The organism is Treponema sp. OMZ 799, from assembly GCF_024181365.1.
Classification (GTDB): Bacteria; Spirochaetota; Spirochaetia; order Treponematales; family Treponemataceae; genus Treponema_B.
Genome location: NZ_CP051301.1, coordinates 2,590,683 through 2,648,353 on the forward strand (window position 1 = coordinate 2,590,683; position 57,671 = coordinate 2,648,353).

The window sequence follows — 57,671 nt, forward strand, 5'->3', positions numbered from 1 at the left end:
ACAGTTTTGCGGCAATAAAATGTCCAAGTTCATGGATAAAAACCATGATGCTCAATATAATCAAACCTATTAAAATCTTAATCATAAATTTCCCATCTTAATAAATCTTATTGCAAGAGGAGTTGCGGGCAAGGATCCTTGCCAAGGCAACAGCCCTTGCCCTGTTTTCATAGTCATAAACTTCTTCATAAGAAGAAGGTTTCATAGTCCAATCCGAATTTAAAACCTCTTGGGTAATATCGGCTAAATCGGTAAAGCCTATCTTTCCCTGCATAAAGGCCTCAACGGCTTCTTCATTTGCAACATTAAAGGCTATAGGATAGGCACCGCCTTTTTTAGCCGCTTCAAATCCTAAAGCCAGCATGGGGAAGTCATCGGTTCTGGGAGGCATAAATTCCAGTTTTATGGCTTGAGAAAAATCCAAGGGCTTTAAAAAAGTTTCAGGCATATCGGGAAAACTTAAAGCATTTAAAATAGGATTTTTCATATCGGGAGGAGAGGCTTGAGCAAAGATCTCACCGTTTTTACACTGCACCATCGAATGGATTATACTTTGAGGATGAACCGTAACTTCGATTTTTTCAGGCGGAAAAGAAAAGAGATTTACGGCCTCGATTACTTCCAAGGCCTTGTTTGCAAGAGAGGCTGAATCTATCGTAATCTTTCCGCCCATCTTCCATGTCGGATGCTTTAAGGCATCTTCAAGCTTCATTGTGCCGAGCTTTTCCTTAGGACTGTGCAAAAAAGGGCCGCCTGAGGCGGTTATTATAATCTTTTCGATGTTCTCCTTTTTGTGGGCATTTATAAGCTGAAAAATCGCAGCGTGTTCCGAGTCGACAGGAATTATTGTACTCCCCGACTTTTCGGCATCTTTAAAAATCAGCTCACCAGCCTCTACTATGGTTTCTTTATTGGCAAGACCTAAATCCAAGCCGCTTTTTATGACTTCGACGGAGGCCTTTAAACCGGCCGAACCTGCTATACCGTTAATGACTATATCGGCTTTTGATTTTTCGATCAGCTGCCTTACAGCTTCTACATCTATCTCGTGTTTTAATTTTGAATCCGTTTTTTTTGTAGAAACAAATTGTGTATTTTTAAATTCGGCAAGAAGATTTTTTGCAAATTCTAAATTTGAATGAACGGAAAAACCTGCAAGCTCAAACCTATCGGAAAATCTTCTTATTATTTCTAAAGAGTTTTTTCCGATTGAGCCTCCGGCACCGAGGACAATAACCCGTTTTTTGCCCATTAAAAACCGCCTAATAAGAACATAGAAAAGGTATAGAATACAGGGGCTGCTATAAGCAGGGAGTCAATGCTGTCAAGAATTCCGCCCCTCCCTAAAATTACCTTACCTGAATCCTTTACGTCTGCAGAACGCTTTAAAATAGATTCTATTATGTCTCCGATTATGGAAAATAAGGCCGTAAAAACAGCTATGATTATAAGCTCTCTTAATTTTCCGTTAAATTGTTTATTAAAAAAATAGAATGAAGCAACTGCAGCTGTTATGGAACCTATGAAGCCTCCTATAAAACCTGCAACACTTTTTTTGGGGCTTGCCTTAATAAAACCTCTATTGTTTTTTCCTAGGAGCATACCGAAAAACCATGCAAAGGAGTCGCAGCCGAAGGTCATAAGACAAAACATGATGATGAGGGCGCCTGCATTTGGAAGATTCGCAATTGCGGATAAATAGACAGCCAAGCCCCAAGGATAAATCAGCATAAACATTCCGGTTGCAAGACGGGCAATGCTATTGGTAAAATTTCCTGATAATGAAAATATAATTTCCATAAACATCATTCCCACGATTACGCAGCCGAACACTATAAAGATATAATAGAATGGTACGGCATGTAAGCCTATGAGGTATGATGAAAGAACTAAAATTGCACCGAAAAAAGCAAGTATCTTTTTAGGATAGGCAGGAGACCTTTGGGACAAAATATTATATATCTCATAATTTGCAATAAGGGCTGCAATAAACAATTCGATATGATAAACTAAAAAATTATAATGAGGTAAAAAATAAATTGAAGCTAAAACTAAAGGTGCTCCTACAAAAAATATGATAAGCCTTTCAATAATTTTTTTAATTTTCATTTTATTTCTCCCTTTATTACATTAGGCGTTTCCGTAACGCCTGTTTCTTTTTTTATAATCTTCTATTGCTTCATATAAATTTTCCACCGTCCAATCAGGCCACAAGGTATCCGTAAAATAGAGTTCCGCATAGGCGCTTTGCCAAAGCAAAAAATTACTCAACCGTTTTTCTCCCCCGGTTCTGATAAGCAGGTCCACAGGAGGAATAGAGCCGGTGTCCAATTTTGATGAAAAAGACTCTTCATTTATAGAAGCAAGCTCATCGGAATTCAGTTTCTTTACTGCTCTTATAATTTCATCATGTGCTCCATAATTTATGGCAAGCACAATCGCAGTTCCGGTATAAGCGGAAGTTCTCTCCCTTACCGAATTAATTTCATCTTGAATATCTTGAGGTAGTCCGCTTAAATTGCCTATGTGCTCTATGCGTATATTATTATCGGCATAAAACTTAAGCTCGGCTTTTAAATGCTGCTTAATAAGCCCCATTAAAAAGCCAACCTCCGTTTCCGTTCTTTTCCAGTTTTCGGTAGAAAATATATAAAGTGTTATATAAGGAATCCCCAAATCGGATACGGCCTTTGTTATTCTTTTGACCGTATTAAGACCTTCCTTATGTCCCATAGATCGGGGAAGGCCTCTTTTTTTTGCCCATCTGCCATTGCCGTCCATGACAATGGCGATATGTTTTAAGTCATCGGACATTTAGTTTTCCATTATTTCCTTTTCTTTTGCTTCAAGCACCTTGTTTATTTCGGCAATGTAGGCATCAGTGGATTTTTGGAAGGCATCCTCAGCTGTCTTTAGCTGGTCTTCGCTTATCTTTCCGTCCTTTTGTAATTTTTTTGCCTCATCGATTCCGTCACGTCTGATGTTACGGACCGAAACGCGCGAATTTTCGGCAATGGTCTTTGCCTTTTTTGCAAGGTCCTTTCTTCTTTCCTCGGTCAGCGGCGGAATTGCAATGCGTATAACCTTTCCGTCATTTGTGGGGTTAACCGACAAATCTGCCTGTAAAACGGCCTTTTCAATTTCGACCAATAAGCCCTTATCCCAGGGCTGAATTACTACAAGCCTTGCTTCGGGGATAGAAATATTTGCAAGCTGGTTAAGGGGAGTGGACTCTCCGTAGCAATTTACTCTTATCTTATCAAAAAGAGCAGAAGATGCCCGTCCGGTTCTCAGCATATTGAATTCTTCTTTTAATGCAGCAACCGCTTTTTTCATTTTTTCTTCACAATTCTTTTTAACTTCTTCTATCATAATCTTTGCCTCCGATCTTTGATTTTAACAATTAAGAATTAATGCTGCAAGGAGTCCCCCGCAGCATTAAAAAGGTCTTAACTTACATTCCAAGTCCTAACTGAAAAATTATAAGCTTTGACAAGCTCAAGGAGCCGCCGGCTTCTTTGCCGACCTCTGCCATTTTCTTTGAAACGGAAAGCTTATCATCCTTTACAAAGGCCTGCTCAAGGAAGCAGATTTCGGATAAGTGTTTTGAAATTTTTCCCTTAACGATGCCTTCTTTTACGTTATCGGGCTTATCCAATTCGGCAACCTGGCCTCTAAAGATTTCTTCCTGCTCTTTGATATAAGCTGCATCTACATCTTCTTTTTTAACATAGAGGGGCATAAAGGCGGCAGCATGCAAACAGCAGTCATAAGCAAAATCTTGTACCTCAGTCTTTTCAAAGATTTCAGGCTTATCCGATTTTAAAACCACAATAACACCTGTTTTTTTATCGGAGTGAATATAGCGTGAAAGGTATTCGTCTGCACCGGCCTTTACATTGATTAAGCGTGTAAGGTTCATGTTCTCGCGTACACGGGTAGCCAAATCCAAGAGCTTATCGTTAAGTTCGGGTGTAACCTCAGCAATGTCCTTATCAAAGGCAGTATTTGCAATGTCGTCTCCGACAGCGATAAAGTCTGCATTTTTTGCAACAAAGTCGGTTTCGCAGGTCATTTCGAGCATAACGGCTTTTTTATTGTCGTTTTTGATAACGATAATACCTTCACTTGTTACCCTGTCGGCTCTTTTTTCGACAGCGGCCAAGCCTTTTTCTTTTAAATATTTTTCAGCTTCTTTTGCGTCGCCGTTGCAGTGCTGTAAGGCTTTTTTACATTCCATCATACCTGCACCGGTCTTATCGCGTAATGCTTTTACATCAGATGCTTTAATGTCCATAAAATTCTCCTATAAAAACTTTTTGCAGGAAGTCTCAGCTTCCGAAAAAAAGTTTTTTCAAGCAGTTTGTTTACAAACTGCATAAAATATAACAAAGTTTTGTGCGAAGCACAAAACTCGAAGATAAACAGTGAGGCAGGATTTCTGCCGAACTGTTTATCGAATCTCCTATAAAAACTTTTTGCTCATATTTATTTGTCGTCGTACAAATCCTCATCGTTTACGAGAGAATTTTCATCTTCATCCTCATCACTGCCTGAAGCTTCATCTTTGGGAGTGTAATTGGAATAATCGGTAATTTCTTCTTCTCTGTCCTGATAGGGATCAACGCCTGAATCACCGGATTCTTCATCTTCTTGAAGGTTTTCGATGATTTTAAGACCGTGTTCGTTGTCGGCTTCGATAACTGCATTAGCAATTACGCCAGTAAAAAGCGAAATAGCTCTGATTGCATCATCGTTTCCGGGAATCGGATAATCGATGCCTTCAGGGTTGCAGTTGGTATCTACAACAGCGATGATGGGAATGCCCAATGAGCGGGCTTCTCTGATAGCAATTTCTTCTTTTCGAGTATCGATAATAAAGAGAATTCCGGGGAGGTCCTTCATTTCTTTAATACCGCCCAAGTTTTTTTCGAGTTTTGACTTTTCTTTCTGTAAAGAAGCAATTTCTTTTTTTGTCAAGTTATCGAAAGTTCCGTCAACTTCCATTTTTTCGATTTTCTTAAGACGAGCCAAACTCTTTTTGATTGTGGAAAAGTTTGTGAGCATTCCGCCGAGCCAGCGGTTGTTGATATAGAACATTCCGCATCTTTCAGCTTCTTTTTGAATTGTCTGCTGGGCCTGCTTCTTTGTTCCTACGAATAAAACAGACTTTCCTTCGGATGTTACCTTGCGGACAGCCTCATAGGCTTCACGGATTGCAACGATTGTCTTCTGCAAATCGATGATGTGAATTCCGTTTCTTTCCGAAAAAATGTATTTTTTCATTCTCGGATCCCAGCGTTTTACTTGATGGCCGAAATGTACGCCTGATTCAAGTAAGTTCTTCATGGTTACTACTGCCATGTGTTTCTCCTTTGGAGCTAAAAAGCTCCTGCCTTCTCTATTTCTCGGAACAGACTGCCGGCCGTTAGCGGCCTCAAAAGGCCGGCCACGCCGGACATCCTTCCGGATATTTACCGTAAAAAACGGCATGGGCTTATTATATAGTTTTTTTAAGATTTTGTATAGTGCTTAGACAGGTTAAAAGAGGTTTATAAAGCCTTTTTCGAACAAAAGCTCATACAATTCCCTCACGGGGAGGCCGACTATGCCGGTATAAGAGCCTTCAATTTTGTCGATAAAAAGAGAGGCCTTACCCTGGATTTTATAGCCTCCGGCAGCGTCCTTCCATTCTTTCGTTTTTATATAGGCCGAAATTTCTTCATCGGAAAGAGGTTTAAAAAAAACCTTAGAGATATTTTGTTTTTCGCTTATAAGGCCCGTTTCGCAGTCAAGCAGGCAGATCGCACTCACCACAAAATGGGAGCTTCCTGAGTGGCTTTTAAGCATCATTTCGGCCTCTTTTTCGTTTTTAGGCTTACCGAAGATTATTTTTGTGTTTGGAGCAACAGCATTTTCGGTAAAAATAAGGGTATCTGCCGCAAGAATAAGCTTCTGAGTGCCGGGCCCCTCGTTTTGCTGCAAAACCTTAAAAAGGCTTTGAGCCTTCCCCCTGGCAGTTAAGATGCACTTTTTTACCGGATCTTTTTCATTTATTGAAGACTCATCGAAATTTGAGGTTTTAATACAAAATAAAACACCCAGCGAATCGAGAATCTCTTTTCGTCCGGGTGATGCAGAAGCCAGTATAAGCTCTTTCATTATTTTAGGTAAATTTTAGTTCTTATTTTGTCCTGCCATTATCGATTTTAATACTTCCATAGCCCTGTTTCTTACCGGGGTTATGTAGTTAAAGTTGTTGGCAATTCTCAAAATACTTTCAGTCATAGCTCTCTTATTCTTTACAGAGGGAGCCAATTTTTCATAAGCATTAAGAACTTCAAGAGCTAAGGAACTTTGAGGATTGATAATGTCGAATTTTCGGTTGATAAAGTTTATCATGTCTACAACTTCGTCATTATTATTATAACCTAACTCACCTAAAGATTTAACGGCTTCCATGATTACTATCGGCTCATTATCGGTGTACATAACCGTTAGAAGAGATTTCTTTGCCTGCTCATTTTTAACTTTTCCTAAAAGGCGGCAAGCCTCTCTTCTGACATCAGGATAGTTGTTTGCAACTCTTCCGTTTTCGCGTACAACCGAGGTTAAACCTACAGTCGCAAGGGAATCAAGGGCTTCCTGCAATTCCGGAGTTACCCTTCCTGCATCAATAGCTTCTTCAACTACCTGTAAGGCTACAAACTTAGCATCTCGCCCTTCACTGGTGACCATCTCTTTAAGAATTACGCCCTCCATCGAATTAAGATAGGCCTCTTCAACGGTCATCATAGAATCGGAACTCTTATCCTGTGCAAAGATAAGGGCTGATCCCAAAAATAATATCATCATTATAAAAACTAAAGACTTTCGTCGCATTTCCAATTACCCCCTTAGTTTGGTACATATACCTTCATTTTCAATCATTTTCATCGTAAAGTCAAGTAGTAAACCCTGCTTTTTTTATTTTTAGTTCTATATTTTAGTCAAAATAGTCAAATTTGATGAAAAACATCTAAAAGCCCGTTTTACGGAACTAAAAGCCACCTGCCGTCTATTTTTTCAAATCTATAAAGTATCTTAGAATCTGTTGTCCAAGTTGCGACCTTAGTCGGTGATAAATACTCAAGATCATCAAACTTTTTATTTTGCCTTGAGGGTACAAAAACATAGTAAAAATAATCTTCAATGTTTTTTAACTGCTTTCCTTTTAGATGAGCAGGAAGACCTTCACTGGTCTTTTTCAAAACCTCAGGCTTTGAAAACTCTTTTATATACTCTATTGAAAGCCAGTATCTCCAGCGTCCGTAATCCTTTTTTGCAGTTATCTCGTTAAGTTTTTTTACGACTTCTTCAATTTCGGACTTTGCTATCTCCTTGTCCTTTTTGGTAATAGAAACGCCTTCAAATTGGGCTACAACCTCTTCATCAGCAGATTTTGCTGCTTCGACCTTAGGCTCAACCTTTGGTTCTGCCTTTTCTACAGGCTTTTCAACAACAGCGGGCTTTTGAACTTCCTGAGGTTTTTCTTGCGGTACCGGAGTTTCAACAACAGGCTTTGTTTCAGGTGCAGAAGCACATGAAACCATTAAAATTACAACAAGGCATAGGCCTAAAAAATATAAAGTCTTTTTCATACTATCCATAATACATTTATTTTCGGCTTGAGTCAACTAAAATTTTACCTCTTTATGTAAAATCAAATAAAAAGATTTCTAATGCTTTTTTTCTATATGCCGATACTGGTTCTGAGGAGTAGATTGTTATGGAAAAACATTCAATTGCAGCAGACATAAAAAACATTTTACACGAACAAATCGATTTGATAGATAATATCTATGAATTACAAAAGGCCATGTACCAAGGAGTCTTGGATAGAGACTGGCAGGAAAGTGAAAAAAATCTTAGTTTCTTAAATGAGGCTTCCGTAAAATTTTCAAATTTGGATAAGAAACTATATGGACTTTTACAGGCTGATGAGGATAATTCTATAGAATTCGATTTTTACATTCAAACAAAACAATTTAACTCATCAGATAAAAAAACAATAGATTCTTTATATGAAAAACTAAAAGAAAAAGTTTTTTATTCAAAGATTGAAAATGACGTCTTCTCAAATTATGTTTCACACGCTCAAGCCTTGGTTAAGGGCGTGGTCGATATTATTTCGGAAGAAAGAAACGGTAAGTGTTATACAGCTGAAGGAAAACGGGTTAATACGGAAATAACGAGCCTCGTTTTAAATGAGGTCTTATAGAAACAGGAGGTGCGATAAACAGTTCGGCAGAAATTCAGCCTCACTGTTTATCTACCGAGTTTTGTGCTTTGCACAAAACATCGTGAATATTATATGCGGTTTGTAAACAAACCGCTTGAAAAAACTTTTTTCGCAAATTAATATTTGCTGCAAAAAGTTTTTATGGAGGTATAGATGGCGACATTTGATGCAATAGAATTAGGAAAAAGGAGTTTGTTTGCACACCGGCAGTCGATTCAAACGGCAGGTCATAACATTTCGAACTCATCAACAAAGGGATATACAAGGCAGAGGGTAAACCTTGAAGCCTTTGAGCCCATTTACAGACCCGATTTAACCAGAGCCGAAACTCCGGGACAAATAGGACAGGGCGTTACCATAGGTTCGATTACCAGATTACGGGATGAGCTTTTAGACCAAAGAATAGTCGGAACTACCGATGACCTAGGTTATTGGGAAACAAGAAATTCCTACATAGCACTTTTAGAACAAGTTCATAACGAACCCGAAGATATTTCGGTCAGAAGCCGTATGGATCAATTTTGGGAAGCATGGCAGGAGTTGTCGCTCTACCCTGAGTCGGATGCTGCCCGTCAGGTTGTGCGTACCCGAACAGAAACCTTAACCGATGCCATTCATCACCAGTTTAAAGGCTTGCAGGGCATAAGGGACATGGTTCACGGCGATATAGAAGCGACTGTAAAGCAGGTAAACGACATAACGGGACGTATAGCCAAACTAAACGAAGAAATAGTTAAGGTTAAGGCTATGGGAGACAATCCCAACGATTTAATGGATAAAAGAGACCTTTTAACCGAAAAACTTGCCTCACTCATAGACATTTCCGTAGATAAGAGGGATGAAGACGAAACCTATGTAATTCATACCGCAGGTTTGGAAATAGTACAGGGAAGAACTCACAGAACCTTTGACTTTAAGGCTTCGCTTGAAAACGATAAATATGCCGATGTTGTTTGGTCCGATTCAGGCAACTTGGCTCATTTTGAATCGGGAAAACTGGCAGCCTTGATTGAGCTGAGAGATGTGGATATTCGGGACGAAATCAGAAAACTCGATACCATGACAATGAACTTTGTCGATCTGGTAAACGATGTCCACAGAAATGCCATGAGCCCCAACGGAAAAACAGGCATCGACTTTTTTAAAGAGCAATACTTTATAAACAATACCCTCGGTAACTTTGACAGAAACGGAGACGGAGAAGAGGATTCTTCCTATATTTTTAGAATTACGGGCACAAACATCCTTGATCCTCGAGAACAAATAGGATTGGAAGGAACTTTGACCCTTTCTTCGGGAGACGGCCTTGTGCAGGTTCCCTATTATTCGACGGACATGGTTTCGGACCTTGTAGAAAGAATCAATAGATCCGGTTCCGAGGTGGCGGCCTACCTCGACCAAAACAATAAACTTGTTTTAAAGGGTATGACCAGCTTCGACAAGGAAAACCCCGACTTTGTTATCCGCCATATCGAGGATTCGGGAAGATTTTTGGCAGGCTATTCGGGCGTGCTTTCTCAGGCCGGGCCGGAAGGAGCCTATGACTGGGGAAGGGTAAATGCTGTTGACGTATTGGCCGGAGCCCAATATGTGGTTTCTCCCATAGCCCATCCTTCAGGCTGGATGGAAATGAACCCCGTAATCAAAAGCGATATACAGAATATCGCCGCAGGTTATAAGGGCCCCGAAGGGGTCGCCTATCCGGGAGACAATAGGGCTGCCCTTGCGATAGCCGCAATCAGAAATACGCCTGTTATGGTAGGACGCTCAGCCACCTTTGACGACTTTTTTGCCGACACCGTAACCGAAATCGGTCTAAAAGGCGAGCAGGCAGAAATGAGTCTAAACACACAGATTGCTATCGTAAAAGAATTACACGATATGAGGGATTCCGTGTCGGGTGTAAACATAGACGAAGAACTATCGGATATTATCAAATTCCAGCACGGATATAATGCATCTGCAAGGTTTGTTTCGGTCATCAACGAGATGATCGATACCGTTATAAACAGGTTGGGCGTTTAGCCTTTTTGGAGTAAAATATGATGAAAAGAATTAGTACAAATATTCAGCATACGGACAGCAATTTTTCGATGAGGAATCAGGAATCGAGGCTTCACAATCTGAACAATCAGATTCAGTCTCAACGAAGGATAAACCAGCTTAGAGACGACCCTGTTTCTGCAGGCCACTCGGTAAGGTACAAGTCCTTCCTCGCCCGCCTCGAAAGGTTCGAAAAAAACACAAAAACCTTGCGCGATCAATATATGTCGGCCGAAACCTATATGAATAACTCCCTACAAGTTATTCACCGTTTAAGGGAGCTTTCCGTACAGGGAGCAAACGGAACCTATACTCCGGACGACTTGAAGGACATGGCAGCCGAAGCCGACGAACTTTTAAAAGAACTCGTGCAAAACGGAAACGCCGTCAATTCCGACGGAGTCAGAGTTTTTTCGGGAACCAAGAGCTTTACCGAGCCCTTTGAAACCGTAATGGGGGATGTGGACGGAGCAGGTTCAGCCCTTATAACTCAGGTTAGATATAACGGCACAGTCGATTCAAAAGAAGTTGAAACCGATGAACTTTCTTTTATGAGGGCAGATCAGGCCGGAAACAGGGTATTTTGGGCCGAACAGCAAATTCTTATTTCGGAAACTGATGCAAGCAACTTTGTTATAAAGGAAGACACAAGCATCGAGGTTGACGGTGTTGAAATTCCCTTAATTGCAGGAGACAATGTTCATGCAATTATTTCAAAGATAAACGATTCGGGAGCAGCCGTAAAGGCAAGTCTAGACCCAATTACAAGCGGTTTAAACTTAACAACCACCGATGCACGCCAGCTTTGGCTAAGAGATGCCGAAGGAAGCACGGTTTTATCCGAACTGGGCTTGATAAAGGCCGAACAAAGACCTCCCTATAATTTGGCAAATTCGGTACGCGTTTCGGGAGGCTCTCTTTTTGATGCAGCCATTGCCGTGCGCGATGCCTTTCTTTCGGGCGATCAAGAAGCCTTGGGCGGAAAGATTTTGGGAAGTCTCGATGAGGGTATACATAATCTTACTACAAGGATGGCCGAAACAGGTTCCAAGTATGCAAGAGCAGAGGTCATATTAGCCCGAATCGACACGCAGACTTTAAATGTAACTGCAGCAGAATCCAGGGAAGCTGACCTTGACATTACAAAGGCGATAACCGACTTAAAGATGTTTGAACACACTCATCAAGCTTCTTTAAGCGTATTGGGAAGGCTTTACAGAGATTCTCTTTTAAACTACTTACGATAGGATGGAATTTAAGATGGAAATTAAGACAAAAGCTATGGGGCTTGTTGAAATTCAAGATGAACAGATAATTGAATTGGTTGACGGATTTTACGGATTTGAAGAATTTCATAAATATGCCTTGTTGGATTCCGATAAGGAGCCTTTCTTTTGGGTTCAATCCCTTGATGATCAAAATTTGGCCTTCATCGTTATTGATCCTTTTTTGTTTAGGCCGGATTATGAGCTGGATATAGATGATGAGCTTTTAAAACCTATTGAAGCAGAGTCTCCTACAGACCTCTTGGTTTTTGCCCTTGTTACCATTCCGCCTGCGGGAGGTCCCATTACCGCAAACCTGCAGGGTCCTCTCATCATAAACAAAAAAAATAAAAAGGCTTTTCAGGCTGTCTTAAATGACGGAAAATGGAATACCAAACACGATATTCTTGCCGAATTGAATGCGGCGGGGAGGAACTGATGCTCATACTTTCCCGTAAAACAAACCAAAAAATCCTTATCGGTGACGATATAGAAATCACCATAATCGATATTCGGGGCGATCAGGTAAAAATCGGAGTGGATGCACCGGCTTCGGTCAAGGTTTTTCGTGAAGAAATCTACCAAGAAATCCAAAACGAAAACAAGGCAGCCTTGGTTCGAGATGCCAAGCCGAACTTACCGGAACTTCATCTCAAAAAGAAATAGAAAGTTCTCCATAAATTGCCGTTTTTTTTAAACTTAACCGCAAAGCTCGCGAAGGACGCAAAGGTTTTAAAGGTATCTTTAAGTAAGAAGGTCGCCTTTGCGTCCGCAAGATTTTCCTCCGGGCTTGATTTTTTTTGCCTATACCATTAGAATACCTCCCTATGAAAACAAATAAATTTTTTGCACTCATTTTTGTTTTAGCCTTATTTATCGTAAGCTGTTCAAAAATCAATAATTTTTTTGAGCAAGATAAAAAGGATTTACCCGACCGCACAATAGCTGAAGCAGGACCTCGTGTTATTGCAGGTACCATGTCCATAGTCGAAATTTTGGACGACCTAGGCTATAAAAATGTTGTGGGCGTTCCTTCAAGCCGACATCCCATGCCTGAGCTTTATGCCAAAACCGAAAAAATCGGAAAGCCCATGCAGCCGGATCTCGAAGTTCTCAAAAGATTAAATGCCGACATTTATCTCGCCTCCCTAGGTTCAAAGCCTACCTTGGATAAGCTTTTTCAAAACCAAAACATAAAAACGGAATATGTCGATTTAAATTCCTATGAGGCCTGTTTAAACACAATCAGGCACTTAGGCAAGCTGACATCAAAACAAAAAGAAGCAGAGCACGTAATTCAAACCATCGAAGCGAAAACCCTTGAGGTACGCCGCTCCGTTCACGGCAAAAAAAGCCCCAAGGTATTGATGCTTTTAGGTTCTCCCAAAAAATTGATGATGGGAACAAAACACTGCTATACTGGAAGCCTAATGGAAGTTTTAAAAATTCACAACATCGCAAACGATATCGGTAACTTCGACAAAACCTATGTTCCCATAAACATAGAAGAAATCGTAAAGCATCAGCCCGACGTAATCATAAGATTGACCCACACAAAGGCCGAAGACACAGCCGAAAGCCTTAGAGCCGAGTTTGCAAAAAACGAAATTTGGCAGAAGGTAAAGGCCGTAAAAGAAGACAAAATCTACGACCTTGACAGTAATTTATATACCGTTTCACGAAATATCAGAATAATGAATGCTGTCGAGAATTTAAAAGAAATAATCTACGGAGAAACCGAAAACTAAATTCCAAAAGGTAAAAAAAATGCTGGAAGAACGCCGAAGAAAAATGCTCATCTTTCTCTTTATTTCTTGTGTTCTTCTGGCACTATCCGTTTCGGCCGCAATCTATTTCGGCAGCACAAAGATTCCCGTCAATGAAATAATAAAAATCATATTTTTTAATGAAGCTTCAGATTTTACAATAATTATTTGGGATATAAGAATTCCAAGGATTATTTTAGCCCTCATAGTCGGAGCCAACCTTGCAGCTTCGGGAGCTCTTCTCCAAGCGGTTATTCAAAATCCTTTGGCAGACCCCGGGATAATAGGCATTTCGAGCGGAGCAAAGTTAGGCCTCTTACTGGCCCTCTTGATTTTTCCGCAATTTGTTACGGCAGCCCCCCTCTTTGCATTTATAGGAGCAATGGGTGCGGCAGTCTTGGTTTACCTCTTGGCATGGAAGGGCGGAGTAAAAACCGTCCGACTTATTTTGGCAGGTGTTGCAGTCAACGCTTTTTTTGCGGGAGTTAGCTACCTTATCACAATCTTAAACAGCGACAAGATTCAAAACATAATGCTCTGGCTTAGCGGAAACCTTTCCGGGCGCAGTATGTATGACGTGAAGCTCATCTTGCCCTACTCCCTCATAGGCCTTGCCGCCGCCCTTGCAGCCATACGCCCCGCCAACCTCCTCTTATTCGGAGACGAAAAGGCAGGCAGTTTAGGTTTAAACATCACAAGGAGCCGAATTTTAATTTCGCTTACAGCCTCTTTTTTGGCGGCTATTTCCACCTCCCTTGTCGGGGTCATAAGCTTTGTAGGCCTTGTAATTCCCCACATTGTGCGGCTTATCACAGGCCCCAACTACAAATATCTTTTACCCCTTTCGATATTAAACGGAGGAATATTTTTGCTCATAGCCGACACCTTTGCCCGCACAATAGCGGCCCCGATAGAATTACCGGTCGGTACCCTGATGGCCCTGGTCGGCGGCCCTTTTTTTGTCTATCTTTTAAGGAGGAAGTAAATGGGAGAACAGCCGGCAAATATGCAAAGCCGGCTGTTCAATTACAATAGGAGGAGCTTTATTTACTATGCTTTTCAGCGAAGCTTCTTACTTGTGCAAGTCTTTTATATCCTATTTCTGGAGCAATAGTGCAATCTGCACCGATAATAACGCCTGTAGTACCGGCTTCTTTTATCAATTTCTCAACGCAGTTTTCAATCTCGATATCCGGGCCTACATCAATAAGGGTACCCCTGTTATTATCAAAGCCGCCCAAAACACAGGCATTTCCAAAGAATTTTTTTCCTTCTGCCAAAGAAAGTTTTTCCGTATTTACAGCCCAGTTATAAACCTTAGCTTTATAATCTTTATAGAAAGATAAATTATTTGTATAATCAGCATAACCGCAGATATGAAGAATGTTATTGTCCCAAAGAGCGTTTATTTTATCAAGAACTTTTTTGTCAGAAGGCAAAACATATTTCTGATGGAATTTTAGATCTGCATCTTGCGACTGAACACTTTGAACACTGTAATAAATTCCGTCAAGTTTTGTATTGTTTTTAAGTTTATCTGCAAGAATAATCAAGTCATCTGCAATTTCTAAGGAAGCATTCAACATAGCATCCGGATCTTCAAAAAAAAGCTTAACAAACAAATCCGGCTGTTTTTTATAACATTCTGTATACAATCTGATATAGTTGAGAGGAGCAAAAATATTGTAAAACGCAGCAACTTCTCCGTCAAAGTGCGCTAAGATTTCATTAACCATATCAATTTGTTTATCGTACCATGGTGAAGAATTTCCTATCGATTTTATCTTTTTAATGTCGGTAATACTATTAATATCGTTTTCCATTATTGACGGATGTCCGAAAAAACCGTCTGACATTATTTTTATCATATCAGGTTTTAGATCGTCATACATTTTTTTTGTACCGTCAATTGTTGCTTGAATAATTCCGTCATCCAACAAACCGCGAAACTGCCTGTATTCATCGGCAAAATGCCACCAAAAACCGACAGGAACCCTTTTAACTTCTTTATTGTTAAAAGCATCCAAAATCAATTTTCTTTTTTCTTTCATTTTTTTCCTCCATCTATTATAAAATTATTTAATGCTTTGAATATCAAATATCCTACATAGGATCCGCCGTCAAGGACGCCGATACTTTTTTCTGCATAATAAGCGGCTCGTCCATGTACCGACTTCATATTACGAGTTGCATCTGAACTTTCTTTTGCAATCAGCTCTGCACCTTTTATAAGGTCTGTATTTGAGATTTTTCCTAAATTTTCACGAATATATTTTTCGGTAGGAACAAGAGTATCGACAATAGTTTTTTCTCCCGGTTTAGCACCTCCCTTGTTCATAATTTCTTCGTTAAATTTTGAAAAACCTGCTGTAAATTCTTCAGGGGTCAATTCTTTTTTTCCTTTAAATTTTTTTCCCATCGCCATTAATCCGAATGATAATATGGTGCCTAAACTTGAAGGAGCTTTTTCGTTAAAAGCCATGGCCGCTTTGAGAATACCAAAACCGATATCTTCTCCGGGATCATCTTTAAAGGCATTAAGTGCAGCATTAAAACCGGCGCTCATAGAAAGGCCCAAATCTCCGTCTCCATTTTGCTGATCAAGTTCAATTAAATAATCCTTTTCATCATCCATGGCTTTTGTTATTTCAGATAATACACTCAGAATTATATCTTTTGTAATCATGTCGACATCCTACTTCTTATTGGCATTAGTATAAAAGGGGGTATTTGCATCATGAAGAAGCAAGGTCTTTAATTCATCATCCAGTTTCATAATTGTGATCGAAAGTCCCGCCATCTCCATGGAAGTTGCAAATTCTCCTATGTGCGGACTTACCGCCTTTACCCCCAATCCACTTAAAATATTAAATAAATCCCGATAGATAATAAATAATTCCTCAAGCGGCGTAGCACCGAGACCGTTAATCATTACGGAAACCTCATCACCACTCGAAAAAGAAAGTTCGGTTGCAATTTTGTCAAAAATCATTTTTGCAACCTCGGCGGAAGTTTTTATCTTTGAAACTTCTATACCTACTTCACCATGAATACCCATTCCTATTTCCATCTCATCTTCATTGATCGAAAATGTAGGTTTACCTACTTCAGGTACTATACATGGAGATAAAGCTATACCCATCGTACGCATGTTATCAAGAGCTCTTTTAGTAACCGAAATAAGTTTTTCGAGGTCATAGCCTTTTACGGCTGCTGCCCCGGCAATTTTATAGGCAAAAACCATTCCGGCAACACCTCGCCTTTTATCCTTTGCCGTAAGCGGTGAAGAAGCAATATCATCCATCACTCTTATTTCTTTAACCTGTATTCCGTCCATTTCGGCCATCGACATAGCCATTTCGAAATTGAGTTTGTCTCCTCCGTAATTTCCGTATAGACACAATACACCCTTACCGAAATCGCATGCCTTTATCATTTCATACATTTTATTTGCAGAAGGAGAAGCAAAAACATTGCCTACAGCACATCCGTCAAGCATTCCGTCGCCTACATAACCGAGAAAGACCGGCAAGTGACCGCTTCCGCCGGCAGTAACTATACCGACCTTATTTTCTTTTTTTGTTTTGTTTACGATGACCCTCTTGTCCCCATTTAGTGCAGAGATCTTATTAGGATAAGCATGTAAAATCCCTTCAATCATCTCATCTACAAAATCTTCAGGTTTATTTAATATTTTTTTCATAGAAGCTCCTTAATCTTTTTTCTGTTTTATTCTAATCTCACATATTGAATCGCCTTTTGCAATTGTTTTTCCGAGTTTAAAATCAAAACCTAAGGTTTCACATATTCCTCTATCACCATCCATAGCAATATCGCATAAAATAGGTAACTCTTCATCAAGTGCTCCTATTTTTTTCCATGCCGATACCAAGGGACAATAGTGAAAGTCTACACTTAAATTTCCTCCGTCACACTTATCTTCCATTTGAAAAATTTGCTTGACATTGTCATTCACAAATTCTTTGTGAAATACTTCGAAATCGCCAGAATGTGTAAACTTATTCATACCATGAAAATTACCGCATTTTTTTATGGCACATCGGGCAAATTCATCCGTTAGACCTCGTTTTCTTGCTTCTTTATATAACAAGTAAAACCATGTTGCCCTATGCTCAAATGCATTTCGCATATCTTCAATATGCTGACTCTTAAATTCGACTTTATTTTTTATCATAACTAATTCCCCCTTATAATAATTAATCTTCAATACAATCTTCCATCATACAGATAAGTTCTTCCAAAATATTGACTTCAGCAGCAAACTTTTCTTTCAATTCATTTTTTTGAGTTTCAATCTCTTTTTCAAGCTTAGCAATAACATCCGTATAATTTGTTGCGCCTTCATTTCGTAATTTTTGAAGTTCCCTTCCGATATTCCACATATCGGCTATAGTTGTTACTTTACCTTTTGCCCATGTAAAAGGTGCAGCTTCTCCGAGAACTTGGTCAACCAATATATCGTAAACACGTTTATCAAAATGATAACCATACCAACAAAGATCGACACCTCTCAAATCTTCATCCATAGCTTTTTCTATGTTACCGGCTTTAAGGCTTTCGATGGCAGAAGTCAAATAGTGAATATTATTTTGATTACGTATATGAATAAAATTATATTGCTCGAACCAATCAATTCCGAATAATTCGTTAACTATTTTAGAAAAAATTCTACCTACTTTTTTATTATACTTTTTTGCTACACTATCTATTTTTGAGAAAGAATCATTTTTTTTCTTTAAAACTACGGCAGTTTCTTTTGCTTTTAGAATTTTTTCACATAATAATTTCGAATCAGCAATAATTTTTCCATCGACTTCATCAAGCATTTTGTCAAATAAAGCCGTAAAATCCAAAGGTCTCACAGGCAGTTTATCGAATTTCTGTAAAATAGTTCCATACAAAATATGAGAAGAAAGAAAAACTTCATCACTATAATCATTTACATCTTTTTGATCCGAACTGGAATGATATGATGGCCAAAAATTAACTCCTTCATAAAAACTTTCTATAGTCGGGATTCCAAGACATGCATACATATAACTTTCAGTCCATGTCCACATCGGACTATAAGTACCGAAAGGATATACATTACCTTCAATGTTTTTACCCAGCTTTTCAATGCCTTCGACCATTTCATATGATGTTCTTACCTTAACAGCAGAGGCCGTTCCATTGATTAAATTTCCATCTAAATTTACCAGCAAAAATCCGTTGTCACCCCACTCGGGATGTTTATGTACAAGCATTGTTGCACCTCGAGCCCAGTCATAACGAGTTCCTTCAATTCCCCATTCTTCCGCCCCGTGTAGACAAATGCGTAAAGTTCTATCCGGTGTATATCCATCTTCAACTAGAGCTTTGCATATACCCATTATACAGCCGATACCGGAGGAATTATCTGCAAAAGCGGTAAAATAAGCATCATAATGGCCAATAAGATATATTACTTCATCAATTTTTCCCGGAATTTCACCTATTATGCAGTTTGTAATTCCATTGTTTACTACATTCACATCTGCATTCAAGATTGCCTCTATTTCTCCTCCTTGAAGTTTTAACTGTTCTTTAAGAAGTTCAGCTTCACGGACAGTCATTGAAAATGCAGGAAGGTCACAGGTCGTAGAAATATCTTGTACACCCAATGTATCTTTCGACCACGAACAATAACCTCCTATTTGAACTACAATAACGCCTTTTGCTTTATTTACTTTAGCTTGAGTGATCGGCCAGTTAACCCACCAATCATCCACCATATTGATATCGATTAGAACATATTTACCTTCAACATCGATATTTTCATAATCGATATCCCTGCCCTTATTAACATAAACAATTTTAATCTTTTCGTTCTCAGCTAAGCACCTGGCTTGAAAACTTGACATCAAAAATTTTCGTGTAATTCCATTTGCCATTTTATATGAAATATCAGCACGTTTAAATTCAAAATTATCTACAACAACAGCTTCTTTGTGCACATTTTTCAAACCTATTCGTTTCATTTCTTCATGAAGAAAATCCCCGGCTGCTATTTCTGCTGTAGAACCTGATGTGCGATATCCTAAATCAGGATTACTCTTAAACGATATAAGTTTTTCCATTAAACCAAGTGTATAGTTTAAATCCAAATGTTTACTGAATTCTGCAATCATATTCTCCTCCTACTAAATTTTTTTTCTTCATAAATAATATTTCCGTCAAATACATTCATAAGTACCTTTGTATCAGGTATCTTCTCTTCATCAATACAGAAAAGATTCTGATCAAGTATTATGATGTCAGCCAATTTTCCCGCTTCTAACGTACCTAATTCATTTTCACGATTTGAAACATAAGCACCTCCAAAAGTATAAGCCCTTAAGGTCTGTGACATTGTTAATTTTTCCGAAGGATTAATACCAGTGGGTTTTCTATCATATCCATGCCGTGTAACTGCGTAATATATAGTTTCAAAAGGATTAAAATCAACAACAGGATAATCAGTGCCCAAGGCAATTATACCTCCGGATTCCAAAATAGATCGGCACGGCCATTCCCATTTGCATCTTTCTTTACCCAGACGTACAATCTTTTCATTTGCATCAAGAGCAAGATGGCGAGGCTGCATTGAAGCCGTAACACCTAACTGCTGAAACCTTGCAATATCGTCAGGATGTATATTCTCGATATGTTCTATCGAATTACGAATACGACTGTTATTATTTATTCTATTGGATTTTTCAAAACAATCCAAAGCAAATCTTACAGACCCGTCGGCAATACAATGAAGTCTCACACCCAAACCGTATTTATTTGCATTAATAATACATTGTTCATAATAGGTTTCCGTATCGTTTATAAATCCTCTAGTACCAGGTCTATCAGAATAAGGCTCAAGCAAATATCCTGTATATGTAGAAGTTACACCGTCTATAACTCCTTTCAAGCCGGTAACTCTAAGTTTATCCGAGTTATACTTTTTTCTAAGTGCATTGATTTCCTGCTGCCCCATATCAAGCCCAATGGATGGGTTCAAATTTATCCTTACAATTAATTCATCAGCTTTATCCATATCTTCCAAAGTATCATATTTTACACCAGGTAAAATTCCTGATACATCACAGAAAGTTGTGATACCTACTCTTGCAAGTCTATGCATCAAATCTCTATTAACTTCTTCACTGATTGAATCCGCAGGTACAAAAGTTTTACTTGAAGCCAAACGAAACCATGCACTCTCTCTCAAAATTCCGCTGGGTTCTCCATTAGGTAAAAGTACAATATTTTTGCCATATTCCAAATCATTTCTGTCTATACCCAATTCATCCAAAGCCTTACTATTCAACCAGCCTGTATGAGCATCGGCGGATGCAAGATATACAGGACGCTCAGGAACAATTTCGTCCAATGACATTTTTGTAGGCAATTCGGCATCATTCCAATTTGCAGGAAACCAACCTTGGCCGATGATGCTGTCATATTCAGGATGAGCATCTGCAAAAGATTTTATCATGGCCACACATTCTTGTTCTGAATGAGAATACAATATATCATTGATAAAATACTTACTGTCATATAAAGCGCCCATGGAATAATGACCATGAGCATCGCAGATACCGGGCATTATGAGACAATCACCAAACTCATATTTTTTTGTGTCAGCTCCGCAATAAGAAAGAATATCAGTCCTATTTCCTACAGCAAGAATTTTATTTTCTTTTATGGCAACTCCGCCCGGAAACGGTAACTTACCGTCTCCGGTAAATACGGCATTACTTAAAAAAATTTTATCTGCGATACTCATATTCCCTGCTACCCAATAATAAATCCGGCAATCACAAAACAGATAGTCGTCAAAATATAACTTATCAAAGCATATGGAAAAGTTCCCAGCATTTGATAATACGGTTTTATTTCAATAGCACCGGAAGTAATCATAATAGCATCGCCCGCGACAAAGGTCGTACTTCCAAGGGTGGCAGCACAAACCAATGCCATACAAGACAGAATAGGATTAACACCCAATGCTACAGCAATAGGAACTACAATAGGAGCAAAAATCATTGAGCCATCCCAGAAGCCTCCGGCAAAAAATACATAGGCCCCGCAAAATGCAAAGACGATTGCAGCAAATATTGATCCGTTTAAAAGAGGTGTAAGAACATCTATAACATAGCCGGTCATACCTGTAACCTTGTTTATTTCAACAAGAGTTAAAGCAAGCGCAATCGTAACATCAACCATCAGCATACTCGCTATACCTTCAAAAGCGTTGGTAAAAATTTCTGTAAGTTTTAATTTCTTTTCAATAAGTATTATCACAACAACAGTTGCAATAGCTCCCATACAGGCAACCATAACATTTTGAGTTATCAATGTTACGGTAACGATAACGACCATAGTAAAGAAAAATTTTAAAGGATTATTTTTGATCATAGTATCAGAACCGGTGGAATCATCTGCATATAATTCTTTACCTTCAAGATTTTCTTCTTTTGAACAAACTATGCCTGTTTTCATGGCTAATTCATTATCTTTTTTTGTAATACCAATTAAAGGAAAAACACCGATGATGATCAAAAAACAAATTAACAACAATATGGCAGGATAAAACAAAAACGGCATGCCGGAAATATAAGCACCTAATCCGGTACCATTTACCGTCACGCCGTTTTCTTCAAATAAACCGGCATAAAAAACTGCCCAGGTCGAAACAGGAATCAAAACACAAACCGGAGCCGCCGTACAGTTTACCAAAAAACCGAATAAAGTACGCGGGATTCGATGTTTATCACAAATCTTCTTCATTGCCGTAGATACAGCCATATTATTTAAATAATCATCAACAAATATAAGCCATCCAAGAATAAATGTGATAATCATAGCTTTCTTGCGGGTATTTGCATATTTTCCTAACCAATTAGCAAATTCAAGAGCATAACCCGATACATCCAACAATTTAATCAAAATACCAAACAAAGAAAGCATAATAATCAAATAGCCGCAGGTTCCGGCAGACCATGCTGTTTGCAATTGATCTAACCACACAGAAGGGAAATTCAGTCCTCCAATAAGGACTGCACCAACAAGAGTTGCTGCCGTAAAAGACAGAATCATCCTCTTAGTCCAAAAAACAAAGACAAACATCACAATTGTGGGAATCAATGAAATAAACCCCAAATTCATAGTTTCCATAAAATAACCTCCTCTAATTATTTTTATAAAATATCACTGATATATTAATAATATATCATATGAATTTGAAAACTGTCAAGCAAAATATGATTAAAATTTGATTATTTTTTAAAATTCTATAAAATTGTCTAAGATATAAATTCAAGCCAGATTAACGCTTGTTCCTATAAGACATAATTGAAATAAATTAAAAATTCTTTTATCAAATGCCTATGAGCTCATTGCATTAGTGATGTAAATTGTGATACACTTATCGGTTGGTGATAAGTTAAAATATTAAAAAAATCTATTTAATTCACCTAGGATAAAAGTATGATAACTAATAAATTAAAACCAATAAGAACCTCCTTAAAGCAGGATGCCTATATAAAGATATATGGCCTCGTAACCGATAATACAATCAAACCGGGAGATATAATCAATCTTTCAGATTTAGAAAAGTATTTAAAAATAAGCAGGGCGCCGATTAGAGATGCACTAATAGAACTTTGCAATGAAAACGTTTTTAAGAGTATTCCGCGATACGGATATGAACTAATCAAGCTCCGACAAGAAGACCTTGTAGAAATGTTAAACTACCGCTTAGTTCTGGAGTGCGGTTTTTTGGAAAAAAACTGGAAAGAAGTTGCGAGCTGCGATCATGAAACATTAAATTATCTATTGGAACATACTAGAAAATTGAGCAACACAAATGCTGTAAGTGAGTGGCAAAATAATTCGGTATTTCATATAGGTTTATTCAAGCTGCATAATAATTCTCATGCCTTATTAAGTTTGGAGCATACAATGAAAAAAATGACCCGTTTTTTTATTCAAAATTACCGAGAAAAATGGGAAGAAATGACAAAAAAGACTTTTAGCTCACACCATGAGAACATAATTTATGCCATAAAAGATAAGGATAAGGCAAAAGCTCTAAAATACTTAAATGAAGATATAGGCGGATTTAAAAGGTAAAATAAATGGGATTAAAAGAAGCAAGAGAACATTTAAGGCAGTTTTCATTGGAAGACAGGATTATAGAATTCGATACCTCAAGTGCAACCGTAGACCTTGCAGCGGAAGCGGTAGGATGTGCACCCGAGTTTATCGTAAAAACCCTAGCCTTTATGGTAAAAGAAGAGCCTATAATCATCCTACTTGCAGGCTCGGCCCGCATAGATAATGCAAAATTCAGAAAGGCCTTTCATTGCAAAACAAAGATGATGAATGAAGAACAGCTTTTAAGTTTTATAGGCCATCCGGCAGGAGGCGTCTGTCCCTTCGGATTAAAGACCGAGGTTCCTGTCTATATTGATGAATCTATAAGAAATCTGGAAACGGTATATCCCGCAGCCGGTACCGAAAATACGGCTGTTCGTATGAATGTAAAAGAACTTGAGAAGGCTTCAAGGGCAGCGGCTTGGGTCAATGTGAGTAAGTAAATAAAATTTTAAAACAGAGTCTGTATCCAAATATTATATTAAGTTGTATATATAATGTAACTTAAAATCAAGCAGGAGGATAAATGAAAAAGAAAATAGCGGCGCTCCTTGTTATTATATTGGCAACAGGTTTTACTCTTATAGGAATATACCGCGGAGAGGTTGCTGTCGTCCTCAAAAAAGCCGTAAATATTTGTACGGAGTGCATAGGAATTGGCTAAACAAAATAAACAAAAAACGCTGAACAAAAAACGTCATGCTATTCAAGTCCTAGGGATGATGGCATTAAACGGAAACCTCACAGGATTTTTAAAGGGGCAAATTTATAAAGGGCCTATGAAAAAGGTCTGCATGCCGGTTTTAAACTGTTACTCATGTCCGGGTGCCCTATTCGGCTGTCCCATAGGTTCGATACAGGCAACGATAGGAAGCAGAAATTTTAACTTTGCATTTTATGTTGTAGGACTCACGGCCCTTTTTGCAATAGCGGCGGGAAGACTTTTTTGCGGATATCTTTGTCCCTTCGGTCTAGTACAAGATCTCTTGGATAAAATTCCATTAAAAAAATTTAAGGTTCCGCAAAAGATAAACAGAATTTTAAAATACCTAAAATACTTTATCCTTGCCTTTTTTGTGTTTGTTTTACCCTTTGCCCTGCAGGACAAGTACGGCTTAAGCGATCCCTACTTTTGTAAATATATTTGCCCATCCGGGATTATCTTTGGAGCTATTCCGCTCATATCGGTAAATCAAGCCCTCACCTCCTCTTTAGGGGCCTTATTCGGACTTAAACTAACTATAACCGTAATAATAGCGATGCTTTCAATAATTTTTTACAGACCCTTTTGCCGCTATTTGTGCCCACTCGGAGCCTTTTTAGGTATTTTCAATCCTATAAGTCTATACCGCCTAAAAATCAACGACAAGTGCATAAAATGTAAAAAATGCGAAAGAACCTGCAAGCTTGACATTCCTACATATAAGAGCCCAAACAGCCCCGAATGTATAAGATGCGGAGAATGTATCAAGGCCTGCCCTGTTCACGCCATCGACCACAGTTTTCTTTTTACGGAAAAACCTACAAACACAGGCCCAATTATAGAAGAAAAGAATAATTTTTCTCAAATCCCTTGATTATTCCATAAAGTCTGAGTATATTTTCGGGTAGAAATTTGAAAATTATTTTATAATATAGGAGTTTACAAATGAAAAAATTACATTTTTATGTGTTAATAGCAATATTTGCAAGCGTATTTTTTATATCTTGCTCGAAAGCAGAAGCAAAAGGTAATGAAGAAGCAAAGACATCTGCAATTACAAGTCAGTCGGAGTCAAAAACTTCAGATGATGCTAAAAACCGGCTTAAATTTTCAACAAAGGACCTTGACGGGAACACGGTTACGGATGAAATTTTCGCCAAATACGATATTACCTTGATAAATATTTGGGGAACATTTTGCGGTCCATGCAGGGCGGAGTTACCCGACTTGGAAGCAGCTTACAAGGCCTATGCCGATAAAAAAGTAAATGTGATAGCCCTTACAGCCGACCTTCAAGAAGGAGATAAAGAAACCTTAGCCTTTGCCAAAGAATTATGGAAGGATGCAGGCTGTTCTTTTCAGGCCCTCATAACTGTCGATAACTTTCTTCCCATCTACCAGCAAATTGCAGGTGTACCTACAAGTTTTATTGTAGACAAAAGCGGAATGCTCATTCCCGGGACCATTCACACAGGAAGATTAAATAAGGCCGGTTTTGAAAAACTTTTTGAAACAGCTTTAAAAACTGTAGGCTCAAAATAAAACATGCCCTTGATTATTGCCGGGGCAGGGCCCGGAAATATAGAACTTTTAACCCAAGAGGCTGTGCGTACAATCAAGGATGCAGATATAGTTGCAGGCTTTGAGCGTATAGCCTCCGATATTCAGCCTATAAGAGATGACGTAAAAGTTCTAAAAACAATTTCGGAAATTCTCGATCTCCCGATAGAATCAAAAAAAGTTTTAGTCCTTGCCTCAGGCGACCCCTGTTTTTTCGGCATTACCGAATTCGTAAAAAAGAAAAACATAAAAATAGAAAAAATTATAACAGGTATTTCTTCAATGCAGTACCTTATGAACAAACTTCAAAAACAATGGCAGGCTCTATCCTTTTACTCCTTTCATGGAAGAGAGGTAGACTTTTCCTCTATGAAGGACAAGGAAAGCTTTTTTATTCTTACCGATAAAACGAACAATCCCGATACAATTTCGGCGCGCTTAAAAGAAGAAGGTTTTAGAGGAAGGCTTTTTGTAGGCTACAATCTTTCATATCCCGATGAGTTGATTGAAGAATATAATATAGGTGATAAGATTATAGTAAAATCTTTTTTAAATACGGTACTTGTTGAAAATGAAAAATATTAAAGACTGCGAATTTATCAGAGGCGAGGTGCCGATGACCAAATTCAATATCAGAAACATTTCTCTTTCCCATCTTCAAATAGAAAAGGGAGATAGATTTTTGGATATCGGAGGCGGCACCGGTTCCGTATCGATTGAAGCGGCCTTGCAGGGAGCGGAAGTTTCAACAGTTGAATTTAACGAAGAGGCCTGCTCCCTGATACTGGAAAATGCAAAAAAATTCGGGGTCAAAATAAATTTGATTTCGGGCAAGGCCCCTGAGGCTCTTTTAAACTCTGAATACGGGTCTGTAAAATTCGACAAGTGTTTTATCGGCGGAAGCGGAGGCGAGCTAAAAAATATTTTTGAGTATCTTGAAGAGCATTTAAAAAAAGGCGGAATAATCTGTGCAAATTTTATTCTTATAAAAAATTTAAACGAATTTTTAGAGCTCCTCCCGAAATACGGATATACCGAAATTGAAGCCCATCTTATTCAAACCGCCTCAATGGGAAAAACAGGCTTATTTAAAAGCGAAAACCCGATTTATATCGTAAGGGCTTGCAAAAAACCGGATACCGAACTAAAAGAACAAGACTGATTAGCTTTAAAAATGCCTTTCCTTTAAAAAGGTGCAAAAACTTGCTATAAAAAAAGCTATCGGTGTGCTTTCAAAAATCAGAGAAAGAATGGGAATGTGCCCTATAGTAAAAAATTTAGTATTTATAAAGCCGAAATATGTGAGCGTATCGGTTAAAATCGAAATATACATCAAAAACACACCAAGCACAAAAAGAATCATTGAGACCTTCTTAGTTTTACTCCATACTATAATTCCGAAAAAAACGGCAGCCGCTCCTAAAAACAATTTTGTGAACAATAGAATAGGATAACCTTCCGATAAAAATTTAACTAAATCATTCATTATTTAATCCTTTATTTTATGTTTGAGCCTTAAGAAAACTCTCAAGCTCGGTGTATACTCTTATTTTCGGCAATATCGACGGAATAGTAAAATAAGGAGACAAAAGAATATGAGAATCCAAGGCAGATTTAAAAAAATCCTCATATTTTTCTTCATCCAACTTTGAGAAAAGATAGGGACCTTCCATATTCCAAAAATTGGAACAAAGCTCCTCTACCCTTCTGCATGACTTTATGTTTTTTGCAAGCTGCTCTTTTTTCTTTTTTCCACGGGCCGAATTTATCAATTCTTCATCCGAAAGTTCTTTTTCTTGTTCTCTCAATTTAATGATTCTTATCAAATCGAAAAAGGCTTTGGCTAAAACTTCCTTTTCGGCTGCAGAAACTGCACAGGACATAATAGGAAGAGGATTTTTAGAAACAAGAATTTTTATCGAGGTGCAAAACGGAGGATTTACAAAAAAGGCAGCTTTGGTCTTTAAATTTTCCGATGAGGGCAAAAAAGGCTTCCAAATATTTTCGCCAATTGAAGATTCGGAAACGGTTGTATTATCTCTCATTTCCAAAAATGAAAGAGCGGAGTTCCATTCCGAAAAAAGGTAAAAATAAGGGTGCTCGGGAAAAAGAGAATTCAAGGCCTTTTTAAGACGATAATCCCCCGAAGAAGGCAAGAAAGCGTTTAAACCCTTATCTATGCTTTGTTTAAAAACCAATGGAGCCTGGTTTTCTCTTCGGCCCAATATCGACATTCCTCCATCCAAGTACATATCCAAGAGTCTTATATTTTTTTCGGTATAAAGGTAAAATCCGCGGGCTCGTTTTATGTTCCCGTACCGGCTTCTTATTTCATCATAAAAATTCATTACTTCTCATTCTCGCAAAAAAAAGCCCTTTATACAAGGGCCTAAGATAAGATTTTTGATAGGCACCATTACTATTTTCCCTATAAAAAATGACTTTCGGCACTTTTATTTTAAGCAAAATCGATTAAAATTGAGGCATATCAATCAACAAACTTCTTATGGAGGCGTTTTATGAAAATATTGGAAGTTAAGGATGTATCAAAAAAATACGGAAAAAAGCAGGTGCTTTCAAACGTTTCTTTTGATATTGAAGAAGGCGATATGTTCGGCCTTATAGGGCCTAACGGTGCCGGAAAATCCACCCTGATAAATATAATAACGGGAATCTTGGACCCTTTAAGCGGTGAGGTGCTTATAGGCGGACACAGTATAAAAAAAAGACCGATAGAGGCAAAGAAACTCATGGGCCTCGTACCACAGGAGCTTGCCTTATCGGAGGATATATCGGCAATCGACAACCTCAATTTTTTTGCAAGCCTTTACGGCCTTTCAGGAAAAATGCTAAAAGAAGCTGTAAACGAGGCCTTGGAAGTAGTCGGCTTAACGGAAAAGAAAAAAGAAAAGGTGAAAAAATTTTCCGGAGGAATGAAAAGAAGGCTCAATCTTGCCGCAGCCATCATGCATAAGCCCCGTCTTTTAATCTTGGATGAGCCTACGGTAGGTATTGACCCCCAATCCAGAAACAATATTTTTGAGTATTTGCGCAAAATAAATTCACAAGACAAGACTACAATTCTTTACACTTCGCATTACATGGAAGAGGTTGAAGAGCTTTGCAAAAATATCTTTGTAATCGATGAGGGCAGAGAGATTGCCTACGGCTCCCTTAATTCCGTAAAGGAAAAGGCCAACGGCACCGTAACCCTCGAAATAAGGGCTGACAATATAAATGAAGAGCTGATGGAAAAAATCCGACTCCTTGACGGAGCCTTAAATGTAGAGCAGGCAGGAGAAAAGCTAAATATCCTCTATGAAAGAGAGAGGGTCAACCTTGATGAGGCTATCAGGATTTTACAAACATCAGGAGCCGTAATCAAAGCCTTACAAATAAATGAGCTTAATTTAGGCGAGGTTTTCTTACAGCTTACCGGAAAAAAATTGCGTGAATAAATTGAGGGGAAAAGATGAAAGCATTTTTAAAGATTACGCTTATAGCGATAAAAGATAACTTTATTACCTTTTTTTTGGTTTACCTTTGTTTGCCTATACTTTTTGTCGGCTACAACGGTTTTTTGCGAAAATCTGATTTTAAGGCCGAAACAAACGAAAAGGCTATTCCGGTTTTTCTAAACGATGAAGACAAATCCGCATTATCGGAACAGCTGACCGGTATTTTAAATTCGGATATCTTAAAAAACTTCATAAAAATTGAAGAGGAACAAAGTGCAAAATACACAATTAAGATTCCTAAAGGCTATCAAAATTCTGTAGAAGAAAACAAAGACTTTGATATTTTAATTATCGGAAAAGAAAAGTCTTCTGCAACAATTATGGTTTTATCAAATATAATTAAAAACATAAGCAGTTCCATCAACGGGAATCATAAAATAACTAAGGCTATTTCGGAATCTTCGCAACCTGAAGATCTTATGAAGCAATATCTTAATATTCAAAAAGAAAGCTCAAAATCTATAGGAAAAATTACTATGCACCCGGCCCTGCAAAGTATGTCAAGCTATGAAGCCTATGCAATAGCCATAAGTATATTGTTATTCTTTATGTTTGTTATGGAGCCTATTACCTTGGCATATAAGAAAAAGCATGTAGGCCTTACCCTGCGTATTAATTCGATACCTAAAAGTTCGACCTATATCTTTAATGCTCAAATAATAAGCACGGCACTAAAAGCTTTTATTGCCATCGTAATTTATATTTTAACTTTTAGATTGTTAAAAGTTTCTTTTATGGGAAATCCTATTCTGCTTTTTATATACGCTTTAAGTTTTTCACTCGTGACAGGAAGCATCGCATGTTCACTTACAACTTTTAACAAAAAGGAAATTATCTATACTATAGTAATAGGTGTATTTTTTATATTTGGAGTTTTAGGAACAGTTCTTTTTACAATTCCAAATGACAATAAAATTTCAAAAATATTTTTAAAATATAATATTTCCAAAATTATAACAACCCCTCTTAAGGATCTTGTTGTGGAAAATTCTCTTGGAGGAATGTTAAGCAGCCTTATTATAATGCTAGCCCTTGGTGCGGCATTTTATATTTTTGGTTTAGTTATGGTAAATTTTAGGAAGACGGAAATTTAAGGGGGCGGATATGAAAAAATTCTTGATTTTATTTTTAGCACAGTTAAAAAGAATATTAAAAAATATATCAAATACAGGAATGCTGATTTTTTTTCCTTTTGCGATGATAATTTTGATTCTTATAATAGGATTTATTCTTAAACCAAAAGAGACTGAGACTTCAAAAAAGAGTACTGAATATACAGTTCAAATGAATGAGACAGCCTATTTTGTAGATGATTCCGGAGATCTTTGGGAAAACTTTTTTTCGGGTTCCGAGTCTACGATTCGTCCTGAAAATAGAGAAAAGGAACTGGAAAAGGCTAAGGAAAAACTTGCAATGGGAAAAATACCGGGCCTTATAATTATACCTAAAGATTTTTCCGAAAAGATTTCAAAAGGAGAAAAACCGGAGCTTGAAATTTTAAAAACGGAAGAAAGCGTTGTTCTTGATAACAGAATTCAAGCCCTGAATTTAAGCATAAATGCTTATCTTTTGGATAACTTTATTAAAAGCTCGGATCTTTCCGGCAAAAAAGGCAGTCTCTTAAACAACAATATAAATGTGGTATTTAAAGCTCAAGATAACGGAAACATCATAAGTCTAGGCTTAAAAATGATGACCTTACTCGTATTGTACATAATACTTTTCGGCTCAAATGCAATTGCTACAGATCTAATAAAATTCAGAGAAACAAAGATGCTTGCACGTGCAATAATAAGCCCCAATTCCGAATTTAAAATAGTGGGAAGTTTTTTATCGGCCTTTGTATTTATTCAGGTAGTAATAAACATGGTTGTTTTTGTTTTTGCGACAATAGTATTTAAACTGGAGATTACAGGGCTTCCCTTGATATTATTAGCTGTTGTTTCAACAAGCTTTTTTGCCCTCTCCATAGCCATTTTAGTCGCGAGAATTTTTAAAAAAGAATCTCAGCTGCCATTAGTATCGAATATGACAAGCCTGATTACAATAGTAATGTTTTTCCTTGCTCTGATTGCTGTCATGCCCTTTGTTTCGCTTCCGCCTGTATTTAAAAATATTTCCATGTTTTCCCCTTTATATTGGCTGATGGAAATGCTTGAAAAAGAAAAACTTTTTCCGAATATATTGATAGTTTGGGCAATGTGTGCCGCAATTTTTACGGCCGGCAGCCGGAAGATAAAAGAGTTTAACAACGAAATCAATTAATTAAAAGGAGGCAGCTTCTGCCTCCTTTTTTGAACACCAATCTTGCAATATCTTAATTATTATAATATAATTAGCCTTATGAAAAATAAGTTTTTTATTTTTATTCATTATTTTTTAATAGCATCAAGCCTTATTCAAATAAGCATAAATGGAGATAAACTTAGCGGAGTTCAATTTTTATTATATCTTTGTTTTATTATTTTATTTAATCTTAGACTTTTCTATATAAATAATAAGACCTTTCTTTTTTTTATTCTTTGCTTAACCGATTGGACTCTTTGTTTATTACTGCATATAACCGGTGCGGACATTCCGTTTCTCCTATTTTTAATTCCTTTGATAGATAGTTTTTACTATAATTCAAAGCCGTATACCTATATCCTCGGCACGGCAGGACTTGCAGTCTCAATATTTTCATTAAGAAATTTTGATGTAGGAACAATGGTAAACTATACGGCTCTTTTTATTTTAAGCGGAGGAGTTTTAGAGTATTTTAAAAACAATCAAAATAAAATTATTTCTTTCCAAAACAAAATAGACGAACTTGATATTCAAAAAGAAGAGCTTTTAAATTCCATTCATGATTTGGAAATATACAATGAGTCGATCGAAGATCTTATGACCTTAAAAGAAAGAAACCGTATATCACGAGAAATCCATGACAGCGTAGGACACGGACTTTCTACAATGATTATTCAGCTTAACGCCCTCTATGCGGCCGCAAAAAACAACAACGATGAGTTACCTCAAAAGATTTTAGATTTAAATTCCTTTGCAAAAAAGAATTTAGAAGAAGTCAGATTTGCTTTGAGAGAATTAAAACCGATAGACTATAACAAATATGAAACAATAATTTTAATTCATAACCTCATAAACGAATTTAAAAAAATGACAAATATCAATGTGCAATTCACCTTTTCAAAAGATATTTGGAGTTTAAACGAAAAACAAAGCCACGCAATATATAAGGCAGTGCAGGAGTTTTTATCCAACTCTGCAAAATACGGCAAGGCTTCAAAAATCATAATTCATTTTTCCTATACAGAGACCTCTCTCATCGTAACCATGAAGGACAACGGTATCGGATGTACCGAAATCAAAAAAGGAATTGGCTTAAAAGCTATCGAAGAAAGAGTAAAAGAAACCGATGGAACGGTTTACTACGAAAGCCTTCCTGCCGTAAAAGGCTTTTTTATGCGGCTGGTGTTTTTTAAAAATAGAACGCTTTAAAATCCGTCAGCCGCCTTCTTTGCCCTCTTAACATTTTTCTTTTTTTTGATATAATTACCTTATGATAACACTTATAACCGGCGGATCAAGAAGCGGAAAATCGGCCTATGCCGAAAAACTTTTAGACGGCATAGACGATGTTGTCTATATAGCAACCGCAGAAATCTATGATGACGAAATGCGGGAAAGAGTAAAAAAGCATATTGCAAGACGCAATCCAAAGTGGTGCACATACGAAGGCTTTTTAAATTTAGAAAAGGCCGTCAAAGAAGAAAAGTACTATTTACTTGACTGCATAACAAATTTAATTTCTCGAATTCTCTTTCAAATAACCGGAGAAAAAGAAAAACCGAACGAAGAGGATATTCAAAAAACAATAGAAGTCTCATTAACGCAAATCAAAAATCTTATTTTAGAAATAAAAAAAATAAACGGCTCCTTAATTCTTGTAACAAATGAGGTAGGATCATCTATTGTACCCATGCACCCGGTATCAAGAGCTTTTTCGGATATTCAGGGAATAGTAAATTCAAAAATTGCCGAACTTGCAGATGAGGTTGTACTCTGCGTTTGCGGTTTACCTATAAAAATAAAATCTTAACTAAAAAAGAGAGTATCAATATGAAAGGATTTATCTTAGCTTTGCAGTTTTTTACACGCATACCCATAAATATAAACGTCGACTTTAACGAAAAAAATATTAAAAGAGCTTTTTATTTTTTCCCTCTTATAGGAGCTCTGATTGCGGGACTAGTGCTTATCCCAATCTATTTTCTTCCGCAAAAATATCTTGAAATATCGGGCTTCCTCAGCTTACTACTATACTTGTTTTTAACAGGCGGTATTCACCTTGACGGAGTTGGAGACACCGTAGACGGTTTTTTTTCTGCAAGAAAAAAAGAAAAAATATTGGAAATTATGCAGGATCCGAGAGTCGGAACGTATGGAACAATAGGCCTCAATGTTTTTTTGCTTCTTAGATACATAAATTATTCTACCATAATGCCCGATGCGGGACTTCTTATATTAGCCGGAATAATTTCGCGGCTTTCAGGTTTGGCGGTTGTAGTTTTTTCAAAACCTGCAAAGGATACGGGGCTCGGCGCCCTCTTTCATAAATCAGCCTCCAAGGCCGGTTTTTTCTTTTGGCTCATAATCGTATGCATCCTTTCGCTTTTTGCACCTGAGATAGCAGCCTTTTCAACAATTCAAGGAAGTTTTATTTTTGCAGAGCGTATAAAATATTTAATCTTTCCTGCAATCGCACTAATTTTAACATTTATCGTAATAAGAATTTCATACAAAAAAATCGGCGGCACCACAGGCGACGTAAACGGTTTTATTGTCGAATTAACGGAACTTGCAGTTTTAAGTACAAGTTTTTTTATCACAGTCCATTTATAAAAATTTTGAAAATAAATTTTTAAGGAAGAGAATATGAAGATAGTTTTGATAAGACACGGAATAACGGTAACAAACAAAAAAAAGATATTCAGCTTGGATGACAGTCCCTTGGCAGAAGAAGCCTATCCCATGCTTGATGAGTTAAAACCTAGGCTAAAAGAATTTGCTTCGTTTAAGGTTTATTCTAGTCCTTTTAAAAGAGCCTTGCAAACAGCCGAGTACCTAGGATTAAAAAATATTCAAACCGATAAACGGCTTCAAGAATATAATTTCGGTATTTTTAAGGGTTTGACCTTTGAAGAGGCTATGGCAAAATATCCTCTTGAAGCAAAAAACTGGATCGAAAAGAACGATACCATAGCCCCTCCTGAGGGCGAAACCTCCTTTGACCATTTTAAAAGAACGGCAGAATTTTTAGACGAAACGGCCTTAAAAGATGAAGACATAATAATCGTAACACACTACGGCACAATAACTATGGCTCTCGCCTGGGCCTTGGATAATTTTTCTTTAAGAAATAAATTTACTCCTAAAAATTCGTCAATCAGCATCTTAGAAGTTCTTTTAGCGGATAGTAAAAATGAGATTTCGTATAAGGGTATTGAAGCAGTTAATGCGTTTTAATCTTATCCAATTGAAAATTTTACAAAACAATGATAGAATAACTTACATTAATTTAATTTTACAGACAGTAATTTATGGGAGTAAATATGAATATAGCAATCATCTACGGCGGAAAATCCAGCGAGCATGAGGTTTCTCTAAAATCGGCATCGTCGATTATAAGGACAATAGATAAAAAACACAAGCTACACCTGATAGGCATTTCAAAAAACGGCGCATGGTATTTACATGATGATGCAGAAAGAGAGCGTATTATAAAAAACGAAAAGGCCGTTTTAAAAATAAAAAAAGATGAGACAAAGAGAGTAACCCTCATTCCGGGAGGAGGTGCAAAAAAAGGCTTAAAAGCAGGAGATGAGTTTTTACCGACCGATGCAGTCTTTGCCGTTTTACACGGAAGATTCGGCGAGGACGGCACAATCCAAGGTCTATTTGAAATGGCAGACATCCCCTATGTAGGGGGCGATGTAATGTCCACAAGCATATCAATGGATAAGGAAAAAACAAAGATGATTTGGGATTATTCGGGCCTACCCATCGTGCCTTACATAGCAATCAAAAAACAGGACTGGGATGATCCGGAAAAGAAAAAGGCACTCTTGGCAAGGGCCGAAAAGGATTTGGAATACCCCCTCTTTATAAAACCATGCAGGGCAGGAAGCTCTGTAGGAGCCGGAATGGTAAAAAACAGAACAGAGCTTTTGGAACAGGCAGAAGAATCTTTTTTATGGGATAATAAAATTTTAATTGAAGCCTGCATCGAAGCCAGAGAGGTAGAATGTTCCGTTACGGGAAACACAAAAACGATAGCCTACATTCCGGGAGAAATAATTCCCACACACAAATTTTATGACTATGATGCAAAGTATACCGATCCGAACGGAGCCGAATTAAAGATTCCGGCCGACTTAACCGAAAGTCAAAGAAAAACAATCAGGGAAACCGCTATCAAGGCCTATGAAGCCTTGGATCTTTCAGGCCTTTCACGAGTAGATTTTTTTATTGACAAAAGAACCGGAAAGATATACTTAAACGAGGTAAACACTATTCCCGGCTTTACCTCAATTTCGATGTTTCCTAAGATGTGCGGAGCTTCAGGCCTTCCATACAATGAGCTTATTATGCACTTGATTGATCTTGCAATCGATAGGTTTAAGACGGACAGAAAACTTAAAACATGCCGTCTATCTTAAATTAAATAAAATAGGCACGATGATAAAAAAGAAAAAAGAAATATTTTTTTTAAATTTAATTTTTATTCTCATATTCTTTTTGATTATTTTTTTGCCGGTAATTTTACCTAAAAATTATCTTGCCGCTTTTAGCTTTAACATAAGTTTTTATATAATTTTTCACATAATGAGTTTTGCCTTATATTCTTTTTATTATAAAAAAGATGAGGCAGCAGTAAAAAAACTTATAAACAGTTTAAAAGAAAATCTTACTGAAGCCTTAACCCTATCTGCAATAAAAGTACCGGTTATTTTAAGCCTGATTTTTTTATTAAGATATTTTTTAAGCCTAAAAACTATTACCGGATATTTTTTATCGGGACTCATCATTTTTATCTTCTTAATTTTTGAGCTTTCCCTTTTTTGGTATCCAGCAATAGTTTGCTTTCAAACTAAAAGTCAGGGAATAATCGCAAACTTAAAAAAAGCCTTTTATCTTTTTTTTGAAGATTCTTTTTTTACATATAAGATAATATTTTTAAGCGCCTTAAAATTATTGATTTCATTACCTGCCCTGTTTATATTTCCGGGAATTACGGGAATTATATTTTACATAGCAGAAAACTATAGATTGATAACGGAGGAAAACAAATGAAAAGACTTTCAGGCATCATCTTACATCCTACATCCCTTCCGAATAATGAAGGAGTAGGTACAATAGGTAAAGAGGCTTTTGCCTTTATAGATTGGTTAAAAAAAACAAGAACAGGAGTTTGGCAGATGCTTCCTATAGGCCCAACAGGTTACGGAGATTCTCCCTATGCATCTTTTTCGGCCTTTGCAGGAAACCCATATCTTATAAGCCTTGAAGCTCTTTATGAAAAAGGCTTTTTAGAAGAGAGAGATTTTAACGAATACAAAAAAACAGTACAAGAAAATACTAATCCTGCAAGAGTAGACTTCGGTTTGATCCATTATCATAAAACAAGGATGCTAAAAAAAGCTGCAGCATTCTTATCACAAAAAATAAAAACGGATTCATCATTAAAAGAAGAACTTGAGAATTTCTATCAAGAAGAAAATTTTTGGCTGGACGGCTATGCCGCCTTTATGACAATTAAAGAAGACTATGAAGAGAGGGCAAATAAAGAAAATCTGCCCCAAGGAATCTGGAGCGGTGTTTGGCCTAAACCTCTTGCCTTAAATAAAGAAAAACCTGTTCAAGAATTTTTAAACGCGCACTCCGAAGAGTATGAAATCCAAAAGATTATACAGTTTTTCTTTTTTTCGCAGTGGAAAAAATTAAAAGAATATGCTGAAGAAAACGGCATACAACTTGTAGGAGACATTCCGATATTTACGGCGATGGATTCGGCCGACGTTTGGCAAAACCAAGCTTTATTTTTGCTGGACAAGGAAGCTAAACCTAAGGCCGTCGCGGGCGTTCCTCCCGATTTTTTCAGTCCGACAGGACAGCTTTGGGGCAACCCTCTTTATGACTGGGCTAAGATGAAAAAAGACGGCTACCTTTGGTGGAAAAGCCGCATACGGCACACCCTAAAACTTTTCGACATAATCAGGTTAGATCACTTCAGGGGCTTTGAAGCCTTTTGGGCAATTCCTCAGGGAGCACAAACAGCCCAAGAAGGAAAATGGGTTAAGGGGCCTGACCATCATTTTTTTGAAGAAGTACAAAAGGATCTGATTTCGTTGGATGAAAAATACAGGACAGAGCTCCCAATTTTATCCGAAGACCTTGGAGTGATAACACCCGAAGTTGCCCGCCTGCGGGATGATTTTAATTTTCCGACGATGAAGATATTACAATTTGCCTTCGACTTAAACGAATTAAAAGGAGAAAAACTGACTAACCCCTATCTGCCTCATAACCACAAAAAAAATTGTGCCGTATATACCGGCTCCCACGATAACGACACCATCATGGGTTGGCTTGAAGGTTCTTCCGAGGAGATGCTGAAATTTATTTATACCTATCTTTACGGAAAAAAAGTGGATGAAAGGATTTGCTCTATTTTACAAACTTTTGAATTTAAAAAAGAATTAGCCTCCGAAATAATCCGCACAACATTTTCTTCCGTCGCCGATTTTGCTGGCGTTCAGATGCAGGATCTTTTATTTTTAAATTCGGAAGCAAGAATGAACGCTCCATCGACTCTGGGTACAAACTGGCAATGGAGGCTGACCGATGATTACGAAAACTGCGATATGACCGAAAAACTTCAACTTTGGAATGTCTTGTACAATAGGGACTGATACGTTAAGATTATTTTACGATTTACAGTTTGGATAATGTACTACTGCTCCGCCTATTTCCAAAAGTCCTGTCAGTGGGACTGTTTAATAATAATTTTCTTTTGGCGGACTGCTGACACTTGTGTACTATCATAATTATGTAAAAGTACACAAGTGTCAGCACCGTGCTTGCTTCGAAGCTGCGCCTATCGGCTTGCTGCACCAATACCGCTCCAATCTTTTTGCTGCATTTGTCTTCACGGGCAAGGATCTTCCCTCCGGTCAGAGCTTGCTTTTTGCTTAAACACACCGCAAAAAGGATTTCTGCTTCAATCGCTGTCCGAGAAAAGAGGTAGGCAGAATGTTTAAATAAATAACTAGTTTTCATTTTCTCCTATTTCTTTTAGTAGTTCTTTTGATTTTTCAGTAAAATACTCGTATAATTTTCTTTGATAATCGTCATGTTTTTTATAATTTAATACTCCATAAAAACATTCATTTATATTTAATGATTTAATTCTCCCAAAAAAGAAAATAAGAAACGGTGAATCAATAATACCTTTTTCATATTCTGATATTTTCTTATTTTTAATAATTAATTCAATTTCAGAAATATATTTATTAAAAATATCTTCATTCAATTCTAATAATACATTACCATAATTGTTATTAAAGTAAAAAATACAATATTTATTCTTTTTTGATGAAGACACAAAGATCAGATGCCAATTAATAGAATTAGGATTTTGATATAAACCAGGTATAATTATTTCATAATATTTATCTATATCATTATTAAATTCCTCTATCAGTATTTTATAATAATTATCCTTAGAATCTATATAAGAAAATTTTTGATACTCATTAGGAATCTCAAAACTTAATGCTAAAATATTAAAATATAGAAAAAATATTAAAGTAAAAAACTTTTTTTTCATCTAATTTTACTCCACATCTCAACACGTTTTTTTGTTTTTTCATAAGTTCTTATTCCTATATCATAACTTGAATATGTATTCCTATGTGACTTACCAAAAAATAGTCTAATTTGATTCTCAATATTAACAGCATTTAACTCTTTTTTTCTATTGAAACGTGATTTCCCACCATTAACCGGAATGTAAGAATTCTTATAATACATCCCTCTCATATTATCATAAGCATGTGTTAACTCATGGGCAATAATCTCTAATGCGCTAAAATTATCCCCTGTTGATTTTTCACTATATGTAAATTCTGGACTTAGATAAATAGTTGAATCAGAAGGGTAGTCTAAAAGGAAATTTTTTTTGTTCATAATTCCACATACAGGAATTTTGAATTCTTCATTAAAGTCTTTTATAGTAACTGTTATCTCCTTATTTTCTCGTATAGCATCAAGCATATCTTTAAATTCTGCAGAAGCAGAGGAAGCCAAATCAAGTAATTTTTCAATTTTTTTTACGTAATTAGGGTCATCGGATGACGAACCATCAATTATTAATATTCTCCCATCCGGATCAATATACTTAATCGGATTATTCCCTGCATAATGATACACATGTAAGTTTACAGTGTTGTATATACCGCCCATTCCCGGCAGGTTTCCATTATGCTTCTTTGCTTCGTCATTTATCGGTACCTTTGGTATGTAATCATTCAGTGCAGGATCACCTGACAGCCACCTCGAATACTTCGGATCCAAGTACCTCGCCTCATAGTAGTACAACCCCGTCTCTTCATCCAGCTCCTTCCCCGTAAACCTAAACGGCAGTTTGTCTATTCCGGGAGCAGTCTCTTCAATCCATAACTCTCCGTATGGTGTATATTCTATATGTTCATACTGTTCGCCTCTGGCATTTGTTATAAACTGTGCACTCTGTAAATGATCTGCATGATAATAATATCTTTTTTCGGTTTGTTCCGTTGTGTCGCCGTTATTATCAGCGTGCGTCATTTCTTTTGAAAATATGCGGGCATCTCCTGCGTCGCTACGCAAAAATAAATGCTCGACGTATACCCGATACGCCTGCGGTACTTTTTTGCCTATCTCCTTGTATCTGCTCCACCTATTTTCAAAAGCCATTGTTTTTCCGCTTCCTACCGTAAGCGGAAAAACCTCCAATAAGTTGTTTTTTAAACAGCTTTGACAGGCGGACTGCTCAATTTTGTTTTTTATCAGTATGAAGAAAACAAAATTGAGCACCGCGCTTTTCAGGGCTCCGCTATCGCTTCGGTATCTTTCCGCAGAAATTACTGCGGAAAGATGTACAGCAAAAGCAATTTTTATAAATTGCTTTTGCTCCCTTACAATCGCTGTCCGAGGGGTGAGATAGTTGGAATGTTTAAATAAATAGCTAGTTTTCATTTTTTTCTATTTCTTTTACTAGTTTTTTTACTTTTGGACACCTCTAAAAACCTATTTTTTAGTGTACCTATTTATTATTTTAGTAGCTTTTTTATAAATTGTCTAGTGTAAAACTTGGATTCTTTATCTTAGTTCCCTTACTTTTCATTTTATTACCTATATGCTCCCTCATTTTATTTCTTTAGATAGCAATATCGACATAAGTTGTATGTTAAGTTCATCATTATTATCGAAAATGTTGCACGAGCTAATCCTATCGTTCTTACATATATACCTTTCATTGAGTTTGTCATAAAGCCAAATACATGTTCGACTCTCGCCCGTATTTTTGATTTTTTTCTGTTACCGATTTTTTGTTTTTTAGTAAGAGGTTTTCCTCTTGCTCCTCTTTCACAAATTTGTCCTTCTATTCCTTTCGCTTTTAAAACTCTCTCTATTTCTTCTCCTATATAGGCACTATCTGCGTATAATCTTTCATCTTCCTTTTCAACTAAATTTTTTAATTCTTTACTATCATGAACATTGGCTGCTGTTACAGTTGCTTTCAATATAAGCTTACTTTTTTTATCTACTTTTATATGATCTTTATAACCGTAATAATTACGTTTGTGCTTCTTTGTCCACCTCGCATCACAGTCTTTTTGTGATAATTTTGCCTTATTTTTTGCTTCTTGCCATTGTTCAGGGACTTTTCCATTTTTTATTTGTTCATTTTCATCTTTGCTGTTATGCTGTATCGGAGCTTCTACTATTGTCGCATCTATTATCGTACCCTCTTTTCCTATTAAGTTATTTCTAGCTAATTCTTTTCCAAACTTTTCAAATAACTTTTTTGATACTCTCGCTTCAATGAGTTTTTCTTTAAAAAGCCATATTGTTTTTGCATCGGGTACTTTATCTTTTAATTCCAATCCTAAAAATCTCATAAAGGATAGCCGATCGTTTATTTGATATTCCGTTTGATCATCACTTATGTTGTATAATTTTTGTAAGATTATTATTTTAAACATCAGTACATAATCGTATGCAGGTCTTCCGCCTAAACCTTTTGGCTCTTTGGTTAATGCTTTTTTTAATAGTGGTTTGAATATTTCCCAATTTATTTTTTCGTTTAATTTTTCAAGACTATCTCCTAACTTGCTTAATACTCTTAAACGATCTTCTTCATCAAATAATCCTTTTTGTTTCATATCTCTTAAAAATTAAAAATAATATAAGGAGATTTTTTATTATGGCCAAATCGAAAAAACGGTTTTCAATGCGGAACAAGCTTATGATTGTGCTCGGCGCATTGATTTTTGCAGTGGGATTCACTCTTGCCCTTTTAGGAGTACGTACTGCCAGAAAAGCCTTAACCGAAAAAGTTGAGACACATCTAAAAGATAAGGCAACCGATACGGCGGAAATTCTTGATGGACGGGTAAATGCATTCTTTCAATTTTTAGAAGGAATAACTAGAATACCGATATTCCGCGCTCCCGATGCTCCATATCAAGAGAAAATAGCTGCTCTTCAACATGAAGTTATATTCAACAAAGATCTTCACGAAGCAGCACTGATTACTAAAGACGGTTATTTGCTTTCAGACGATGGGCAAAAAATCTCTGTGCAAGACACGGAATGGTTTAAAGCGGCAATACAGGGTAAACGAGCTGTTACCGAACCTTTTATTTCAGTAACTGACGGAAAACTGATCTTAACATTTGCTGTTCCCATCTACGGCAACAATAAAGAAATTATCGGAGTGCTGGGTGCCGTAACTTTGGCCGAATGGCTTTCAGAACAAATTGACGACATAGTTATCGGGGAAACAGGACATTGTTATATTTTGAGTCCAACGGGAAACACAATAGCATATAAAGATTTTGAAAGTGTTAAACGAAAGGAAAATTCACAAAAAATGGTAAAAAACGATAAATCTCTTGTCTCTCTTGCAGAGTTTGAAAAAATTGCAATTGAAAGTGATAAGCCTTCTATCGGTTTTTATGAATACGGCGGAATGAAAAAAATCGCCTCTTATGCCGCGATGAAAACAACAAATTGGAAAATTATTATTGCTGCTCCCATAAGAGAATTTATGGGAACTATTGATAACCTGCGGCTTAAAATGATTATCATAGGATTCTCTATTTTAGCGCTCAGTTTAATTATACTTTTCTTTGTTACCTTAAAAATAATTAAGCCGATAAATGCTGTAGTTAATGCTTTAAAAGACATTGCTCAAGGCGAAGGCGACCTAACAGTCCGTTTACCTTTAGTTGGCAATGATGAAATTACCGACCTATCCGAATACTTTAACCAAACAATAAGTAAAATAGGAGTTTCAATAAAAACCGTAGGGGAAAACACTAACGAAATGACCAACATCGGTTCAGAGCTTGCAAGCAATATGACTGAAACGGCGAGTGCCGTCCATCAAATCAGTGCCAACATTGACAGCGTAAAACAACAGACCTTAACACAAGCTGCCAGCGTTACAGAAACAGCCTCTACCATTGAAGAAATTATTAGAACTATAAGTCAGCTTAACGGCAGTATCGAAAATCAAGCAGCTTCCGTTGCTGAGTCTTCTTCCGCTATTGAGCAAATGGTAGGTAATATTGCTTCTATTACGCAAACCCTAGATAAAACAAATGATGTCATAAAAAATCTTGCTACTGCTACAGCTGACGGAAGAGAAACAATTATCGGTTCTATGAGTGTAACTCAAAAGATAGCCGAAGAGTCGGGCGGCTTGCTTGAAGCTTCAAATGTTATTCAGCACATTGCAAGCCAAACCAATTTGCTCGCAATGAACGCAGCAATCGAAGCCGCCCATGCAGGCGAATCAGGAAAAGGCTTTGCTGTTGTTGCCGACGAAATCCGAAAGCTCGCAGAAGAATCAAGCACTCAGGGCAAAACCATAACTTCAACTCTAAAAGTTCTATCGGGTGAAATTGAAACTCTTTCAACCTCTTCAAAAACAGCAGAAGAAAAATTCAATGCTATTTTCTCCCTTTCGGAGCAAGTAAAAACTATGAGCCAAAACCTGATGGACGCTATGCGCGAACAAGAAAACGGCAGCAAGGAAGTACTGACTGCAATCCGCGACATCAATATGGTAACCAATCAGGTAAACGACGGCTCTGCCGAAATGCTGAAAGGCGGCGAAAACGTAGCCGAGGAAATGCGCAAACTCGATGAGCTTACCCGAGTCATAACGGACAGTATGAACGAAATGGCAGCAGGAGCTATCCAGATAAGCAATGCAGTTCAAGACGTAAACAACATCAGCCAAAAGAACAAGCAAAGCATCGAGAATCTTTCTAAAGAGGTGGGAAAATTTAAGGTTTAAGTTTTACCGTTAACGGTTTTCCTTAAATTTTCTACATTATTAACCTTGCAATTTTTGAAAATATAGTGTATCCTTATTCTGTGATTAAATTTTTAAGCTTTTACGCTTTATATAAAAGGAGTTTTTATGGGATTTACAACGGATAAAATCAGAACCATCGCCGTTGCCGGACACGGTCAATCGGGCAAAACCAGTCTTGTGGAACACTTGCTCTATGTTTCGGGCCTTATCGATAAGGCAGAATCGGTAGACTCGGGAAAAACCGTGACGGACTACAGTCAGGAAGAAATCGATCGAAAAATATCTATTTACTCAACCTTAGTTAACTTACAAAAAGACGATAAGCTCATAAACATTTGGGATACTCCCGGAGCTTCTGATTTTATCGGTGAAGTAATCGCAGCCTTCCGCTCATCCGAAGCAGCTCTCATAGTTTTAGACGGAAGATCGGGCGTACAAATAGAAACAATTAAGTACTGGCGCGACCTTGACAGAAGAAACAAGCCCCGCTTGGTTTTTGCAAATAAGATGGATGAAGGCAGGGCCGACTTCGATAACTGTATAGCCGACGTTAAAAAACAGTTTCAGGTAGACGTTTTCCCGGTAAGCTTTCCCATGGGCTTAGGCGGCGATTTTAAGGGCGTTGTAGACGTTCTTCACGGAAAGGCCTATAAAATCGAAGGCGGAAAAGAAGTAGAAACGGACATTCCTGCAGAATATCAGGATAAGTACAAGGAAGCCCTGGAAGTTTTAGCCGGAGCTGCTGCCGAAGGTGATGAGGAATTACTTGTAAAATTTATAGACGAAGGGGAGCTTTCACCTGAAGAAATCAGCCGAGGTCTTACCCTTGCTATGGCAGATAATAGGATTGTTCCTCTTTTTGCAGGTTCAGCCCTCAATAATTCGGGTCTTACCTCTCTTTTACGCTTTATAAGCGAAATTCTCCCCTCACCGGAAGGTGCCCTCGAAAGAGGAGTTACAAAAGAAGGAGAAGAAATCTCAATCAAACTTGACCCTTCTGCCCCTCTTTCGGCAATCGTAGTAAAAACATCCAACGACCAGTTCTCAGGCAGACTTTCCTATGTAAAGGTTATTACGGGAACCCTCTCAGCCGACTCCGAGGTCTTTAACCTTAGAGAAGAAAAAAAGGAAAGAGTCGGTAAGATTTATAAGATCTTGGGTAAAAAGCTCAGCGAGGTAAAAGAAATTGCCGCAGGAGATGTAGGCGTTTTGGTAAAGCTTGCAAGCACAAAGACAAACGATACCTTGGCTGCCTCTGCCGATGCAGTACCCTTTGTGCGGCTTAGAACACCCGAGCCCATCTACTCTTTGGCCGTTTCGGCAATAGATAAAAAGAATGACGATAAGGTCAGCGAGCAGCTCTTTAGAGCTTGCGAAGAAGATATGACCCTTTCATTCGCATTCAATGCCGAAACAAAGCAAAATGTCCTTTCAGGTATGGGCGACTTACATACAAGCATAGTTTTAGATAAGGTCAAAAATCAGTCCAAGATTGAAATCCAAACCTCAATCCCCCGCATTGCCTATCGAGAAACAATTCAGCGCAAAGCTCAGGCTGAATACACGCACAAAAAACAGTCGGGCGGACACGGACAGTTCGGAAGGGTTGTTTTGGCCATTGAAGCCCTCCCCCGAGGCGAAAAATACAAGTTTACCAACGCAGTTTTCGGAGGAGCCATCTCCAAGGGCTACATACCCGGCGTTGAAAAGGGCGTTATTGAGGCTATGGAAAAAGGCGTTTCTGCAGGCTACCCTGTCGTAGATGTTGCCGTAACCGTTCTCGACGGTAAAGAACACCCCGTAGACTCATCGGAAATGGCCTTCAAGATTGCTGCCCGAAATGCTTTTAAGGATGCAATGCGCAATGCAGGCCCCATCCTCCTTGAGCCAATTATGAACCTAACCGTCTTTGTTGAAAACAGCTACCTAGGAGACATAATGAGCGACCTTTCTTCCCGCCGAGGAAGGATACTGGGACAATCTTCTCCTGCAAGCGGCATCGAAGAAATCAGAGCCCAAGTTCCGCATAAAGAACTTTTGCGCTATGCAATCGACCTCCGCTCGATGACAAGCGGTACGGGTTCTTTTGAAATGTCCTTTGATCACTATGACCCGATTTCGGGCAAAATTGCCGATGAAATCATAGCAGAAGCCAAGGCCTTTATGGAAGAACAAGAAGAATAGGCTAAAGCCTAAACAAAAAAAACTCCACGCCGGACAATCCGATGTGGAGTTTTTTATTTAAATAGTTTTTTAGAACCGGAATGTTTTTATTCGTGCGGAGGGTTTAATACCCCGACGCTTGCGTCGGGGTTGTTGATTACGCTTGCTGAGCTGCTTCTAAAAACTCCTGCATGGGCTTTATCAGATTCCGTGACAGCATACTATTTAACTTTTTAATGTAAATTTACAGCAGTGTTAATTCGGATGTTTTTGTTGCTTTTTGCAGTTCGTCGATGAGGATATAGGCTTGCTTCATTACGAAGGCGAAATTTCGCCCGCTGTATGCTTTTTTATCGTTTTTAATCGGGGCTTTGATCGAAACGACTCGGCTTGTGTCTTCTTTTTTTGCCAATACGATATATTTGTAAGATTCGTAGTTTTCCTTGACATCCTCCGGGTAAATCTTTTTAAATTCCCGCAACCGCTCTATTACTTCTTCCCGTTTACCCATGCAGGTCTTGACACCGGCTTGATCAAGTGCTGCATCGTCGTTTAGTATCAGGCTCTCTACAGAACCGATAATTTCGGGGAAAATGGGCTGAATACTCTGCTCCGCATAAAAACCCATATACTTTGTAGGCGTAAAATATCTGTTTTCTTGGCAGCGGTAGATGCCATAGTCCTTATAAAATGACCAGGCTTCCCGTGCGGGAACAATGACTGCAGTTTTCTGTTCATCGTTTAAATTTACATTCAGTAAGCCTTCTTCTCTAAAGAATGCCTGCAGCTCCGAAAGCAAGAAAATCTCGTGCGGTATCATCGTTACTTCTTCTGTTACCGTGTGCAGTATTTCGTATAAAATGTCAAAATTGCACCAGATGATTTTTGAGCCGGATGTTTTGCGTGCAAGCTCCGTTATGTCTTGAGGACAGGATTCGTCGGGCGTTAAAACGATTAGTTTGGCCTCTTTTGAATTGTTAAGATGCCTTTCAAGCTGAGCTCTATAGACGGTATTTTTTTCGATTTTCGTTTCGATGATATAATCGAGCGATGCAAAAATCCGTGCATCCGGTATGGAGTTGCCGTTTTTATATTGATTTTCGAAAGTAATCATTTTAAAATTACTTTCCCCTTCTATGCCTTGGAAAATAGCCGATAGCGTCGGATTGCTCAGCCGTTCCAAAACCGCCAGTATCGTAGATGTTACTCTGTTTTCGGCGTTATGATATGTTGAAAAAATAGATTTGTTCATAGTATAAAACTCCTTAATTACAAAAAATTTTCGAGCCGCTAAAGCGGCTACTCAGTGCAGTTTCATCTTTGCTTCAAAAAATGTACTGCACCGCATCTACGCATTTGTGCTTTGGCAGGTGCGCCGTTTCGGGCGGCTTACGCTGCGCCCTCCACTGCTTACCCGCCTACGCACAAATGCGTGAACTCAAGGGCACCAAGCCAGGCGGAAGCCAAGACTGATGAACCCGTCGCCAGGACTGATGCCGTTCCGTTCGCCTACAGCGCAGTAGTACGCGTAGTAGCTCCAACCGCCGCCACGCCTGACGCGGTCAGCACCCGACGCGGCCCCTTGAGGATCGATAACCTCTCCTGCTCCTATGCTGCCATACCAGTCAAAACACCATTCCCAAACATTTCCCGACATATCATATAAGCCAAGAGCATTCGGATCTTTACTTTTTACCGCAGCCGTCTTAGTTGTAGCAGGGGTTTGATCTACCCAATCGGTTCCGTTCCACCATTCATCATACACGGCAACTCTTGTAAGTTCATCCCGTAAAGTTTCCCAAGTTTCTCCTGCGGGTAAAGCAAGTCCTGAAAAGCCTATGGGCTTTTTTGCTCCGCTTGCACTGTTTAATTTGGTAAGCCACACATCGCCGTATTGTGCCGCATTTTCAGTATTGCTTCCCTGCCAACGGGCCGCATATTCCCACTCAGCTTCGGTCGGAAGTCTAAAGCCTTTTTTCTTCATATCGGCATAGGCTTTATCGCAAATAAATTCTGTCGATGATCCTTCAACTTTCTTTGTTGCGTCTTTTAATACCGCAGCACCAGAAGCATTGCTTTCGCGGTATACGCATTGCTCATCGGAGCCCAGCTTTATTTGAGTATACGCATTACACCACACTATGCAGTCCCTCCAGCTTATATTCGTTACAGGCTGCTCTTCGTCATTTCCGGTTCCATCACTGCCTTTTCGCCCCTCATTGGCAAATACATACCCATGTTCAGGTTTTACCGCCTCGTCGTAGACTTCTTTCCACAGTTTATACGTTACCTCTGTTTTGCCGAGCTTGTAGGGGCTTAATTTTACCTTCCGGTCTTTAATAAATACACCTTTCCAATAATCTTGAGATCCGGGTAAGGTGTAGTCAGGGTCAACGCCTAGAATACCTTTTGCAGGAGGGGTTATTTTTACAAAGCCGTCGCCTGTATCTTCAAAAGAGCCTACAGCGGGTGGCGTGGGCGGGGTGCCGCCTCCCCCGCCTGACTGCGGGCAGGCTGTAAGGACCATGGCCAATATTGCGGCTATGATGAGTGCCGCGGCTCTTTTCAGTGCACAGAGCCTGCCGCTTGAAGCGGCTGAGCTCTTGTTCAAATTTAATTTTATCATATATTTTCTCCTAAAAAATGATATGCTGTTTATATGTGTGAACTTAGGGCAGACAAACCAGCCGGAAGCCAAGATTGATGTCCCTGATGACAGGACTGCTGCCGTACCGTCCGCCTACAGTGCAGTAGTCCGCGTAGTAGTACCAGCAGCCGCCGCGAAGAACACGGTCAGGACCCGACGCACCACCCGCCGGATCTTGACCGCCCGTAGGTGTTGTGCTGCTGTACCAATCCCAGCACCATTCCCATACGTTCCCGCTCATGTCGTATAAGCCGTAAGCGTTCGGCTGCTTCATTTTCACTTGGTGTGTCTTGTTACCGCTGTTTTCATTATACCACGCATAGTTTACGAGCTGTGCTTTCTCATTCGTTCCCGCCCATTTATAGTCTTTTCCGCCCTTGGCAGCCCATTCCCATTCCGCCTCCGTCGGTAAGCGGAAGCCGTTTTTACTCATGTCCAATACGGCGTTATTCCAATCACTGTTATCCGATGTAGGGATAGCACTAAAATTCAATGTATCGAAGTTTACGCCGGTAACCGTGTAACACGGATCAAGATTGCACAACTTACTCAGCTTATTGCAAAATGCTATACACTGATACCAATTTACATACTCTACCGGCCGCTTTTCCTGCACTTCACCGCTTGTAATATTTGTATCATAGGTGTTACTACCAACCGTTTTATTTCCCGTATTATCAAAAAAACTCGGATTAGTGCCCATCACCGCCTGCCACAGCTCCTGCGTTACTTCGGTCTCTCCTATCCGGTAGGCAGTCAGGCTTACCGTGTGCGGTGCATTGTTGCCGGTGTTATCGGTGTGCCCTACGGTTCCGTTCGTTACGGCGGCTATCTTCTTCATCGTAAAGCTTACCCCGCCTACCGTGTAGGTTTTGTCGGCAGACGGTGCGGGCGGTGTTCCGCCTCCGCCCGAACCGCCCGCGCTGTTGGGACAGCCGGTAAAGATAAGTGCGATGAGCAGCACAAAAGCCGCTCCCAAAAAGGCATGTGCCTTGGCAAATGCCTTGGGCTTGTTGTTTGTAAACTTTGTCATATATTCCTCCTGTCAAAGTTTTTTTTAATGTGTAATGTGTAATTGGTAATTTATCGAATTACCGTTCCGGATACCCTCGAACGCTGCTTCGAGATACTCTCGAACACTGCTTCGAGGATGCGTCGAATTATGCTTCGATGTACCGGCGAATTATGCTGCAACAGTCAACGCTTTATTGAACCTTCCGCTTTTAAGCGTTTTGCCGGACTTGTTGCCTTCCAGTATCTTCGTCCGTACTTCGATGTAGTAGGTACCGGCCGCCAAATCAGCAGGGATTATTGCCATAAGACGCGCGGGTTTGTTTTCGGCGATGACGGCGGCACGCACGGGATTTCCCGTTTCGGGCACAAAGAAGATGCCTTGTGCCGTATCTTTGGCATCAAACTTAAGCCGTGCACCTACCAGCTGTACGACTCCGCCTTTGGTCAGTGTTGTGTTTACCGTACCTGTTACGATGTCGGTAACTTCGGTGATGTAGGGGTCGGTGCTTACGCCTTCGGTTTTTTCGCACTTGACTTTGGTAACCGCATCGCGAAGGAGCGTGCCGGCGGTTATGTTCAAGTTTACCGTGTGCCGTTTTTTGTCGAAGCTGTCATTTGCTCCGTCGAATACGCCCGATATGCTCATCGAGGTGTTCATAAGCGGTGTGTTAACGGCCGAGCCGTCTTTGATAAGGCTCGAGCAGACTTCTCCGTAGACTTGCAGCGTTGCCGCCACATCCGCCCTCGTAAGCGTGGTACCTTTTTCCATCATCAAGTCGATAATCTCGTCAAGAGTGTACGAGCGCACGTCGGCCGCCTGCGCCATGTAGTCATCGGGCGCAGGGGTGAGTAAGTTTTCTCGTAAACAATACTTTAACATCTTGTTCTCCTTATATTTTTTAATTTAACCGCGGAGCACGCCAAGGACGCAAGGTGTTTTAAGAAGGCTTTGTAAGGCATTCTTTTATAATCCTTTGCGAAGTTGAGCGAAGCTCAACGCTTTGCGTTCCTTGCGGTTTTTTAAACGGTGTATGAAAAAAGCCCAAGGACAGGAGGCCGGGCTTTGACTGACGGCTTGTCTTTGGGCGTGGTTTGAGTAATTGATATTTATTTGGGCACAGGAACCCCTCAGCTGTGAAGCTGTGAAGCTGTGAAGCTGTGAAGCTGTGAAGCTGTGAAGCTGTGAAGCTGTGAAGCTGTGAAGCTGTGAAGCTGTGAAGCTGTGAAGCTGTGAAGCTGTGAAGCTGTGAAGCTGTGAAGCTGTGAAGCTGTGAAGCTGTGAAGCTGTGAAGCTGTGAAGCTGTGAAGCTGTGAAGCTGTGAAGCTGTGAAGCTGTGAAGCTGTGAAGCTGTGAAGCTGTGAAGCTGTGAAGCTGTGAAGCTGTGAAGCTGTGAAGCTGTGAAGCTGTGAAGCTGTGAAGCTGTGAAGCTGTGAAGCTGTGAATTTTGCCCGATGCGGTACTTTATGTCAAGAGCTTTTTCAAAACTTTTTGTAATTTTTTTATGAGAATGTTTATAACTGCTGTCCGGGCGTTTCCATATCATTGGTATTTAGTATAAACGGTTTTGCTGCATATTGCAAGGCTTTTAGAATAAAGTTGTTTAATTGGTAATGGGCTTGTCACCGTATCAATTACACATTACCAATTAACCGAATTACAGTTTTTCAATCTCTTCACTGGAGAGGCCTGTCGCCTGCATTATCTTTTGTACAGGGTCACCTAGTTGCTTTAATATACGTGCCGTTTCAAGCTTATTTTGGTATTTGCCGTCGGAAAAACCTTGTTCAATACCGCGCTCAATGCCTTGTTCAATGCCTTCAGCAAATGCTATTCGTCTTTCTTCAGATCTCTGTACTGCGATGTCTGTGTCGTAATCATATTCGGCTACTAACATATTTATTACCTCCCGTGATTTTCTCATTAAATATTCTCTTAATATTCCTTTTTCTATGCATATCTTTACCGCATTGGTAAAGCCTTTTTCAGGGTCGAGCTGTGTTTGCTTTCTTACCTCTTCTACAAAGAGGCTGTATTCCTCTAACGGTTTACAGGCTGCTAGGATTTTGTTTGCTTTGTCCGTGTTTATGTTTAAAACCTGTACCGTCAGCTCCAGCGGAACGTGTTCTGGCTTTGTAATAAAGGCATCGGACAGTTTTAGAACCGTAGTTTCAGGATAGTCTTCTTTGCCGTTATAGAAAACGTAGAATTCCGGCGTGGGTATTTTTGAAAGTTTTCTTAGATACCTGTCGGTCGGTGCTTGCAGTTTTTCATAGAGCCTCGCTATGTATTCTAAAAAGCGTAAGGGCATGTTTTCGTTTATAGTGGACTGATGTTCTGCAATAACGACGATTTTATTGTCTACAAGGCAGGAAACATCGTTGATTATGTTCATATACATGACGTTATCGAGCCTTATATTTTCTACAGGACACGAAAGCTGTAAATTCGTCCCATGCAAAGCGTTGTAAAGCGATAAGAAATTCTCTTTTGCTTTTTCGTCTTCGCTGAATAAATCGACAAAAACCGAGTCTTTGTATTTTCTGTTTGAAGTACTCATAGCCATCCCCTCATTGATTGTATTATAACATAATTACTTTAATTTTGTAAGAGTTGTTTTTTTTATTTAACCGCAGGGGGCGCTAAGAGCGCAAAGGGGTTTAAGGGAGTCTTTGTAAGACATCCTTTTATAATCCTTTGCGAAGTTGAGCGAAGCTCAACGCTCTGCGGGCGTTGCGGTTTTTTGAATCTGCACCGGTTATTTGCAAAAGTGCTCATACTATATAACCGCCGCGGATGGCGGTGGTTCCACGCATGCGATGTTTTGAGCACTGCTCAAAACTCGTGTTGAAAATCGAACAAGGATGTTCAATTTTCATACATTATACCACTCTTACCGCAGTTTTGTAAGGGATGATGACGGGCGGTCTATTACGGTAATAATAGGGGCAGGATCAAACATCTTTCCATCTTATAAAAAGGAACCTCTAAAAAACTGAAGCTCTTAGAGGTTCTTTTTTATAACTACCTACTTCTTAAACCGCTTTACCTTTTTAGTAGTGGTCATTTCAAGCTGCTCAGCAAGATAGGTTGTCTTTGTAATGCGCTGATAGGGTAAAAGCTTCTTATTTACGGTCTCGATGATAGAATCGATTTCCTTTTGAACAGCTGCATCGTCTTCGCTTGTGCCGCGGATCTTGTTTAACTTTTTATAAAGTTCATCAGAGGGATAAACAAGGGCTTCAACTTCCTCGCCTTCCTCAGCCTGATAAGCTACTGCAGTAATCTGCTCAATCTCGTTATAGTAAAGCTGGAACATATTTTCGATTTCTTCGGGGAAGACGTTTTTTCCTCCGGCAGTAACTATGAGGTTTTTAGCCCTTCCGCAAAGGTATAGGTAACCTTCATCATCGAGCCAGCCGAGGTCTCCTGTACTAAACCAGCCGTCCGGCGAAAGCACCTTAGCTGTTTCTTCAGGCATATTGTAGTAGCCTTGCATAACCATCGGCCCCTTTACGGCAACCTCGCCTATTCCCTTTTCATCCGGATCGAGGATTTTCATTTCCATATAAGAAATAAAGTACTGACCGACACTGGCTATCTTAAAATGTTCCTTTGGGTTAAGGGCAACAATGGGAGAGGTCTCTGTCAGACCGTAACCCTGAACAAAGTCGATACCGAACTCGTTATAAGCCCTGCATACATTGGGAGCAAGGGGGCCGCCTCCGCAGATAGCGATACGCACATTTCCTAAGCTGGCCTTGTCCAAAATGCCGTGGAATAGCTTGCTGCCGATATTTACCTTAAATACCTTTTTAAAGAAGTAAGAAACTCCCATCAAGGCCCTGATAATACCGAAAACTACGGCACCCTTAGCCTTTATGCCTTTGAAGATACCTGCAAGCAGTTTATTAAACAAGAGCGGAACGCCCAAAAGCATCGTGATTTTTCCGGCTTTAAGCTCGGCAAGCATCTTTGATACGGCAAGAGTCTTGCCGAAAACCAATTCTGCACCAACCGAAAGAGCTTCGATAAATACCGCAAGCATCGTATACGAGTGATGAAGCGGCAAAAGAGCATAGAATACATCCGTGTGATAAATATTTAAATTAGACTGAGCTATATAGCAGTCGGAAACAAAGTTTTTGTGAGTAAGCATAACACCCTTGGGGTTTCCCGTCGTACCTGAGGTGAAAAGGATGGCAGCCGTATCGCCTTCTTCAGCCTTTGCAAGCTCAGGCGTACCATTGGGTTTTAAGTTATATACATAAATTTCAGGATGTTTTTTACTTAAAGAATAAAGTGAACCCACATAAGCCTCGGTTTTTGCTTTTTCTTCAAAAAAGCCGAATTTTTCCTCATCCACAAAGAACATTTTGGGCTTTGCAGTTTTTAATAAGGTTTCAATCTCTTCATTATGAAGACCGTAGTCTATAGGAATTATTATTCCCCCTGCAAAGAGAGCAGCCAGATATACGACAGCCCATTCGGGGGAGTTTTTCCCTGAAACGGCAACATGATCTCCCTTTGTAACTCCGTTTTCGGTCATCCAATAAGCCAAGTCTCTGATTACCTTTAAACTTTCAGCATATGAAAGGGTAATACGATCGGGTTCAAATACCGTAAAACAATTTCTTTTAGGATACCGTTCTGCGGTAATTTCAAACATTTCAGGGAGGGTCGGCCACTCGCCTTTAAATTTTTTACCTCTCCACTCATCCAAAAAAGCCCAGGGCTTTTTATTAAGATTTGCCATAAGATCTTCCTTTTATAAATAAATTTAGCTAAATTCTCTTATAGTTAGACCCGATAAGAGATAAGAGGTTGCAGAATTTATGAAAAAAATATTTATTTTTATTGTTTTAAGCTTTTTTTTAAACGGATGTATGATCTTTGGGGCTCAACCGCCTGAATCCCCGCGTCTTGATTTTATAAATGCTGCATATAAATATCTAAAAACTCCATATAAATATGCAGGAACCACTAAGGCAGGGATGGATTGTTCAGGCTTTGTATACCGCTCAGCCCTTGACGGCCTTGAAATAACCATACCTCGGAGTACAAGAGGCCTTGCGGACTTTGCAAAACGCATTCCAAACAAAGAGGTTCAACCCGGTGATCTTTTATTTTTTTATACTGTAGGAAATAAATTATCTCATGTAGGAATTTACATAGGAAATAGGCAATTTATCCATGCGGCATCACAGGGCAAACATACAGGCGTAATAATTTCATCCCTTGACGAAAAGTACTGGAAAAAAGCATACCGCTTTGCCGGAAGGTTTTTAGAGCCGGAAGAAATTTTTAATAAATAAAAAGCTCGAAATTAAACAGTTAAATATCAAACACGTCCAATATTATTATGAGCTGCATTCCCTTGTGCGGCTCAAGATTGATATCGAATTCCTGTATCAGAGACTTGGGTTTTGTTTTAAGTTTTCTTATTATCGAAAACTCTTCCTTTGCCAATAGTCTACCCTCAGGTCTCTTATACCCGGAAAAATCATATACGACCTTCGTTATTAGACGCCCCTCGATAACTTGAACTATAACTTTGCCGTCTTCATTTGTAATATATTTTTCTTGGGTACCGTCCGAAAAGAAAACAGTACAGGGAAGGTCCTTAAAAGATATTTGAGCCTTGTCTGTCAGCTGCACATAGGCTCCTGTAGGTTGAATTTGCTTTGTCTTGCATGACAAAAAGCAAAGCATCAAAACTAGAAAAATAAACCCTTTTCTCATCATATCTCCTATTTTAAAATTCCTTTTAATCTCATCTGTTCAAAGACACTGTCCTCTCCCAAAAAATGAGCAATACCTGCAAATACAAAGCTTGTTCCGCCTTCATTAAGATACTGATCAAACTTTTCTGCCCAAACAATATTTCGGGCTTTTAACAAGGCGTCATGAGGTATGCCCTCACTCATCTCTAAAAGAGAACCTATAAAATCTTTTAAGTCCTCGCTATTGTTTTCCAGATAAAGCCTTTTTAATTTGGTCAGGAAGTCAATGGTTTTATCGGCATTTTGTAAATCATCTATAGTTTTTTTAAGATCATAAACTTGTTCTTCAAAACTTCCGGATGATAAGATATCCAGCTGTTCATCGATAGTTTCAAGAGCTTCAATTTTTCTTTCCCCGGCGCGGTTTATAAGATGTATATCTATACCGTTTTGAGGCTCAAGATCAGCCTTTGTATATAGGATTTGGTTTAAAGTTATTGTAAGAATCCACGGATTAAATTTAAAAAGAGGGGCAGCAATACCTTCTCCCAATTCCTGCTTAACAACATTTATTTCATCTTCGGATAAAAAATTAGACAAATCTTTTTCGGGATTAAGATTCATGTTTTGAAGCATTCTTACCTGTAACTTTTCTTGAAGAGAATTCATTTCAGGAAGTCCGCCCAACTCACTTACCAGCCTATCGGCATTATCAAAGGTCTCAAGTATCTTATCTTCCAAGGGATAAAAATCCTTATCGGCCACGTGAATCGTTCCTAAAACATAAATTGAAGCTTCATCTTTTTTTATTTCCCAAAACATCCTTTCCGGATGCTTGATTAAAACGGCCTTAGGTTCCGCCCCGTCTTTTAAGTTAGAGTTCTTTGTGGCACAAGAGCTTAAAAAACAAAAAAGGAATAAAAGGGTCAAAATCCCGGGCAAAAGTTTTTTTATGTTCTTCATTTTTTCTCCAAATTTAAGTCGATTATTTTATACAAAAAGTATATAAAAAATTCGTAAAAAATGCTATACTGCGAGGTACTATGAATGATTTTATTGCTTTATGCGCCGTAGGTGCAGAACCTGTTCTTACGAGGGAATTAAAAATCTTAGGTTTTAAGCCCTATAATAGATTACCCGGAAGGGTGTTTTTTACGTCGGAAGAAAAGGATCCTCTTTTAGCCTTTTTTAAGGCTAATTATTTTTTACGCACGGCAGACAGGGTTTTTATGCTCATAAATACCGCAAAGGCCGAAAATTTTGACGACCTCTTTGATTTGGTCTTTTTGATAGACTGGCATAATTATTTTCCGAGTGATGCCCGCATAACCATCGATAAGGTGCGTACCTATAAATCCAAACTTTCTTCGGAACATGCAGTTCAATCCATCGTGCATAAGGCAGTCTGCGACAAGCTTTGCAAAAAATGGAATATGCACTCCCTTCCCGAAACGGGAACCCGTTTTATGATTCGAATATATATAGAAAGCAACAATGTCTATGTCTGCCTGGACTTATCGGGAGAACCTCTTTACAGGAGGGGCTACCGTCTAAGCGGAGGAGCAGCCCCCATGAGGGAAACCTTGGCTGCGGTTTTAATACGGCTCATGCAATGGAAAAGAAAAATTCCTCTCCACGATGCCTTTTGCGGCTCAGGCACCATCCCGATTGAAGCGGCTTGGTATGCCTATAATATTCCGCCGGGGATCGCCCGTCACTTTGCCTTTGAAAACTTTATCTGTTTTGAAAAAGAAAAAATAGAATCCGTTTTAAAAGAAGAAAAAGAAAAAGCAGCCTCGCAGGTGCGCACCGACTGCCTTGCAAGGATAACCGGCTCGGATATTTCGGAAGAAGCCGTTTCTCTTTCAAAGGCCAATGCCGAAAGGGCCTGTATAATAGCAGGCAGGGAACTTCATGCGGCCGGCATCACCCATCACATAGAACGCCCCGATTTTATTCAATCGGACTTTTCTGAACTGGAAGCCCCATACGAAAGCGGCATCCTTTTGTCCAATCCGCCCTACGGTGAAAGGCTCGGAAGCGAGGAAGAAGCCTTTGAGCTTTACAAGAGGATGGCAGAAATCCCCCGGCACTTCCCTGATTGGAAGCTGGGCTTTATCACAAGCAAAAAAGAATTTGAAAAAATATTTTGTAAGCAAAATAAGGA

Annotated in this window: 60 protein-coding genes and 1 pseudogene (2 of these 61 cut by a window edge); 28 read left to right on the forward strand and 33 right to left on the reverse strand. The window is 38.8% G+C overall.

The features are described from left to right. From rseP to E4O04_RS11950, 10 genes are all read right to left on the reverse strand, one after another. Positions 1-85: the beginning of an RIP metalloprotease RseP gene (gene rseP / locus E4O04_RS11905; protein WP_253687023.1), read on the reverse strand. 1,268 nt of this gene lie to the left of the window's left edge; 85 of the gene's 1,353 nt are visible here — the first part of the coding sequence; it begins with the start codon at positions 83-85; the stop codon falls past the left edge of the window. A 12-nt stretch (positions 86-97) separates the two neighbouring features. Continuing rightward, entirely contained in the window at positions 98-1,252 is a 1,155-nt protein-coding gene (dxr, locus tag E4O04_RS11910) for a 1-deoxy-D-xylulose-5-phosphate reductoisomerase (protein ID WP_253708209.1), read from the reverse strand. Beyond that, complete coding sequence (locus tag E4O04_RS11915; protein ID WP_253708212.1) at positions 1,252-2,109, reverse strand: phosphatidate cytidylyltransferase; 858 nt, start codon at positions 2,107-2,109, stop codon at positions 1,252-1,254. Before E4O04_RS11915 ends, dxr begins: the two co-directional genes overlap by 1 nt. A 21-nt stretch (positions 2,110-2,130) precedes the next feature. Beyond that, positions 2,131-2,814: a di-trans,poly-cis-decaprenylcistransferase gene (locus E4O04_RS11920; protein WP_253687020.1), complete on the reverse strand. Its 684-nt coding sequence runs from the start codon at positions 2,812-2,814 to the stop codon at positions 2,131-2,133. Beyond that, complete coding sequence (gene frr, locus E4O04_RS11925) at positions 2,815-3,372, reverse strand: ribosome recycling factor (RefSeq protein ID WP_253687019.1); 558 nt, start codon at positions 3,370-3,372, stop codon at positions 2,815-2,817. Between the two features lie 82 nt (positions 3,373-3,454). Beyond that, entirely contained in the window at positions 3,455-4,297 is an 843-nt protein-coding gene (gene tsf / locus E4O04_RS11930) for a translation elongation factor Ts (protein WP_253687018.1), read from the reverse strand. A gap of 191 nt (positions 4,298-4,488) precedes the next feature. Next, complete coding sequence (gene rpsB / locus E4O04_RS11935) at positions 4,489-5,364, reverse strand: 30S ribosomal protein S2 (protein WP_253710859.1); 876 nt, start codon at positions 5,362-5,364, stop codon at positions 4,489-4,491. 177 nt (positions 5,365-5,541) lie between these two features. Beyond that, a complete protein-coding gene (locus E4O04_RS11940) occupies positions 5,542-6,162 on the reverse strand; it encodes a Maf family protein (protein ID WP_253708215.1) in 621 nt (206 codons plus the stop codon). Between the two features lie 15 nt (positions 6,163-6,177). Continuing rightward, a complete protein-coding gene (locus E4O04_RS11945) occupies positions 6,178-6,882 on the reverse strand; it encodes a HEAT repeat domain-containing protein (protein WP_253708217.1) in 705 nt (234 codons plus the stop codon). A gap of 149 nt (positions 6,883-7,031) precedes the next feature. Further along, positions 7,032-7,640 (reverse strand): hypothetical protein, encoded by a 609-nt coding sequence (locus E4O04_RS11950; protein WP_253708219.1) that lies wholly within the window; start codon positions 7,638-7,640, stop codon positions 7,032-7,034. 128 nt (positions 7,641-7,768) lie between these two features. Here E4O04_RS11950 and E4O04_RS11955 point away from each other — a divergent pair, with 128 nt between their 5' ends. The 7 genes from E4O04_RS11955 (at position 7,769) to E4O04_RS11985 (ending at position 14,340) form a co-directional block, all read left to right on the forward strand. Further along, positions 7,769-8,260: a hypothetical protein gene (locus E4O04_RS11955; RefSeq protein WP_253708222.1), complete on the forward strand. Its 492-nt coding sequence runs from the start codon at positions 7,769-7,771 to the stop codon at positions 8,258-8,260. Positions 8,261-8,434: 174 nt separating this feature from the next. Then, positions 8,435-10,306, forward strand: coding sequence for a flagellar hook-associated protein FlgK (flgK, locus tag E4O04_RS11960; RefSeq protein WP_253708225.1), 1,872 nt, complete (start codon positions 8,435-8,437; stop codon positions 10,304-10,306). Between the two features lie 17 nt (positions 10,307-10,323). Beyond that, entirely contained in the window at positions 10,324-11,571 is a 1,248-nt protein-coding gene (locus tag E4O04_RS11965) for a flagellar hook-associated protein 3 (protein WP_253708228.1), read from the forward strand. A 13-nt stretch (positions 11,572-11,584) separates the two neighbouring features. After that, positions 11,585-12,028, forward strand: a complete 444-nt coding sequence (locus E4O04_RS11970; RefSeq protein ID WP_253708231.1) for a flagellar assembly protein FliW — start codon at positions 11,585-11,587, stop codon at positions 12,026-12,028. Then, complete coding sequence (gene csrA / locus E4O04_RS11975; protein ID WP_253677025.1) at positions 12,028-12,255, forward strand: carbon storage regulator CsrA; 228 nt, start codon at positions 12,028-12,030, stop codon at positions 12,253-12,255. The genes E4O04_RS11970 and csrA overlap by 1 nt, the downstream gene beginning before the upstream one ends. A 161-nt stretch (positions 12,256-12,416) precedes the next feature. Then, a complete protein-coding gene (locus E4O04_RS11980; RefSeq protein ID WP_253708233.1) occupies positions 12,417-13,337 on the forward strand; it encodes an ABC transporter substrate-binding protein in 921 nt (306 codons plus the stop codon). 19 nt (positions 13,338-13,356) lie between these two features. Further along, a complete protein-coding gene (locus E4O04_RS11985; RefSeq protein ID WP_253708236.1) occupies positions 13,357-14,340 on the forward strand; it encodes a FecCD family ABC transporter permease in 984 nt (327 codons plus the stop codon). A 58-nt stretch (positions 14,341-14,398) separates the two neighbouring features. On the opposite strand, the gene E4O04_RS11990 is transcribed toward E4O04_RS11985, so the two are convergent. Genes E4O04_RS11990 through E4O04_RS12020 form a run of 7 tightly spaced genes read right to left on the reverse strand, consistent with a single transcriptional unit; the run spans position 14,399 to position 22,547 of the window. Continuing rightward, positions 14,399-15,406 (reverse strand): uroporphyrinogen decarboxylase family protein, encoded by a 1,008-nt coding sequence (locus E4O04_RS11990; RefSeq protein ID WP_253708238.1) that lies wholly within the window; start codon positions 15,404-15,406, stop codon positions 14,399-14,401. Then, complete coding sequence (locus tag E4O04_RS11995; protein WP_253708241.1) at positions 15,403-16,041, reverse strand: dihydroxyacetone kinase subunit L; 639 nt, start codon at positions 16,039-16,041, stop codon at positions 15,403-15,405. The genes E4O04_RS11990 and E4O04_RS11995 overlap by 4 nt, the downstream gene beginning before the upstream one ends. Positions 16,042-16,050: 9 nt before the next feature. Beyond that, positions 16,051-17,058 (reverse strand): dihydroxyacetone kinase subunit DhaK, encoded by a 1,008-nt coding sequence (locus E4O04_RS12000; RefSeq protein WP_253708244.1) that lies wholly within the window; start codon positions 17,056-17,058, stop codon positions 16,051-16,053. Positions 17,059-17,067: 9 nt separating this feature from the next. After that, positions 17,068-17,550, reverse strand: coding sequence for an L-2-amino-thiazoline-4-carboxylic acid hydrolase (locus E4O04_RS12005; protein ID WP_253708247.1), 483 nt, complete (start codon positions 17,548-17,550; stop codon positions 17,068-17,070). Positions 17,551-17,572: 22 nt separating this feature from the next. Next, positions 17,573-19,525, reverse strand: a complete 1,953-nt coding sequence (locus tag E4O04_RS12010; protein ID WP_253708250.1) for a M28 family peptidase — start codon at positions 19,523-19,525, stop codon at positions 17,573-17,575. After that, positions 19,522-21,156 carry an amidohydrolase gene (locus E4O04_RS12015; RefSeq protein WP_253693799.1) on the reverse strand — a complete coding sequence of 545 codons (1,635 nt, stop codon included), beginning with the start codon at positions 21,154-21,156 and terminating at the stop codon, positions 19,522-19,524. Before E4O04_RS12015 ends, E4O04_RS12010 begins: the two co-directional genes overlap by 4 nt. Before the next feature lie 8 nt (positions 21,157-21,164). Continuing rightward, positions 21,165-22,547: a Na+/H+ antiporter NhaC family protein gene (locus E4O04_RS12020; protein ID WP_253708252.1), complete on the reverse strand. Its 1,383-nt coding sequence runs from the start codon at positions 22,545-22,547 to the stop codon at positions 21,165-21,167. 312 nt (positions 22,548-22,859) lie between these two features. On the opposite strand from E4O04_RS12020, the gene E4O04_RS12025 reads away from it, so the two are divergent. The 7 genes from E4O04_RS12025 (at position 22,860) to cbiT (ending at position 26,953) form a co-directional block, all read left to right on the forward strand. Then, complete coding sequence (locus E4O04_RS12025; protein WP_253708253.1) at positions 22,860-23,504, forward strand: FCD domain-containing protein; 645 nt, start codon at positions 22,860-22,862, stop codon at positions 23,502-23,504. A gap of 5 nt (positions 23,505-23,509) precedes the next feature. After that, positions 23,510-23,971 (forward strand): YbaK/EbsC family protein, encoded by a 462-nt coding sequence (locus E4O04_RS12030; protein ID WP_253686997.1) that lies wholly within the window; start codon positions 23,510-23,512, stop codon positions 23,969-23,971. 83 nt (positions 23,972-24,054) lie between these two features. Further along, a complete protein-coding gene (locus E4O04_RS12035; RefSeq protein WP_253686996.1) occupies positions 24,055-24,192 on the forward strand; it encodes a CD1871A family CXXC motif-containing protein in 138 nt (45 codons plus the stop codon). Next, entirely contained in the window at positions 24,185-25,105 is a 921-nt protein-coding gene (locus E4O04_RS12040) for a 4Fe-4S binding protein (protein ID WP_253708255.1), read from the forward strand. Before E4O04_RS12035 ends, E4O04_RS12040 begins: the two co-directional genes overlap by 8 nt. Before the next feature lie 71 nt (positions 25,106-25,176). Next, positions 25,177-25,773: a TlpA disulfide reductase family protein gene (locus E4O04_RS12045; protein ID WP_253708256.1), complete on the forward strand. Its 597-nt coding sequence runs from the start codon at positions 25,177-25,179 to the stop codon at positions 25,771-25,773. A gap of 3 nt (positions 25,774-25,776) precedes the next feature. Beyond that, on the forward strand, positions 25,777-26,376 hold the full coding sequence (cbiE, locus tag E4O04_RS12050; RefSeq protein WP_253708258.1) for a precorrin-6y C5,15-methyltransferase (decarboxylating) subunit CbiE: 600 nt from the start codon (positions 25,777-25,779) through the stop codon (positions 26,374-26,376). After that, a complete protein-coding gene (cbiT, locus tag E4O04_RS12055) occupies positions 26,363-26,953 on the forward strand; it encodes a precorrin-6Y C5,15-methyltransferase (decarboxylating) subunit CbiT (protein WP_253708259.1) in 591 nt (196 codons plus the stop codon). Before cbiE ends, cbiT begins: the two co-directional genes overlap by 14 nt. A gap of 6 nt (positions 26,954-26,959) precedes the next feature. Here the strand turns inward: cbiT and E4O04_RS12060 are convergent, their stop codons facing one another. Next, positions 26,960-27,277, reverse strand: coding sequence for a hypothetical protein (locus E4O04_RS12060; RefSeq protein ID WP_253686991.1), 318 nt, complete (start codon positions 27,275-27,277; stop codon positions 26,960-26,962). Positions 27,278-27,293: 16 nt separating this feature from the next. After that, positions 27,294-28,139, reverse strand: a complete 846-nt coding sequence (locus tag E4O04_RS12065; RefSeq protein ID WP_253708260.1) for a hypothetical protein — start codon at positions 28,137-28,139, stop codon at positions 27,294-27,296. Between the two features lie 171 nt (positions 28,140-28,310). On the opposite strand from E4O04_RS12065, the gene E4O04_RS12070 reads away from it, so the two are divergent. The 10 genes from E4O04_RS12070 (at position 28,311) to malQ (ending at position 38,278) form a co-directional block, all read left to right on the forward strand. Further along, positions 28,311-29,249, forward strand: coding sequence for an ABC transporter ATP-binding protein (locus E4O04_RS12070; protein WP_253708261.1), 939 nt, complete (start codon positions 28,311-28,313; stop codon positions 29,247-29,249). Positions 29,250-29,263: 14 nt separating this feature from the next. Further along, positions 29,264-30,403 (forward strand): ABC transporter permease, encoded by a 1,140-nt coding sequence (locus E4O04_RS12075; RefSeq protein WP_253708263.1) that lies wholly within the window; start codon positions 29,264-29,266, stop codon positions 30,401-30,403. 10 nt (positions 30,404-30,413) lie between these two features. Beyond that, positions 30,414-31,574 carry an ABC transporter permease gene (locus tag E4O04_RS12080; RefSeq protein WP_253708265.1) on the forward strand — a complete coding sequence of 387 codons (1,161 nt, stop codon included), beginning with the start codon at positions 30,414-30,416 and terminating at the stop codon, positions 31,572-31,574. 78 nt (positions 31,575-31,652) lie between these two features. After that, positions 31,653-32,804, forward strand: coding sequence for a sensor histidine kinase (locus tag E4O04_RS12085; RefSeq protein ID WP_253708267.1), 1,152 nt, complete (start codon positions 31,653-31,655; stop codon positions 32,802-32,804). A 61-nt stretch (positions 32,805-32,865) separates the two neighbouring features. After that, positions 32,866-33,405 (forward strand): bifunctional adenosylcobinamide kinase/adenosylcobinamide-phosphate guanylyltransferase, encoded by a 540-nt coding sequence (cobU, locus tag E4O04_RS12090; RefSeq protein ID WP_253708269.1) that lies wholly within the window; start codon positions 32,866-32,868, stop codon positions 33,403-33,405. Between the two features lie 20 nt (positions 33,406-33,425). After that, positions 33,426-34,208: an adenosylcobinamide-GDP ribazoletransferase gene (cobS, locus tag E4O04_RS12095; protein ID WP_253708272.1), complete on the forward strand. Its 783-nt coding sequence runs from the start codon at positions 33,426-33,428 to the stop codon at positions 34,206-34,208. 33 nt (positions 34,209-34,241) lie between these two features. Further along, the gene (locus E4O04_RS12100) at positions 34,242-34,832 is read left to right on the forward strand and encodes a histidine phosphatase family protein (protein WP_253708274.1); all 591 of its coding nucleotides are present in this window, start codon (positions 34,242-34,244) and stop codon (positions 34,830-34,832) included. Positions 34,833-34,918: 86 nt separating this feature from the next. Continuing rightward, entirely contained in the window at positions 34,919-36,025 is a 1,107-nt protein-coding gene (locus E4O04_RS12105; RefSeq protein ID WP_253708277.1) for a D-alanine--D-alanine ligase family protein, read from the forward strand. A gap of 19 nt (positions 36,026-36,044) precedes the next feature. Then, on the forward strand, positions 36,045-36,659 hold the full coding sequence (locus tag E4O04_RS12110; protein WP_253708279.1) for a hypothetical protein: 615 nt from the start codon (positions 36,045-36,047) through the stop codon (positions 36,657-36,659). Beyond that, a complete protein-coding gene (malQ, locus tag E4O04_RS12115; RefSeq protein WP_253708282.1) occupies positions 36,656-38,278 on the forward strand; it encodes a 4-alpha-glucanotransferase in 1,623 nt (540 codons plus the stop codon). Before E4O04_RS12110 ends, malQ begins: the two co-directional genes overlap by 4 nt. A 22-nt stretch (positions 38,279-38,300) precedes the next feature. Here the strand turns inward: malQ and E4O04_RS12120 are convergent, their stop codons facing one another. The 5 genes and pseudogenes from E4O04_RS12120 to E4O04_RS12135 form a co-directional block, all read right to left on the reverse strand. Then, positions 38,301-38,645, reverse strand: a complete 345-nt coding sequence (locus E4O04_RS12120; protein ID WP_253708285.1) for a hypothetical protein — start codon at positions 38,643-38,645, stop codon at positions 38,301-38,303. Next, the gene (locus tag E4O04_RS12125; protein ID WP_253687451.1) at positions 38,635-39,195 is read right to left on the reverse strand and encodes a hypothetical protein; all 561 of its coding nucleotides are present in this window, start codon (positions 39,193-39,195) and stop codon (positions 38,635-38,637) included. The genes E4O04_RS12120 and E4O04_RS12125 overlap by 11 nt, the downstream gene beginning before the upstream one ends. Further along, positions 39,192-39,761: a M91 family zinc metallopeptidase gene (locus tag E4O04_RS14220; RefSeq protein WP_371922299.1), complete on the reverse strand. Its 570-nt coding sequence runs from the start codon at positions 39,759-39,761 to the stop codon at positions 39,192-39,194. Before E4O04_RS14220 ends, E4O04_RS12125 begins: the two co-directional genes overlap by 4 nt. Next, a pseudogene (locus E4O04_RS14225) lies at positions 39,735-40,196 on the reverse strand (RHS repeat domain-containing protein); the annotation flags it as partial. The pseudogene E4O04_RS14225 and the gene E4O04_RS14220, both read right to left, overlap by 27 nt. A gap of 581 nt (positions 40,197-40,777) precedes the next feature. Next, positions 40,778-41,794, reverse strand: coding sequence for an IS5 family transposase (locus tag E4O04_RS12135; RefSeq protein WP_253708288.1), 1,017 nt, complete (start codon positions 41,792-41,794; stop codon positions 40,778-40,780). A gap of 41 nt (positions 41,795-41,835) precedes the next feature. Between E4O04_RS12135 and E4O04_RS12140 the strand changes: the two genes are divergently transcribed. Together E4O04_RS12140 and fusA are read left to right on the forward strand one after the other, a co-directional pair. After that, positions 41,836-43,938, forward strand: coding sequence for a methyl-accepting chemotaxis protein (locus E4O04_RS12140; RefSeq protein WP_253708291.1), 2,103 nt, complete (start codon positions 41,836-41,838; stop codon positions 43,936-43,938). Positions 43,939-44,064: 126 nt separating this feature from the next. After that, a complete protein-coding gene (gene fusA / locus E4O04_RS12145) occupies positions 44,065-46,143 on the forward strand; it encodes an elongation factor G (RefSeq protein ID WP_253708294.1) in 2,079 nt (692 codons plus the stop codon). A gap of 223 nt (positions 46,144-46,366) precedes the next feature. On the opposite strand, the gene E4O04_RS12150 is transcribed toward fusA, so the two are convergent. The 7 genes from E4O04_RS12150 to E4O04_RS12180 all read right to left on the reverse strand — a co-directional run bounded on the left by E4O04_RS12150 (position 46,367) and on the right by E4O04_RS12180 (position 54,537). Next, positions 46,367-47,374 carry a hypothetical protein gene (locus E4O04_RS12150; RefSeq protein WP_253708296.1) on the reverse strand — a complete coding sequence of 336 codons (1,008 nt, stop codon included), beginning with the start codon at positions 47,372-47,374 and terminating at the stop codon, positions 46,367-46,369. A gap of 186 nt (positions 47,375-47,560) precedes the next feature. Beyond that, positions 47,561-48,748 (reverse strand): formylglycine-generating enzyme family protein, encoded by a 1,188-nt coding sequence (locus E4O04_RS12155; RefSeq protein WP_253708299.1) that lies wholly within the window; start codon positions 48,746-48,748, stop codon positions 47,561-47,563. 43 nt (positions 48,749-48,791) lie between these two features. Next, positions 48,792-49,802, reverse strand: coding sequence for a formylglycine-generating enzyme family protein (locus E4O04_RS12160; protein ID WP_253708301.1), 1,011 nt, complete (start codon positions 49,800-49,802; stop codon positions 48,792-48,794). A gap of 150 nt (positions 49,803-49,952) precedes the next feature. Continuing rightward, positions 49,953-50,663, reverse strand: a complete 711-nt coding sequence (locus tag E4O04_RS12165) for a DNA-binding domain-containing protein (RefSeq protein WP_253708303.1) — start codon at positions 50,661-50,663, stop codon at positions 49,953-49,955. Positions 50,664-50,721: 58 nt separating this feature from the next. After that, complete coding sequence (locus E4O04_RS12170; RefSeq protein ID WP_253708305.1) at positions 50,722-51,327, reverse strand: hypothetical protein; 606 nt, start codon at positions 51,325-51,327, stop codon at positions 50,722-50,724. A 111-nt stretch (positions 51,328-51,438) separates the two neighbouring features. Continuing rightward, complete coding sequence (locus E4O04_RS12175) at positions 51,439-52,341, reverse strand: Rpn family recombination-promoting nuclease/putative transposase (protein WP_253708306.1); 903 nt, start codon at positions 52,339-52,341, stop codon at positions 51,439-51,441. 468 nt (positions 52,342-52,809) lie between these two features. Further along, on the reverse strand, positions 52,810-54,537 hold the full coding sequence (locus E4O04_RS12180; protein WP_253708308.1) for an AMP-dependent synthetase/ligase: 1,728 nt from the start codon (positions 54,535-54,537) through the stop codon (positions 52,810-52,812). Positions 54,538-54,616: 79 nt separating this feature from the next. On the opposite strand from E4O04_RS12180, the gene E4O04_RS12185 reads away from it, so the two are divergent. Continuing rightward, complete coding sequence (locus E4O04_RS12185) at positions 54,617-55,096, forward strand: C40 family peptidase (protein ID WP_253686971.1); 480 nt, start codon at positions 54,617-54,619, stop codon at positions 55,094-55,096. Positions 55,097-55,115: 19 nt separating this feature from the next. On the opposite strand, the gene E4O04_RS12190 is transcribed toward E4O04_RS12185, so the two are convergent. Together E4O04_RS12190 and E4O04_RS12195 are read right to left on the reverse strand one after the other, a co-directional pair. After that, positions 55,116-55,526: a hypothetical protein gene (locus E4O04_RS12190; protein ID WP_253708310.1), complete on the reverse strand. Its 411-nt coding sequence runs from the start codon at positions 55,524-55,526 to the stop codon at positions 55,116-55,118. Between the two features lie 5 nt (positions 55,527-55,531). Continuing rightward, a complete protein-coding gene (locus tag E4O04_RS12195; RefSeq protein WP_253708312.1) occupies positions 55,532-56,467 on the reverse strand; it encodes a TraB/GumN family protein in 936 nt (311 codons plus the stop codon). Positions 56,468-56,547: 80 nt separating this feature from the next. Here E4O04_RS12195 and E4O04_RS12200 point away from each other — a divergent pair, with 80 nt between their 5' ends. Next, on the forward strand, positions 56,548-57,671 hold the 5' portion of the coding sequence (locus tag E4O04_RS12200; RefSeq protein ID WP_253708314.1) for a THUMP domain-containing class I SAM-dependent RNA methyltransferase. Its footprint extends 67 nt past the window's final position; 1,124 of the gene's 1,191 nt are visible here — the first part of the coding sequence; it begins with the start codon at positions 56,548-56,550; its stop codon lies off the right edge, out of view.

Coding starts and splice junctions, on each gene's coding strand:
- dxr (WP_253708209.1), bottom strand. CDS start 1,252: ATGGGCAAAAAACGGGTTATTGTCCTCGGTGCCGGAGGCTCAATCGGA.
- E4O04_RS11915 (WP_253708212.1), bottom strand. CDS start 2,109: ATGAAAATTAAAAAAATTATTGAAAGGCTTATCATATTTTTTGTAGGA.
- E4O04_RS11920 (WP_253687020.1), bottom strand. CDS start 2,814: ATGTCCGATGACTTAAAACATATCGCCATTGTCATGGACGGCAATGGC.
- frr (WP_253687019.1), bottom strand. CDS start 3,372: ATGATAGAAGAAGTTAAAAAGAATTGTGAAGAAAAAATGAAAAAAGCG.
- tsf (WP_253687018.1), bottom strand. CDS start 4,297: ATGGACATTAAAGCATCTGATGTAAAAGCATTACGCGATAAGACCGGT.
- rpsB (WP_253710859.1), bottom strand. CDS start 5,364: ATGGCAGTAGTAACCATGAAGAACTTACTTGAATCAGGCGTACATTTC.
- E4O04_RS11940 (WP_253708215.1), bottom strand. CDS start 6,162: ATGAAAGAGCTTATACTGGCTTCTGCATCACCCGGACGAAAAGAGATT.
- E4O04_RS11945 (WP_253708217.1), bottom strand. CDS start 6,882: ATGCGACGAAAGTCTTTAGTTTTTATAATGATGATATTATTTTTGGGA.
- E4O04_RS11950 (WP_253708219.1), bottom strand. CDS start 7,640: ATGAAAAAGACTTTATATTTTTTAGGCCTATGCCTTGTTGTAATTTTA.
- E4O04_RS11955 (WP_253708222.1), top strand. CDS start 7,769: ATGGAAAAACATTCAATTGCAGCAGACATAAAAAACATTTTACACGAA.
- flgK (WP_253708225.1), top strand. CDS start 8,435: ATGGCGACATTTGATGCAATAGAATTAGGAAAAAGGAGTTTGTTTGCA.
- E4O04_RS11965 (WP_253708228.1), top strand. CDS start 10,324: ATGATGAAAAGAATTAGTACAAATATTCAGCATACGGACAGCAATTTT.
- E4O04_RS11970 (WP_253708231.1), top strand. CDS start 11,585: ATGGAAATTAAGACAAAAGCTATGGGGCTTGTTGAAATTCAAGATGAA.
- csrA (WP_253677025.1), top strand. CDS start 12,028: ATGCTCATACTTTCCCGTAAAACAAACCAAAAAATCCTTATCGGTGAC.
- E4O04_RS11980 (WP_253708233.1), top strand. CDS start 12,417: ATGAAAACAAATAAATTTTTTGCACTCATTTTTGTTTTAGCCTTATTT.
- E4O04_RS11985 (WP_253708236.1), top strand. CDS start 13,357: ATGCTGGAAGAACGCCGAAGAAAAATGCTCATCTTTCTCTTTATTTCT.
- E4O04_RS11990 (WP_253708238.1), bottom strand. CDS start 15,406: ATGAAAGAAAAAAGAAAATTGATTTTGGATGCTTTTAACAATAAAGAA.
- E4O04_RS11995 (WP_253708241.1), bottom strand. CDS start 16,041: ATGATTACAAAAGATATAATTCTGAGTGTATTATCTGAAATAACAAAA.
- E4O04_RS12000 (WP_253708244.1), bottom strand. CDS start 17,058: ATGAAAAAAATATTAAATAAACCTGAAGATTTTGTAGATGAGATGATT.
- E4O04_RS12005 (WP_253708247.1), bottom strand. CDS start 17,550: ATGATAAAAAATAAAGTCGAATTTAAGAGTCAGCATATTGAAGATATG.
- E4O04_RS12010 (WP_253708250.1), bottom strand. CDS start 19,525: ATGATTGCAGAATTCAGTAAACATTTGGATTTAAACTATACACTTGGT.
- E4O04_RS12015 (WP_253693799.1), bottom strand. CDS start 21,156: ATGAGTATCGCAGATAAAATTTTTTTAAGTAATGCCGTATTTACCGGA.
- E4O04_RS12020 (WP_253708252.1), bottom strand. CDS start 22,547: ATGGAAACTATGAATTTGGGGTTTATTTCATTGATTCCCACAATTGTG.
- E4O04_RS12025 (WP_253708253.1), top strand. CDS start 22,860: ATGATAACTAATAAATTAAAACCAATAAGAACCTCCTTAAAGCAGGAT.
- E4O04_RS12030 (WP_253686997.1), top strand. CDS start 23,510: ATGGGATTAAAAGAAGCAAGAGAACATTTAAGGCAGTTTTCATTGGAA.
- E4O04_RS12035 (WP_253686996.1), top strand. CDS start 24,055: ATGAAAAAGAAAATAGCGGCGCTCCTTGTTATTATATTGGCAACAGGT.
- E4O04_RS12045 (WP_253708256.1), top strand. CDS start 25,177: ATGAAAAAATTACATTTTTATGTGTTAATAGCAATATTTGCAAGCGTA.
- cbiE (WP_253708258.1), top strand. CDS start 25,777: ATGCCCTTGATTATTGCCGGGGCAGGGCCCGGAAATATAGAACTTTTA.
- cbiT (WP_253708259.1), top strand. CDS start 26,363: ATGAAAAATATTAAAGACTGCGAATTTATCAGAGGCGAGGTGCCGATG.
- E4O04_RS12060 (WP_253686991.1), bottom strand. CDS start 27,277: ATGAATGATTTAGTTAAATTTTTATCGGAAGGTTATCCTATTCTATTG.
- E4O04_RS12065 (WP_253708260.1), bottom strand. CDS start 28,139: ATGAATTTTTATGATGAAATAAGAAGCCGGTACGGGAACATAAAACGA.
- E4O04_RS12070 (WP_253708261.1), top strand. CDS start 28,311: ATGAAAATATTGGAAGTTAAGGATGTATCAAAAAAATACGGAAAAAAG.
- E4O04_RS12075 (WP_253708263.1), top strand. CDS start 29,264: ATGAAAGCATTTTTAAAGATTACGCTTATAGCGATAAAAGATAACTTT.
- E4O04_RS12080 (WP_253708265.1), top strand. CDS start 30,414: ATGAAAAAATTCTTGATTTTATTTTTAGCACAGTTAAAAAGAATATTA.
- E4O04_RS12085 (WP_253708267.1), top strand. CDS start 31,653: ATGAAAAATAAGTTTTTTATTTTTATTCATTATTTTTTAATAGCATCA.
- cobU (WP_253708269.1), top strand. CDS start 32,866: ATGATAACACTTATAACCGGCGGATCAAGAAGCGGAAAATCGGCCTAT.
- cobS (WP_253708272.1), top strand. CDS start 33,426: ATGAAAGGATTTATCTTAGCTTTGCAGTTTTTTACACGCATACCCATA.
- E4O04_RS12100 (WP_253708274.1), top strand. CDS start 34,242: ATGAAGATAGTTTTGATAAGACACGGAATAACGGTAACAAACAAAAAA.
- E4O04_RS12105 (WP_253708277.1), top strand. CDS start 34,919: ATGAATATAGCAATCATCTACGGCGGAAAATCCAGCGAGCATGAGGTT.
- E4O04_RS12110 (WP_253708279.1), top strand. CDS start 36,045: ATGATAAAAAAGAAAAAAGAAATATTTTTTTTAAATTTAATTTTTATT.
- malQ (WP_253708282.1), top strand. CDS start 36,656: ATGAAAAGACTTTCAGGCATCATCTTACATCCTACATCCCTTCCGAAT.
- E4O04_RS12120 (WP_253708285.1), bottom strand. CDS start 38,645: ATGAAAACTAGTTATTTATTTAAACATTCTGCCTACCTCTTTTCTCGG.
- E4O04_RS12125 (WP_253687451.1), bottom strand. CDS start 39,195: ATGAAAAAAAAGTTTTTTACTTTAATATTTTTTCTATATTTTAATATT.
- E4O04_RS12135 (WP_253708288.1), bottom strand. CDS start 41,794: ATGAAACAAAAAGGATTATTTGATGAAGAAGATCGTTTAAGAGTATTA.
- E4O04_RS12140 (WP_253708291.1), top strand. CDS start 41,836: ATGGCCAAATCGAAAAAACGGTTTTCAATGCGGAACAAGCTTATGATT.
- fusA (WP_253708294.1), top strand. CDS start 44,065: ATGGGATTTACAACGGATAAAATCAGAACCATCGCCGTTGCCGGACAC.
- E4O04_RS12150 (WP_253708296.1), bottom strand. CDS start 47,374: ATGAACAAATCTATTTTTTCAACATATCATAACGCCGAAAACAGAGTA.
- E4O04_RS12155 (WP_253708299.1), bottom strand. CDS start 48,748: ATGATAAAATTAAATTTGAACAAGAGCTCAGCCGCTTCAAGCGGCAGG.
- E4O04_RS12160 (WP_253708301.1), bottom strand. CDS start 49,802: ATGACAAAGTTTACAAACAACAAGCCCAAGGCATTTGCCAAGGCACAT.
- E4O04_RS12165 (WP_253708303.1), bottom strand. CDS start 50,663: ATGTTAAAGTATTGTTTACGAGAAAACTTACTCACCCCTGCGCCCGAT.
- E4O04_RS12170 (WP_253708305.1), bottom strand. CDS start 51,327: ATGATATGGAAACGCCCGGACAGCAGTTATAAACATTCTCATAAAAAA.
- E4O04_RS12175 (WP_253708306.1), bottom strand. CDS start 52,341: ATGAGTACTTCAAACAGAAAATACAAAGACTCGGTTTTTGTCGATTTA.
- E4O04_RS12180 (WP_253708308.1), bottom strand. CDS start 54,537: ATGGCAAATCTTAATAAAAAGCCCTGGGCTTTTTTGGATGAGTGGAGA.
- E4O04_RS12185 (WP_253686971.1), top strand. CDS start 54,617: ATGAAAAAAATATTTATTTTTATTGTTTTAAGCTTTTTTTTAAACGGA.
- E4O04_RS12190 (WP_253708310.1), bottom strand. CDS start 55,526: ATGATGAGAAAAGGGTTTATTTTTCTAGTTTTGATGCTTTGCTTTTTG.
- E4O04_RS12195 (WP_253708312.1), bottom strand. CDS start 56,467: ATGAAGAACATAAAAAAACTTTTGCCCGGGATTTTGACCCTTTTATTC.